A 55,955-nucleotide genomic window follows, 5' to 3' on the forward strand; every position below is an offset into this window, starting at 1 on the left:
GAGCAGGTCAGCGGCTCCCTGAGCCCGGCATTTTCCGACGAAGGTTATCCTCGCGATGACCTCGGGCTGATCGCCAAGGGCACGGCCAACGCACGGCTGGTCAATTCCCGCAGCGCCGCCGAATACGGTCTTACCGCCAACGGCGCCAGCAGCTATGAATACCCTACCGCGCTGGAAATGAAAGAGGGTCATCTGGCGCTAAGGCACGTTCTCGAAGAACTCGGCACCGGCTTGTACATCAGCAACCTCTGGTACCTGAACTACTCGGACCAACCGGCGGCGCGCCTGACCGGCATGACCCGTTTCGCCACGTTCTGGGTCGAGGATGGCCAGATCCAGGCACCGGTGAGCACCATGCGTTTCGACGACAGCGTCTACAGCCTGCTCGGCTCGCAACTCGAAGGCCTGACCCGGGAGCGGGAACTTCTGCTTTCGGCCAGTACCTACAGCCAGCGGGCCACGGCTTCGATGCTGCTGCCGGGGGCGTTGGTGAAGAGGCTTACGCTGACGCTATAACTCGCAGTTCCCGTGGCGAGGGAGCTTGCTCCCGCTCGGCTGCGAAGCAGTCGCAACCCAGGCGGCGCGATATTTCAGGCACACCGTGTTCACGGGCTTGGGGGTGCTCCGCACCCCAGCGGGAGCAAGCTCCCTCGCCACAAAAGCGTTTTCGCCACAGGAAATTGTTCACTTTTCACACAAGAGGTCCCATGCCCAACCGCGCCCCGCTCGACGCCGTCACCGCCCGCTGGCTTCCGTGGGTCGTGGCAATCGCTTTCTTCATGCAGTCCCTGGACGGGACCATCCTCAACACTGCCCTGCCTGCCATGGCCAGCGACCTGGCGGAGAACCCGCTGCGCATGCAAGGCGTGATCATCGCCTACATGCTCACGGTGGCCCTGCTGATCCCGGCCTCGGGCTGGATCGCCGACCGCTTTGGCACCAAGAAGATTTTCTTCGGCGCGATCCTGCTGTTCAGCTTCGGCTCGTTGCTGTGCGCCTTGTCCAATTCGTTGAGCATGCTGATCGGCGCCCGGGTCGTCCAGGGCCTGGGTGGCGCGCTGATGCTGCCGGTGGGCAGGCTGGTAGTTCTACGGGCGTACCCGCGTTCGGAGCTGGTGCGGATCATGGGTTTCATCACCATCCCCGGCCTGCTCGGCCCGCTGATCGGCCCGACCATGGGTGGCTGGATGGTCGAGTACCTGACGTGGCACTGGATTTTCATCATCAACCTGCCGGTGGGGGTAATCGGCTGCTATGCCGTCTGGAAATTCATTCCGGACCTGCGCGGCAGCGAGCGCACGCGGTTCGATGGGCTGGGGTTCCTGCTGTTTGGCGCCGCTATGGTGTTGATCACCATCGCCATGGAAGGCCTGGGTGAACTGCATCTTCCGCACCTGCGCGTGATGTTGCTGCTGTTCGGCGGCATGGCCTGCCTCGCGGCCTATTGGTTGCGGGCCGGACACGTGGAAAATGCGCTGTTCCCGCCGTCGCTGTTCAAGACCCGGACCTTTGCCGTGGGCATCCTCGGCAACCTGTTCGCGCGCCTGGGCAGCGGCGCGTTGCCGTTCCTGGTGCCGTTGCTGTTGCAAGTGGCGCTGGGCTATTCGCCGTCCCAGGCGGGCATGAGCATGCTGCCCCTGGCGGCGGCGGCGATGGTCGCCAAATCGGTCGCCCGGCCGTTGATCGAACGCTTCGGCTATCGCATCGTCCTCACCGCCAATACCCTGGCCCTGGGCGTGATGCTGGCGAGCATGGGCCTGGTCAGCGAGCAGACGCCGTACTGGCTGCTGCTGGCGCATCTGGCGGTGCTGGGGGCGATAAATTCGCTGCAATTCACCGCGATGAACACCGTGACCCTGATCGACCTGGACGACGCCAGCGCCAGCAGCGGCAACAGCTTGCTGTCGGTGGTGGCGCAACTGTCCCTGAGCCTCGGCGTGGCCTGCGCCGGCGCGCTCCTCGGCGGCTTTACCGCCCAGGTCGGCAATGATGGCGTGGACACGGTGCTGGGCGCGTTCCAGTTGACCTTCGTGACCGTGGGCATCATGGCGATGCTGGCGGCGACGATTTTTTCCCAGCTGTCCAAGCAGGACGGACGGCGGGTGAAGCGGCCGGATGAGCATATCGAGCACTAATGTGGCGATAGGGCTGTTGTGGCGAGGAAGCTTGCTCCCGCTCGGCTGCGCAGCAGACGCAATCCAGACGACGCGATACTTCAGGCGCACCGTGTTGGCCGGGTTTGGGGCGCTTCGCACCCCAGCGGGAGCAAGCTCCCTCGCCACAGGGGAATCTTCCCGCTTCTGAGCTGCGCCACAGCTCGTCCAGAACTTTCGAAGAAAGTGGCACGAGGCTGCTACACTGCGCGACATTTTGTTTTGCAGGCCAGTCCCGTGACCACCATTGCCACCGCTTTTAATACTTTGCCGCTGTCCGCCGCCATGCTGGCTAACCTCGAATCACTCGGTTATGCCCAGATGACGCCGATCCAGGCGCAAAGCTTGCCGGTGATCCTCAAGGGTATGGACCTGATCGCACAGGCCAAGACCGGCAGCGGCAAGACCGCGGCCTTTGGCATCGGCCTGCTGAACCCGATCAACCCGCGCTTCTTTGGCTGTCAGGCCTTGGTGATGTGCCCGACCCGTGAGTTGGCCGACCAAGTCGCCAAGGAAATCCGCCGCCTCGCCCGCGCCGAAGACAACATCAAGGTCCTGACCCTGTGCGGCGGCGTGTCCTTCGGCCCGCAGATCGCCTCCCTCGAACACGGCGCCCACATCATCGTCGGCACGCCGGGGCGCATCCAGCAGCACCTGCGCAAGGGTTCGCTGGTCCTCGACGGCCTCAATACGCTGATCCTCGACGAAGCCGACCGCATGCTCGACATGGGCTTCTACGACGCCATCGAAGACATCATCCAGCAGACCCCTGAACGCCGCCAGACACTGCTGTTCTCGGCCACCTACCCGGTGGGCATCAAGCAACTGTCGTCCAAGTTCATGCGTAACCCGCAGCAGGTCAAGGCCGAGGCGCTGCACTCCGACGCCCAGATCGAGCAGCGCTTCTACGAGATCTCTCCCGAGGAGCGCATGGACGCGGTGGTCAAGGTGCTGGCGCATTTCCGCCCGGCCTCCTGCGTGGCGTTCTGCTTCACCAAGCAGCAGGTCCAGGAAACCGTCGATCACCTGACGTCCAAGGGCATCTCCGCCGTCGGCCTGCACGGTGACCTGGAGCAGCGCGACCGCGACCAGGTCCTGGCGATGTTCGCCAACCGCAGCACCTCGGTATTGGTCGCCACCGACGTGGCGGCCCGTGGCCTGGATATCGATGCGCTGGACATGGTGATCAACGTCGAGCTGGCCCGGGACTCGGAGATTCATATCCACCGCGTCGGCCGCACCGGGCGCGCCGGGGAGAAAGGCATCGCTATCAGCCTGGTGGCGCCGTCCGAAGCCCACCGCGCCCAGGCCATCGAGCAACTGCAGAAGTCGCCGTTGAGCTGGGACCAGTTGGACAACCTCAAGCCCCAGGGCGGCGCTCCGCTGCTGCCGGCCATGAGCACCCTGTGCATCGGTGCCGGACGCAAGGACAAGGTGCGCCCCGGCGACATCCTCGGCGCCCTTACCGGCGAGGCCGGCATCCCTGGCGCCCAGGTGGGCAAGATCGCGATTTTCGATTTCCAGGCCTATGTGGCAGTGGAGCGCGGTATCGCCAAACAGGCCTTGCAGCGCCTGAACGATGGCAAGATCAAGGGACGCTCGTTGCGGGTGCGGATCCTCTGATTGCCGTTGATTCACCCTGTGGCGAGGGAGCTTGCTCCCGCTCGGCTGCGCAGCAGTCGTAATCCAGGCGATGCGATCTTCCAGATGCACCGTATCGTCTGTTCAGGGCTGCTCGCAGCCCAGCGGGAGCAAGCTCCCTCGCCACAAAAGCTCCATACTCATCTGAATGTGAGGACACCGTTTTGCGCTCTACCGAAGTCGTGATCATTGGCGCTGGCGCCGCGGGGTTGATGTGCGCGCTGACCGCCGCCGGGCGCGGGCGGCAGGTAATGTTGCTGGACCACGCCAACAAGGCCGGCAAGAAAATCCTCATGTCGGGCGGTGGACGCTGCAACTTCACCAACATGTACACCGAACCGGGCAACTTCCTCTCGCAGAACCCGCACTTCTGCAAGTCGGCCCTGGCCCGCTATACCCAATGGGATTTCATCGCGTTGGTGGCCAAGCACGGCGTGCCCTATCACGAGAAAAAACTCGGCCAGTTGTTCTGCGATAACAAATCCAGCGACATCCTCGGCCTGCTGCTGGACGAGTGTGACCAGGCCGGCGTCGACCTGCACCTGGACACCTCGATCGAGCAGATCGAGAAGACCGCCGACGGCTACCTGCTGCAAACCACCCTCGGGCCCATTGCCTGCCAATCCATGGTGATCGCCACGGGCGGGCTGTCGATCCCGACCCTGGGCGCGACTGGCTTCGGCTATCAGGTGGCCAGGCAATTCGGCCACCAGCTGCTGCCGACCCGGGCTGGACTGGTGCCGTTCACCATCACCGATCAGCTCAAGACGCTCTGCACCGAACTGTCGGGCACGTCGGTGGACTGTCTGGTGAGCTGCAACGAGCAGAGTTTTCGCGAGAACATCCTGTTCACCCATCGCGGTTTGAGCGGTCCGGCGATCTTGCAGATCTCGTCGTTCTGGGAGCCGGGCGACACGGTGCAGATCAACCTGCTGCCCGACCACGACGTGCCGCAGTGGCTGCAACAGCAACAGGCCGAACGCCCGAACAGCGAACTCAAGACCCTGCTGGGCGAGTTGTTCACCAAGAAAATGGCCAACCTGCTGGCCGACACCTGGTTCGTCTCCAAGCCGATGAAGCAATACACTCACGCGGAACTCGCCGACATCGCCGAGAAGCTGGCGAGCTGGAACGTCGTCCCCGCCGGCACCGAAGGCTACCGCACCGCCGAAGTGACCCTGGGCGGCGTCGACACCCGGGAAGTTTCTTCCAAGACCATGGAGTCGCTGAAGAGCCCGGGGCTGTATTTCATTGGCGAAGTGCTCGACGTCACCGGTCACCTGGGCGGTTTCAACTTCCAATGGGCCTGGGCTTCGGGGTATGCGGCGGCGCAGTACGTCTGATCCCCCCTGGGTCGAGCCCGCTTTTGTGGCGAGGGAGCTTGCTCCCGCTCGACTGCGCAGCAGTCGCAAAACAGCCATCGCACTCGGTCTGAATTAATGCGACGCATGGGGAAGGGGCCGCTTCGCAGCCCAGCGGGAGCAAGCTCCCTCGCCACAGGGGGTGTTCTTTGCATGCCGGAACACTTTTTGCTGCCGGATGTGATCGTCGCCATTGCATCGGCGTCATTACTGCCTCAATTTAGCGTCATTGCCCGTCAGGCCCGTGCACTTCATGTCATCGACCTCGTTCAGCCAGTCTCTGCGTCGCCTTTGGGCGTTGGATAAATTCAGCTATAGCGTGCGGGTGTTCATCGCCCTGACCGGCAGCATGGTGCTGTGTTGGTACCTGGATAAGATGGCGCTGCTGATTCCGCTGTTCCTCGGCATCATCGCCAGCGCATTGGCCGAGACCGACGACAGCTGGCAAGGCCGTCTCAACGCGCTGGCCGTGACGCTGGTGTGCTTCAGCATCGCCGCGCTGTCGGTGGAGTTGCTGTTTCCCTATCCCGTCCTGTTCATCGTCGCCCTGGCCCTGGCGGCCTTCGGCCTGACCATGCTCGGCGCCCTGGGCGAGCGCTATGGCGCGATTGCCTCGGCTACCCTGATTCTTTCGGTCTACACCATGATCGGCGTGGACCAGCGCGGCGGTGCGATCACGGACTTCTGGCATGAGCCGGTGTTGCTGGTGGCCGGCGCCGCCTGGTATGGCCTGCTCTCGGTGTTGTGGCACGCGCTGTTTTCCAACCAGCCGGTGCAGCAGAGCCTGGCGCGCCTGTTCCGCGAACTGGGGCGCTACCTGAAACTCAAGTCATCGCTGCTGGAGCCGATCCGTCAGCTGGATATCGAGGCCCGACGCCTGGAGCTGGCCCAGCAGAATGGCCGGGTGGTGGCCGCGCTCAACAGCGCGAAGGAAATCATCCTGCACCGCGTCGGCAATGGCCGGCCGGGCTCGAAAGTCAGCCGCTACCTGAAGCTGTACTTCCTTGCCCAGGACATCCATGAACGCGCCAGCTCCTCGCACTATCCCTATAACGCCCTGGCCGAGGCGTTCTTCCACAGCGACGTACTGTTCCGCTGCCAGCGCCTGCTGCGCCAGCAAGGCAAGGCTTGCCTGGCACTGGCCGAGTCCATCCAGTTGCGCCAGCCGTTCGTCTACGACGACAGCTTCGCCGAAGCCCTGAACGATTTGCATGCTTCCCTGGAGCACCTGCGCATCCAGAGCAACCCGGCCTGGCGCGGCCTGTTGCGCTCGCTGCGGGCGTTGTCGGTCAACCTCGGCACGATGGACCGCCTGCTCAGCGACGCGAGCAACCCCGACGCCCTCGCCGACGCCACTGACAGCAGCCTGCTGGACCGCTCGCCACGCAACCTCAAGGACGTCTGGGTCCGCCTGCGCACGCAGCTCACGCCGACGTCGCTGCTGTTCCGTCATGCCCTGCGCCTGCCCCTGGCGCTGAGCGTGGGCTACGCGATGGTGCACCTGATCCACCCTTCCCAGGGCTACTGGATCATCCTCACCACACTGTTCGTCTGCCAGCCCAACTACGGCGCCACGCGGCGCAAGCTCGGCCAGCGGATCATCGGCACCGCCATCGGCCTGACGGTAGCCTGGGCGCTGTTCGACCTGTTTCCCAATCCGCTGGTGCAGTCGTGCTTCGCCATTGCCGCCGGGGTGGTGTTCTTTACCAACCGCACCACCCGCTACACCCTGGCGACTGCCGCGATCACCGTCATGGTGCTGTTCTGCTTCAATCAGGTCGGCGACGGCTACGGGCTGCTGCTGCCACGGCTGTTCGATACCTTGCTCGGCAGCCTGATCGCCGGGCTGGCGGTGTTCCTGTTCCTGCCAGACTGGCAGGGCCGGCGCCTGAACAAGGTGCTGGCCAACACGCTGACCTGCAACAGCATCTACCTGCGCCAGATCATGCAGCAATACGCCGCGGGCAAAAGCGACGACCTGGCCTATCGCCTGGCCCGGCGCAACGCCCATAACGCCGACGCGGCGCTGTCCACGACGCTGGCGAACATGCTGATGGAGCCGGGCCATTTCCGTAAGGAGGCCGACGTAGGGTTCCGCTTCCTGGTGCTGTCCCACACCCTGCTCAGTTACTTGTCGGGGCTCGGGGCCCACCGGGGCACCCAACTGCCGACTGAGGTACGCGAGCAGCTGATCGACGGCGCCGGAGCAAGGCTGGCGACCAGCATCGATGAAATTGCCCAGGGCCTGGCGAGCAAACAGCCGATCGCGATCCAGAGCGACGACGAAGAAGCCCTCGCCAGCGAGCTTGAGCTGATGCCCGATGAAATCGACGAAGGCCAGCGGCTGGTGCAGACGCAACTGGCTTTGATCTGCCGGCAACTGGGGCCGTTGCGCACGCTGGCGGCGCACCTGATCAAGGACACCAGTGAGGCTTGAGTGCTGTGGTGACCATGCCATCGTCTTCGCGAGCAGGCTCGCTCCCACAGGGGCAGGCATTTTCAGTGTGGGAGCGAGCCTGCTCGCGAAGGGGCCATCAGCCGCACAGCAGATTCACATCCCATGCGCCTTCAATAACTTCTGATAACTCCCATCCGCCTTCATCGCCGCAATCTCCCGATCAAACCCGGCGACGATCTGCTCATGCTCGGGATTCTTCAGGCTGACCAGGATATGCAGGCTGTTTTCACTCAACGGCTTGGGTAGAAATTCCACGGCATTGCGCACCTTGGCGGATTCGCGGGCCAGGTAATAACGGGCGACGTATTCGTCTTCCAGCGTCAGCTTCACCCGGTCGGCGGCGAGCATGCGCACGGCCATAGCAAAATTATGCACAGGGATTTTCTGCATCTTCTCGTCCTCATCGAACGCCTTGGAATAGGCGTAGCCACGAACCACGGCGATGGGATAGGCATACAACTGCTGCAGGTTGTCGAAGTCGATGGGCGAGTCCTTGCGCTTGATAAACCGCACGCGGTTGAGCAGGTACTCGGCCGAGAACTGGCCCACATGGGTGCGTTCCTCGGCGTACCAGGCATTGATCAGCACGTCATACCGCCCTTCGCTGATCCCCAGCATCGCCCGGGCCCAGGGCACCTGCTCGAAATCACTGGCATAACCGGCGCGCGCCAGGGCGGTGGTGACGATATCGGTCGCAAGGCCGCCATTGACCAGCGTCGAGTCGGTAAAGGGTGGCCAGGCATCGGCGACCAGACGCAGTTTCTGCGCACAGGCGTTGTGGCTCAGCAACAGCAACCCGACCAAAGCAAGAGCTCGATGCAATCGCGGCATGCCTGACTTCCTTGACGGGTTCAAAGCCCGGTTTGTTTTTAGCCGAAACCCAAGGGACTCCCCAAGGCATCCGGGTCCTGACGTTAGCTCATCGAAACCGCTGCGCAGCGCTGGATTGAAGATTACATAAAGAAGGCAGTACCGCGACAAATCGATGATGGCATTTTGGTCTTTATCACAGATTTTTCGACCGATTGAAAAGAGACTTCCGACGCAAGGACGCCTAATATCGGCAGCAGGTTCTCTGGGAAATTCAAAAAATGGATATCGACTGGGTCTGCAAACATCACACTGACCTGAGCAAGGAACAGCTATACGCCATCCTGAAACTGCGCGCCGAAGTCTTCGTCGTCGAACAGAACTGTGCCTACCCGGACGTCGACGGACTGGACCTTGAAGGCGACACCTGCCATCTGATGGCTTGGCAGGACAACCACCTGGTCGCTTACCTTCGTTTGCTCGATCCGCATTCGCGAAACAGCGATGTGGTGATCGGCCGCGTGGTCATCGCCCCCGAGGCGCGAGGGCAAGGGCTGGGGCATACACTGATGGAACAAGCTTTGAAGCAGGCCGAAAAGCACTGGCCCGGCGTGTCGATCTCATTGTCGGCCCAGGCGCATCTGCAGGGGTATTACGGGCGGTACGGGTTTGAAGTGGTGGGCGTGGAATATCTTGAGGATGGGATTCCGCACATCGGGATGCATCGGCCCTGAGGTCCTCTTCGCGAGCAGGCTCGCTCCCACAGAGGCCTGTTGTGGACATAAGATTTGTGTACCACCCAGGCCCCCTGTGGGAGCGAGCCTGCTCGCGAAGGCGTCAGTCCAGTCGCGGACGCTTCAGGGATAACCGAGCACCGCCTTAATCCCCTGCAGATTCTGCTCGATCCACTTGCAATCAATCGCCCCCCAATCGCGAATCCGATACCGCCCGGCATGGTTGCGCGCGCCCTCCTGCTGCTCGAATTCACAGAGAATGTCCAGGTCCGCCAGCGCCACGACGGTATCCTGGGCGGTGCGCCGAGGCATGCCGGTAGCTTCGGTGAGCGCGGGAATGTTGCTGGCCAGGCCGCTGTCGATCAGGTAAGCCACGTACAGTCGACGATAGAAGCTGCTCTTGGTCTTGCTGACGTCCATTCGCTCATCCCTTGTCTTGTTGCAGGTCCCGCCAGGTCAGGTACACCCGCAGGTCGAATTCCAGCTGGTGATAGCCCGGCAGCATGTGCTCGCACAGCTGGTAGAAAGCCTTGTTGTGGTCCGACTCCTTGAAGTGGGCCAACTCGTGCACCACGATCATTTCCAGAAACTGGGGCGCTGCGTCCTTGAACAAAGAAGCAATGCGGATCTCTTTCTTGGCCTTGAGCTTGCCGCCCTGTACCCGCGACACCGCCGTATGCAGCCCAAGCGCGCGATGAGTCAGGTCGAGGCGGTTGTCGAACCGCACTTTGTCTATGGCTGGCGCGTTACGCAGGTAGCGCTGCTTGAGATCCAGCGCATAGCCGTACAACGCCTTGTCGCTCTGGATCGGATGGCGGCCGGGATAGCGTTGTTGGAGGTAATCGCCCAGTCGATCCTCGGCAATTAGTTGCTGCACCTGGGCTTGCAGCGCGGCGGGGTACGCCTGGAGGTATTTGAGCACGGTCATCGGACGGCAACACAGTCACTGGAGGCCGCCAGTGTAGCGAATTCAGGCCGGCACCGCGCTCCAGTCGAATGGTCGCGCGAAAGCGTCTGTGTCCTCGGCCATCAAGGGCCGCGCCACGAGGAAGCCTTGCACATATTCACAGCCATGGGCCTTGAGCCAGTGATACTGCTGCGGCGTCTCGACCCCCTCGGCGATCACCCGCAAGCCCAATTGCTTGCACAGGTCGATCACCGAGGCGGCCAGCGCAGCGTCCCTGGGCGAGTCCGGCAAGCGGGCGATCAAGTGCCGATCAAGCTTGAGCGTATCGAGTTCGAGATCACGCAGATGCGCCAGCGAGCAAGGCCCCGAACCGAAGTCGTCCAACGCCACTCGCACGCCCAAGTGGCGCAGTAGGCGCAATTGCTTATGGGTTTCGTCGGGGTTGCGCATCAGCGCGTCTTCGGTGATCTCGACCTCCAGCTGCCGCGGCTTCAACGCATGGCGATCCAGGACCTGGCGCAACTCGGTCACCAGGTTGGGCATGCCGAACTGGGTACTGCTCAGGCTCACGCCCAACACCAGATCGTCGGGAAACATCCGCTCCCAAACTTTGCGCTGGGACGCACTGCGATGGTAAATCCAGCTGCCCAGCCGACTGATCAACCGAGCCTCCTCCAGCAACGGCAGGAACAAGCCCGGCGGTACGTCCCCGACGCTGGGGTGCTGCCAGCGCAGCAGCGCCTCGAACCCTCGGGTCCGTCCGTCGAGGATGCTGACCTGTGGTTGATAGACCATATTGAAGTCGCGGTTTTCGATGGCCGAACGTACGCTTTCCTCAAGCATCAGCCGTGAACGGGCTCGGCCGTTCATTTCGTGATCGTAGAAACGATACTGCTGGCGGCCGGCGCGCTTGGCCTCGTACATGGCGATGTCGGACGCGCGAAGCAACCCGTCGAGGTTGGAGCCGCAGTCCGGGTACGTGGCGATGCCGATACTGGCGCCCAGCGCCACGTCCATGCCTTCGATCTGCTGGCAGACCGAGACGCGCTCGATGAGTTTCTCGGCAATCTTTGCCGCCTGCTCGGGCACCTCAAGATCCAGCAGCGCCGTGAACTCATCGCCGCCGAGCCGCGCGAGGATGTCGAACGGGCGCAGGCAGGCCTTCAACTGTTCCGACACCCAGCGCAACACCCGGTCGCCGGCATCGTGGCCCAGCGAGTCATTGACCCGTTTGAAGCCATCGAGGTCCAGGTACAACAGCACCCAGTTGCTTTCCAGCCGTTCGCTGCGCATCAGCAGGTTTTCGGCGGTCTGATAGAACCCCCTGCGGTTGAGCAAACCGGTCAGGGGATCAGTGACGGCCTGGAACTCCAGCTGCTGGTGCAGATGACGAACCACCGACATGTCCTGAAGCGTCACCACCATGGCCTTTTGTTCAGAAGGCAGGGGGGCACAGGACAAGGCCACCGACACTTGCTGGCCGGGCGCGGTGCGCAGCACGGCGTCGTGCAAACGCCAGGTTTCGCCACGTCGATAGGCGGCATGGATATCCGAATCGATCCACTCGGGAATATGGGGTTTCTGCAGGAAATCCAGGAAGGGCATCCCTTGCAATCGGTCCGCAGTGGCGTTGAGCAAGCGGCACGTCGAAGGGTTGGCAAAACGGATGAAACCGCCTTCATCCACCACCAGGATGCCTTCGGCGGCGTTATCCAGCACCGAGGCATTAAAGGCCCTGGCTGCCTCCAGGTCCAGGCTCAAACGCTGCAAGGCCCGGCGATTGCGCTGGTGCTCGAGTAACGCGTGGACCTTGGGCTTGAGAATCTGCGGGTCGAATGGCTTGAACAGGTAATCCACCGCGCCGCTGGCGTAACCCTTGATCACCGCGTCCTGGGACTGCTCGTTGGCGGTCAGGAAGATGATCGGCGTGAGCCGCGTGCGCTGGCTGCCACGCATCAGACGCGCCACTTCGAAGCCGTCCATGTCCGGCATCTGCACATCCAGCAGCACCAGGTCAATGTCATGTTCGAGTAGCAGGTTGAGGGCCTCGACACCCGAGGACGCGGTCATGACCTGCCAATCCTGACGCTGCAACAACGCTCGCATGCTGAGCAGGTTTTCAGGGTAGTCATCAACAATCAAAAGGACGGAGCTGTCTTCGCCAAACGGGGGTTGCGCGCATTCCATGCTGCTTCTCTTATCGGGACGCCATGTCCGTCCTACGTGGGAAAACGGACAACATACAGTGATCTCACTCTAGACCGGGATTTTGAAAAGCAGTAGGTGTCATGACGCCATCATCCAGACAAAGCCCGAAATAGCCGACTAACGGTCACCCTGCTCAGGCACAGAAACTGCAATGACCCCTTCGACGAACAATTGACGTCAAACATTCGCCGAGCGGTCAACAACAAAAGCCCCACCCAGCGTTTCGAGACGCTCAAAAGGGCGGCTCAAAGCCTCCCGACACGGCGTACACCCTTTTACATCCCGATACGCAGGACACACGACATGATCGATCTCGCAACCTGGAACCTGAGCATTCCTGAAGGCGCACCACCGGCGACCATCCAGACTTCGCAGCTGGTACAAGGCTTCAAGAACCAGTATTTCAACTCGGAAACCGGCACCGTGTTTTTCTGGGTCCCCGTCACGGGCGCCACGACGGCCAACGCCATTTACCCTCGCAGCGAGCTGCGCGAAACCAACAGCGACGGCACGTTGCGCAATTGGTTGTACCCGGCTGCGGATAACAAGCTGGCCGCCACGTTGACCGTCGGCCAGGTGCCTAGCACCGGCAAGCTGGTGATTGGCCAGATCCACACCAAGGACAGCACCAGCCCCATGGTGAAGCTGGAATACCAGTACAAGACCTACAGCTCCACCGGCAACATCGTCGCCAAGGTGCGCATGCGTCCCGACGACGCTACGGGCCAGGTCATCACCATCGCCACCGGCATCAAGCTCAACCAGCCGTTCTCGTACCTGATCCACCTCAACCGTGCAGGCCTCTTGACCATCAACGGCGCCGGCTATCAGTGGAGTGCCACCGTCAGCAACATCTGGAGCACCAAACCGTTGTACTTCAAGGCTGGCGTCTACGTGCAGGACAACGCTGGCTACGCCACCGAAGGCGCAAAAGCCACGTTCAGCCTGCTGGATATCGATCACAACCTCTAAGGTTTCCCCCCGAGCAGCAGCATGGATCGCTGCCTGCCCGCCGCCGACTCGCTCCCCTTCGATCAACGTGGCAATGGCACCGCCAAAAAGCCATCGTTCAATAAAATTTTGACGCTATCGACCAACGGTCAATTATCTGCGGCACAAAATCGCTAATCCCTACTCTGACGGACTGCTGACGCCAAACCTCCGCCGTACGAACGTGCCAGATGTTCGTCCGCATTCCTGCCGGCGTCCGCAGAAAGCGCGTCTTAGAGCCTCCGGCTGTGGCGTAAATCATTTCTTCTTCTCAGAAAGGATCCGAACATGGTCGATCTAGCAACCTGGAACCTGAGCATCCCCGAAGGCAGCCCGCCGAAAACCATCGAAACCCCTCGACTGGTGGATGGATTCAGGGACAAGTACTTCAATTCCGAAGGCAGCACGGTGTATTTCTGGTCGCCGGTGACCGGCACCAAGACCGAAAACGCGATCTACCCACGCAGCGAACTACGTGAGACCTACCGAGACGGCACCCTGCGCAACTGGCTTTACCCAGAGGCCGACAATCAATTGCGCGCAACGCTGGTGGTCAATCAGGTTCCCAGCAGCGGCAAAATCGTGATTGGTCAGATCCATGCCAAGGACAGCAACAAACCGATGGTGAAGCTGGAATACCAATTCAAGGACGCCACCAACACCGGCAACATCGTCGCCAAGGTGCGCATGCGCCCCGATGACAGCAAAAGCCGGGTCATCACGGTAGCGACAGGCGTGAAGCTTGACCGGGCCTTTTCTTATCGGATCCACCTGGATCGCACCGGCGACCTGGGCATCACCGCCGCCGGTAATAGCTGGTACACCACGGTCGGCGCCGCCTGGCGGGTCAAGCCGTTGTACTTCAAGGCTGGGGTGTATGTGCAGGACAACAGTGGCTATACCAGCGAAGGTGGCAAGGTAACGTTCAGCAAGTTGGACATCGATCACAACACTTGAAATTTCGCTTCCTAAAATCTCGTAGGAAACATCCCCTTGTGGTGAGGGGATTTGTTCCCGCTGGGCTGTGAAGCGGCCCCATCTTTTGTCAGACCTCGCGCATACGCCGGTTTGCGGCGGCTGCGCCCCCGAGCGGGAGCAAGCTCCCTCACCACGGGGGGCCGGTGCGTCCTACAGGCCGATTTTGGCCTGGAAAATCTACTCTATAGTTTGGTTGGTCTGCTGGCCTTGGTCAGCAGGCGAGGGTTTCGCAGCCCACTGATCAATACAGAGACTTTGCACCGTCAAATGTAAATTCAGGCACACTCGCCTGCGTTCGTTTTATGGCGGTTGCGCGTGGGAGACCTTCGGGTCTGCCGGGTTTGGTCTCTTCCTTGGTCTGCGAACCCGCGCGCAACTGCCACCCATTTGTTTCGCAGCAAAAAGGTGGCAATTAATTTTCCCAACTTAATAGAGCCAAACCTTATGACCACGCATCAAACACCTACCCGCTTCACCCCGCTCACCCCGATCGCTACCACTCAACCCATCCTGTTCATCGACAGCACCGCGCCCCTAACCGAGCTTCATGCGTGCGCCAGCGAACGTCTGCATGCCACTCTTGATTACCTGACGCTTATGGCCTGCACCACCCTGCGCGATTCGGCTGCCGGGGATCTCAACACTCTCACTAATGTTGCCCGGATTCTGGTTCAGGATGTGGCCGATGTGTTCGGTGTAATCGAACAGCGTGGACTCGAAGAGCAATAAAACCTGCGTGCAGGAGATCCCCTGTGGAAGCGAGCTTGCTCGCGATGGCGTTGGGTCTGTAGCGGAAATGTTGGCTGACTCGGCGCTATCAGGATCGATGTGTATATCCGTTTTTTTGTAACGGCTACTTAATGGTTCCGCTCTTACAGCGGGTCACTTTTGGAAAGAGCGCCAAAAGTAACCAAAAACGCTCTGCCCCACCACTCGGTGCCTCGCTAAGGCTCGGCATGCCCTCACTCCGGCATTGCTCCGTGGGCCGCCGCGAAGGGCCATCCATGGCCCAGCGCGGCTACCTCGGCATCCATGCCGAGGTACCCACTCCACAATACCTGCGTTCGGCCATCGTGCTTAACGGGGCGCCCGAGATCAACGTCCACCGCGAGGCGGCCTGGTAGCCGACCTGGTTCTGGATGAGGTTCGCGTTGCCCCTGTGGGAGCGGGCTTGCTCGCGAAGGCGGGGTGTCAGTCGATGAAGATGTCGGATGTGCCAGCCTCTTCGCGGGCAAGCCCTCCCACAATGGGCTCCAGGTTCGACCATGGCTTTGTAAGCGACACAAAACACCTGTGGGAGCGAGCCTGCTCGCGAAGTCGGTGTCACAGTCGATGAAAGGACTGAATTTCCTGCCGCCACCGTAAGCTGGCTTGCAATAGCGGTGGTTCAATCAGATGGCGTTGGGCTTACTGGCCTCTTCGCGAGCAGGCTCGCTCCCACAGGAGGAGCGCGGACCCCATCCAGAACCAGGTCGGCTTCAGGCCGCCTCGCGGTGGACGTTGATTTCGGCGCCCCGTTAACCACGCTGGCCGAACGCAGGCATTGCGCAGTGGGCAACCCAGCATGGATGCCGGGTTAGCCGCGCTGGGCCATGGATGGCCCTTCGCGGCAGCCCACGGAGCAATGCCGGAGTGAGGGCATGCCGAGCCTTAGCGAGGCACCGAGTGGTGGGGCAGAGCGTTTTGCTTACTTTTGACTGGGCCGGCTTCCGGGCTTCTCAAAAGTGAGACGCTGTAAGAGCGTAACCATAAGCAGCCACCACCCAAAAAACGGATATACACCCAAATCCCAAGCATTAAAAAACCCGCATCGCTGCGGGTTCTTTAATAATGAATAACGCGAAAAGCTTAGTTGACCTTAGCGTTCAACTCGCCTTTCAAATACCGCTGATACATGGCTTCCAGCGAGATCGGCTTGATCTTCGACGCATTACCCGCCGTGCCAAACGCCTCATAACGCGCGATACACACATCACGCATCGCCGTCACGGTCGCACCGAAGAATTTACGCGGATCAAACTCGCTAGGATTGGTCGCCATCAGACGACGCATGGCACCGGTGGAAGCCAGGCGCAGGTCAGTGTCGATGTTGACCTTGCGCACGCCGTACTTGATGCCTTCGACGATTTCCTCGACCGGCACGCCATAGGTTTCCTTGATGTCGCCACCGTACTGGTTGATGATCGCCAGCCACTCCTGCGGTACCGAGGAAGAACCGTGCATCACCAGGTGAGTGTTGGGGATGCGCTTGTGGATTTCCTTGATGCGGTCGATGGCCAGCACGTCGCCGGTAGGCGGCTTGGTGAACTTGTAGGCGCCGTGGCTGGTGCCAATGGCGATCGCCAGGGCGTCGACCTGGGTTTTCTTGACGAAGTCGGCGGCTTCTTCCGGGTCGGTCAGCATCTGGCTGTGATCCAGCACGCCTTCGGCGCCGATGCCATCTTCTTCACCGGCCATGCCGGTTTCCAGCGAGCCCAGGCAACCCAGCTCACCTTCCACCGAGACGCCGCAGGCGTGGGCCATGGCGACGGTTTGCTGGGTGACACGGACGTTGTATTCGTAGTCGGTCGGGGTCTTGCCATCTTCGCCCAGGGAGCCGTCCATCATTACCGAGCTGAAGCCCAGTTGGATGGAGCGCTGGCAGACGTCAGGGCTGGTGCCGTGGTCCTGGTGCATGCACACCGGGATGTGCGGGAATTCTTCGATTGCCGCCAGGATCAGGTGACGCAGGAACGGCGCGCCGGCGTATTTGCGAGCGCCGGCCGAAGCCTGGACGATCACCGGGGAGTCAGTCTTGTCAGCGGCTTCCATGATGGCGCGCATCTGCTCAAGGTTGTTGACGTTAAAGGCTGGGACGCCATAGCCGAACTCGGCTGCGTGGTCCAGCATCTGGCGCATGCTGATAAGTGCCATTAGTGTGTCTCTCCCGGTCGAGGGTCGTTAATCGTGCCAGCCTGCCGGAGCGGCGGCGGCTATTCAAGTCATTGCGGGTCGGGGCTGGCCCGAGCCTGCGTGTTAGATGAAGCAAAATCTCGATACCAACGAGAAACCCTGTGGGAGCGAGCCTGCTCGCGATGAGGGCTTTACAGCCAACATCTCTGTTGCCTGAAACATCGCTTTCGCGAGCAGGCTCGCTCCCACATTGGATTTCCCTGAATCAATCGGCCTTGCAGCCCCGCCCAATCAGATCATTGGTGGCGACCCAATACGCCAGGCCTTCCTCGCCCTTGATGTGCAACGCCAGCATGTCATCGCTGTACAGCGAACCTTCGGCGCCGGGCTCGAGCTTGAGGCGATAAACCTTGTCAGCGCCGCCCAGCCGGACATCGACTTCCTTGCGCGCTGCATCGGCATAACGCCAGAGCACCTTGGCCTCGCTGTCACATGTCCAACTCGTCCAGCCCTCTGCAGCAGGCTCGGACGACTGCAAAAAACCCAGTTGCGAGCAACCGGCCAACAATGCCAACGCCACGACGGCGATAAAGCCTTTCATCCGTGTTCCTCGACGGGCGGCCCGTGCCGCTCGCCATGAGTTAAGAGTCTGACCCGTCAAGGGCAACCATGTTCCTTGACCGGCGCCTGCGTCTCGTATTTATCCAGGCCGTCCGGCCCGGAACGCTTGTTCAGTACCGGGTTGGTCTCGGCCTGCCAGTCAGCCTGATAACAGCCTTGCTCAGGCACTGGCGCCGCCGTATCCGGCGCGGTGGCTTGCGGGCTGCTCGAGCAAGCCACCAACAGCGTCGCGGCCATCAGCGACATGAACGTCTTGACCATCGGAACACTCCTTTGCCTGGTCAACGTCGCCTCAGGCCTTGGCCCGGCTTTCCAGGACTTCCACGGCAGGCAGCACTTTGCCCTCGACGAATTCGAGGAACGCGCCACCACCGGTAGAAATGTAGGAGATCTGCTCGGCTACGCCATATTTATCGATGGCGGCCAGGGTGTCGCCACCGCCCGCGATGGAAAACGCAGTGCTCTCGGCGATCGCCTGGGCCAGCACTTTGGTACCGTTGCCGAACTGGTCGAACTCGAACACACCGACCGGACCGTTCCACAGGATGGTCTGGGAGGATTTCAGCAGTTCGGCGAAGTTCGCCGCGGTTTGCGGACCAATGTCGAGGATCATGTCGTCCTCGGCCACGTCGTCGATCAGCTTGACGGTGGCGGTTGCACTTTCGGCGAATTCCTTGGCGACCACCACATCCACGGGCAACGGTACGCTGACCTTGGCGGCGATTTCACGGGCGGTGTCCAGCAGATCCGGCTCGTACAAGGATTTGCCTACCGGGTGACCGGCGGCGGCGAGGAAGGTGTTGGCGATGCCGCCACCGACGATCAACTGGTTGCAGACCTGGCTCAGGCTGTTGAGCACGTCCAGTTTGGTCGAAACCTTGGAGCCGGCAACGATGGCGGCCATCGGCTGGGCTGGCGAGCCCAGGGCCTTGCCCAGCGCGTCCAGCTCGGCCGCCAGCAACGGACCTGCGGCGGCGACTTTGGCGAACTTGGCCACGCCGTGGGTCGAGCCCTCGGCGCGGTGCGCGGTGCCGAAGGCGTCCATCACGAACACGTCGCACAGGGCGGCGTATTGCTGGGCCAGCTCATCGGCGTTCTTTTTCTCGCCCTTGTTGAAGCGCACGTTTTCGAACAGCACGACATCGCCAGCCTTGACGTCGACGCCGCCCAGGTAATCGGCCACCAACGGCACGTCGCGGCCCAGGGCCTTGCTCAGGTAATCCGCCACCGGCTTGAGGCTGTTCTCGGCCGAGAATTCACCTTCGGTCGGACGGCCCAGGTGCGAGCAGACCATCACCGCCGCGCCTTTTTCCAGGGCCAGCTTGATGGTCGGCAGCGAGGCCAGGATGCGCGCGTCGCTGGTGACAACACCGTCCTTGAGGGGGACGTTGAGGTCTTCGCGAATCAGTACGCGCTTACCTTGCAGATCGAGGTCGGACATCTTCAACACGGTCATGGGTCGCAATTCCTGGGTAACTGTTTAGAGAGCAGGTTTATTGGAAGCGGTTTGCAGGTAATGCTCGGCAACGTCCAGCATACGATTGGCAAAACCCCATTCGTTGTCGAACCAGGCCAGGATGTTTACAAGCCTGGGCCCGGAAACACGGGTCTGGCTGGCATCGACGATGGCCGAATGTGGGTCGTGGTTGAAATCACAACTGGCGTGAGGCAACTCGGTGTAGGCCAGGAGGCCTTTGAGCGGGCCGCTGGTGGCGGCTTCGCGCAGGATCCGGTTGACCTCGATGGCGTCGGTATCGCTCACGGTCTGCATCGTGATGTCGAGGCAAGACACGTTGACCGTCGGCACCCGCACGGCTTTGGCCTGAATTCGCCCGGCAAGTTCCGGCAACAGCCGTTCAATGCCGCGCGCCAGACCAGTGGACACCGGAATTACCGATTGGAAGGCCGAACGGGTACGGCGCAAATCCTCGTGGTGATAGGCGTCGATCACCGGCTGATCATTCATCGCCGAGTGGATGGTGGTGATCGACACGTATTCCAGGCCGATAGCCTGGTCCAGCAGGCGCAACAGCGGCACGCCGCAGTTGGTGGTGCAGGACGCGTTGGACACCAGCAGCTCCTCGCCGGTCAGGCAGTCCTGGTTCACACCGTAGACGATGGTGGCGTCAACGTCGGCCTCGCTGGCCATCGGCTGGGAGAACAGTACCCGTGGCGCGCCGGCAGCGATGAACCGCTGGCCATCGTCACGGGTGTTATAGGCGCCGGAGCACTCAAGCACCAGATCGACGTTCAGGGACGCCCAATCGATGCCTTCGGGCGTGGCGCTGCGCAGGACCTTCACGCAGTCGCCATTAATGTGCAGACAATCGCCCTCGACCCGCACTTCGCCGGGAAACCGGCCGTGGGTGGAGTCAAAGCGTGTCAGGTATTCGATGCTGGCCATGTCGGCCAGATCGTTGATGGCCACAATCTCGAACCCGGCCTTTGCCCCTCGCTCGAACAACGCACGCAAGACGCAACGACCAATGCGGCCGTAGCCGTTGAGTGCAACTTTGTAGGGACGCGGTTGGGGCATGGGGTTCTCGATTACCGTGGTGAATCCTTCAGCTCAGTATTGCCCGAGCCACCGCTTTCGCGAGCAAGCCCGCTCCCACATTGAAATGCAATCTCATGTGGGAGCGGGCTTGCTCGCGAAGGCGGCAGTCCAGGCGACACAATTAGCGGATCAGTCTTCCAGCAGCTCTTCAGCCTGCCCCAGAATGTTCTCCAGGGTGAAGCCGAACTCCTCGAACAGCGCCGACGCAGGCGCCGACTCACCGTAGGTGGTCATGCCGATCACGCGGCCTTCCAGGCCCACGTACTTGTACCAGTAATCGGCGTGAGCGGCTTCGATGGCAATGCGCGCGCTGACCTGCAACGGCAACACCGCTTGCTTGTAGCCGGCATCCTGGGCGTCGAACACGCTGGTGCAAGGCATGGAGACCACGCGCACGTTGCGGCCCTGCCCGGTCAGCTTGTCGAAGGCCTGGACGGCCAGGCCGACTTCCGAACCGGTGGCGATCAGGATCAGCTCAGGCTCGCCGATGCAGTCCTTGAGCACGTAGCCGCCACGGCTGATGTCGCCGATCTGGCCGGCATCGCGCTCCTGGTGCTGCAGGTTCTGGCGCGAGAAGATCAACGCCGATGGGCCGTCGTTGCGCTCGATAGCGTGTTTCCAGGCCACAGCGGACTCCACGGCGTCGCATGGGCGCCAGGTGTCCAGGTTCGGCGTGCAGCGCAGGCTCGCCAGTTGCTCGATCGGCTGGTGAGTCGGGCCGTCTTCGCCCAGGCCGATGGAGTCGTGGGTGAATACGTACAGGATGCGTTTTTTCATCAGCGCCGACATGCGCACAGCGTTGCGGGCGTATTCCATGAACATCAGGAAGGTCGCGCCGTAAGGCACCAGGCCGCCGTGCAGGGCAACGCCGTTCATGATCGCGCTCATGCCGAACTCACGAACGCCGTAGTACATGTAGTTGCCGCTGGCGTCTTCGGCGGTTACACCCTTGCAGCCTTTCCACAGGGTCAGGTTGGAGCCTGCCAGGTCGGCCGAACCGCCCAGCAGTTCCGGCAGCAGCGGGCCGAAGGCATTCAGGGTGTTCTGGCTGGCCTTGCGGCTGGCGATGGTTTCGCCCTTGGCCGCGACTTCGGCGATGTAGGCAGAAGCTTTCTCGGCGAAGTCGGCCGGCAGCTCGCCGCTGAAGCGACGGACCAGTTCGTTGGCCAGCTCAGGGAATTCGGCGGAGTAGGCTGCAAAACGTTGGTCCCACTCGGCTTCGGCCGCGCGGCCTTTTTCCTTGGCGTCCCATTCGGCATAAATGTCGGCCGGGATTTCGAACGGGCCGTGTTCCCACTTCAGCGCGGCGCGGGTCAGGGCGATTTCCTCGGCGCCCAGTGGCGCGCCGTGGCAGTCTTCCTTGCCCTGCTTGTTCGGCGAGCCGAAACCGATGGTGGTCTTGCAGCAGATCAGTGTCGGCTGGGCGCTCTTGCGCGCAGTCTCGATGGCGATCTTGATTTCTTCCGGGTCGTGACCGTCGACGTTGCGGATCACCAGCCAGTTGTAGGCTTCGAAGCGCTTGGGGGTGTCGTCGGTGAACCAGCCTTCGACCTCGCCGTCGATGGAAATGCCGTTGTCATCGTAGAAGGCGATCAGCTTGTCCAGGCCCAGGGTACCGGCCAGGGAAGCGACTTCGTGGGAAATGCCTTCCATCATGCAGCCATCACCCAGGAACACGTAGGTGTGGTGATCGACGATGTCGTGGCCCGGACGGTTGAACTGCGCCGCCAGGACTTTTTCCGCCAAAGCGAAGCCCACGGCGTTGGCCAGGCCCTGGCCCAACGGACCGGTGGTGGTTTCAACGCCCGGGGTGTAGCCGTATTCCGGGTGGCCCGGGGTGCGGCTGTGCAGCTGGCGGAAGTTCTTCAGGTCATCGATCGACAGGTCATAGCCGGTCAGGTGCAGCAGCGAGTAGATCAACATCGAGCCGTGGCCGTTGGACAGCACGAAGCGGTCGCGGTCGGCAAACGATGGGTTGCTCGGGTTGTGCTTGAGGTAGTCGCGCCAAAGCACCTCGGCGATATCCGCCATACCCATGGGGGCACCGGGATGGCCGCTGTTGGCTTTCTGCACGGCATCCATGCTGAGGGCACGAATGGCATTGGCACGCTCACGACGGCTGGGCATCGCTGATCTCCTGGGTTTTGAATAACGAAACTGAAAAAGGCGAGCATTTTCCCTCACCCACCCGCCTCGGGGCAATCAGATACTCGTCCAAAGGCGATATTTGCGCCGGATAAAGCCGCATCGGTCAGGTGAAACCTTTCCGCTGTTGCTGGGTAGAGTCAAGCTGCTGCTGGGAAGTGCCATTTATCGAGCAATATCAAAACTTTTTGATATTGACCTTGCGATGCGCCAGACCCGTCACTAGACTGCCGCCCATGAATTTACGCGTGCCTTCCATTCGCCATGACGATTGCGATGAGCTGGCGGCCCTTTGCAAGGCCGGCGGCGATCCGCTGCGGCTCAATGTATTGCGCGCCCTGGCCAACGACTCGTTCGGCGTTCTGGAACTGGCGCAGATCTTCGGCATCGGCCAGTCCGGCATGAGCCACCATTTGAAGGTGCTGGCCCAGGCCGACCTGGTGGCGACGCGCCGTGAAGGCAACGCCATCTTTTACCGCCGTGCCCTGCCCCACACCGAACTGCTGGGCGGCAAGCTGCACGCAGCGCTGCTTGAAGAGGTGGACGAACTGGACTTGCCGCTGGACGTGCAAGCTCGCATCGCCCAGGTACACGGGCAACGAGCCGCCGCCAGCCAGGACTTTTTCGCCCGGGTGGCGGAAAAATTTCGCGCCCAGCAGGACCTGATCGCAGGACTGCCGCAATACCGTGACAGCGTCGTGGCGCTGCTGGACAAGCTCAGCTTCGAGCCCACCGCCACAGCGATGGAAGTCGGCCCCGGTGACGGTGCATTCCTGCCGGAACTGGCGCGGCGCTTCAGCCAGGTGACCGCGCTGGACAACAGCCCGGCGATGCTCGAACTGGCCCGCCAGGTGTGCGAACGTGAGTCCCTGGCTAATGTCCGCCTGCAACTGGCCGATGCCCTCAACGGTGTGAGCCTGCAGGCCGACTGTGTTGTATTGAACATGGTGCTTCACCATTTTGCCGCGCCGGCCGATGCACTCAAGCACATGGCCAACCTGCTGCAACCGGGCGGTAGCCTGTTGGTGACAGAGTTATGCAGCCACAACCAGAGTTGGGCCAAGGAGGCCTGCGGTGATCTCTGGCTGGGGTTTGAACAGGACGATCTGGCCCGTTGGGCCACCGCTGCGGGCCTCGTGCCCGGGGAAAGCCTCTATGTAGGCTTACGTAATGGTTTCCAGATCCAGGTTCGCCATTTTCAGCGACCGGCTGGCGACACTCACCATCGGTAACTTGTAGGAAAACATCGAGATGAGCGAATACTCCCTTTTCACCTCCGAGTCCGTGTCTGAAGGGCATCCGGACAAAATCGCCGACCAGATTTCTGATGCGGTGCTGGACGCCATCATTGCTGAAGACAAGTTCGCCCGCGTGGCGTGCGAGACTCTGGTGAAAACGGGCGTGGCGATCATCGCCGGCGAAGTCACCACCTCGGCCTGGGTCGACCTGGAGCAGATCGTTCGCGACGTGATCCTGGGCATCGGCTACAACAGCTCCGACGTCGGCTTCGATGGCGCGACCTGCGGCGTGATGAACATCATCGGCAAGCAGTCCCCGGACATCAACCAGGGCGTTGACCGCGCCAAGCCGGAAGATCAGGGCGCTGGCGACCAGGGCCTGATGTTCGGCTACGCCAGCAACGAAACCGACGTACTGATGCCGGCACCGATCACCTTTTCGCACCAGCTGGTCCAGCGCCAGGCTGAAGCGCGCAAATCCGGCCTGCTGCCTTGGCTGCGCCCGGACGCCAAGTCCCAGGTGACCTGCCGTTACGAAGGTGGCAAGGTGGTTGGCATCGACGCCGTCGTGCTGTCGACCCAGCACAACCCGGAAGTGTCCTACAAAGACCTGCGCGAAGGCGTGATGGAGCTGATCGTCAAGCACGTGCTGCCTGCCGAACTGCTGTCCAAGGACACCCAGTTCCACATCAACCCGACCGGCCAGTTCATCATCGGCGGCCCAGTGGGCGACTGCGGCCTGACCGGTCGCAAGATCATCGTCGACAGCTACGGCGGCATGGCCCGTCATGGCGGCGGCGCGTTCTCCGGCAAGGACCCGTCCAAGGTTGACCGTTCGGCCGCCTACGCCGGTCGTTATGTGGCCAAGAACATCGTTGCCGCCGGCCTGGCCGAGCGCTGCGAGATCCAGGTGTCCTACGCCATCGGCGTCGCCCAGCCTACGTCGATTTCGCTGAACACCTTCGGCACCGGCAAGATTGGCGATGACAAGATCATCCAATTGGTCCGTGAAGTGTTCGACCTGCGTCCGTACGCGATCACCACCATGCTTGATCTGCTGCACCCGATGTACCAGGACACCGCAGCCTACGGCCACTTCGGCCGCACGCCGCAGACCAAGACGGTGGGTGACGATACCTTCACCACCTTCACCTGGGAAAAAACCGACCGCGCCGACGCACTGCGCGCCGCTGCCGGCCTGTAATACCCCACGGCTGTGAAAAGCCCCTGGCGACTCGGTCGCCAGGGGCTTTTTTACGCCTTCGTGGCGAGGGAGCTTGCTCCCGCTGGGGTGCGAAGCGCCCCCCCCTTCAAACCTCAGGGTGTATCAAGCTGTTCAAGTCCGCCGCGCCACCAACAAAAACGAAGCCGCGCTCGCCAGTAACCCCGCGCACATTCGGTTGAACAACCGCTTGCCACTCGGCCGGGCGAACAGCCGCCGGGCATAAATACCCATGTAGCAATACAAGCCAATGGCAACGCATTCCAATGCCAGGAACAGCCCGCCCAGCACCGCGAACTGCTGGGTGACGGTGCCCGCGCGGTCAACGAACTGTGGCAGGAAAGCGGTAAAAAGCAGGATTGCCTTCGGATTGCCGATCGCCACGAGGAATTCCTGGCGCGCCAGGCTGGCCATGCTCATCGAACTGGCCTCTGCCTCGCCGGCGGCTTCAGGTTGCGCACGCCACAACTGCACAGCGAGATAAAAAAGATAACCGGCACCGACGAGCTTGATGCCCAGGAACAACAGCTCCGAGGTGTGCAGCACCGCCGTCAGCCCCACCGCCGCCAGGGCAATCATGATCGCAAACGCCAGCAGGCGGCCGATGCCACCGCTGCAGGCGCGAACGAAACCATAGCGCGAGGCGTTGCTGATCGATAGCAGGTTGTTCGGGCCCGGCGCCATGTTCAGCGCAAAGCAGGCCGGGATAAAGACCGCGAGCGTGGTCAGGTCCATCGGTTGCACTCCTGGCAGAGCGGATCGAGCGTCCATTCTGCACCGCTCAGTGACGCGTTCAAGGCACAGTTGCCCGGGCAAATCGCTCCCGACTGTACCGCCACAGCTTCGCCATCGCGCTTGGCAAAACCCGGTAACGCACCGGACCTCGCGCCTTTTGCAACACTGACTAGCCTTCCAGTACTTCACCTGGCAAGGATGCTTCGATGCTGTCGTTACTGCGTGCACTTGTAGGCTTTTTACTGACCATGCCCGTCCTCGCGGCCCCCTGCCCGAGTGGTCCAACCGAAGGTGTCCAGGCACAGGTCGACGTCCTCCAGCAACAGATCGATGACTGGGACGATGCCTATCACCGCCTCGGCCACTCCTTGGTGGCCGATGAGCTTTACGATCAGTCCCGAGCGCAACTGGAATATTGGCGCAACTGCCTTGGCCTCGGGTCGCCAGGCACGCCCTTGCGCTCCGCTGGCGGGAAAGTCCCCCACCCGATCGCTCATACCGGCCTGGATAAACTCAAGGACGCCGATGCCGTGCGCAGCTGGTTGGACAGTCGCGACGACGTCTGGGCCCAGCCGAAAGTCGATGGCGTAGCGGTTACCCTGGCTTATCGCGGTGGACACCTGCACCAGGCGATCAGCCGCGGCGATGGCATCCAGGGACATGACTGGACCAACACTGCACGAAAGATCCGCGACATCCCCCAGCGGTTGCGCGAACCTGCGGACCTGCTCGTCCAGGGCGAGCTCTACTGGCGGCTCGACGATCACGTACAGGCCGTCAGCGGCAGCCTTAACGCCCGATCAATCGTGGCGGGATTGATGGCCCGCAAGGACCTGAGCGCGGAACAGGCGTCTGGCATCGGCCTGTTCGTGTGGGAGTGGCCGGAAGGGCCGGCGACCCTGCCTGAACGGATTGCCGAGCTGAAAGAGCTGGGTTTCGCCGATGCGACCGTTTATAGCCAGCCCATCCAGGCATTGGCCGATGCGCAACACTGGCGCAACCACTGGTACCGCACGCCGCTGCCGTTCGCCAGCGACGGGGTCGTCTTGCGCCAGAGTCGTCGCCCGTCCGCCGATCGCTGGCGAGCCCGGGCGCCCTCCTGGAGCGTGGCATGGAAATACCCACACGCCCAGGCGCTGGCCGAGGTGCGCGATGTGCGTTTCAAGATCGGCCGCACCGGGCGTATTACGCCGGTGCTGGAGCTTGCGCCGGTGATGCTCGACGACCGACAGATTCGCCGGGTAAGCGTCAGCTCACTCAAGCGCTGGGAAGGCATGGATATCCGCCCCGGCGACCAGGTCGCCATCAGCCTGGCCGGGTTGACCATTCCGCGGCTCGACAGTGTCGTGCTGCGCAGTGTCGAGCGCCGGAGCCTCAACATCCCCGCCGCTGCCGATCATCACTTCTTGAGCTGCTGGCAACCGACGCCTGGCTGTGAAAGCCAGTTCCTCGCGCGCCTGAACTGGCTCAGCGGCAAGCACGGGCTCGCCCTGCCCCATGTTGGCCCCGGCACCTGGGAGCAACTGCTGGCCGCCGGCCAGCTGGACGGATTGCTGGATTGGTTGACCCTTGATGCCGCCGAGCTTGCTAACATTGCCGGTTTCGGCGAACGCAACAGCGCACGTCTGCTCGCCAGCCTGGACAGCGCCCGGCAGCGCCCCTTCCGTCAATGGCTCAAGGCGCTTGGCGTACCGCCCACCGGAGGGGCAAGGCTCGAGGAGCGCTGGGAGGTCCTGGCTGAACGCGACACTGAACAATGGCAAGCCGAAACGGGTATCGGGCCGGGACGCGCCGCGCAACTGAGCGCTTTTTTTCGCGACCCGCAGGTACTGGCCTTGAGTGAAACATTACGCACCGCAGGGGTCGATGGCTTCTAGTCCGGCCCGTGCGGTTGAACCCAAGAGACGGGAGGCGCTCCAACTGCGCATCTGTCCCGACCGCTCGTGAGTTTTTATACGGAGTTGCTATGAATTTCCTGTACCCCGTTGCCCTGCTGGCCTTATGCGGTGCCATGGCCACCCCCTTGATGGCGGATGAACAGAGCCCGGAACTGACCGGTTGTGCAGCCAAGCGCCAAGGCATCATCAACCAGATCGAACTGGCCAAGTCCCGAGGCAATCAGGACCAGCAGGCCGGGCTGGAAACAGCCCTGGCCGAAGTCACCACCCACTGCACCGATGCTTCCCTGCGTAAGGAGCGTGAAAACAAGGTGCTGGAGGCCAAGCATGAAGTCAGTCGCCGTCAGGCCGATTTGGAAAAGGCCATGAAAAAAGGCGATGCGGAGAAAATCAACAAGCGCAAGGACAAGCTGGCGGCGTCCCGCAAGGAGCTGCAGGAAGCGGTGGACGAGTTGGATAAATAAGCACCGGGCTGGATTTCAATAGTCCCGGAATTCCTTATGACAGGCACTGCACGCATCCTCGACCTTCTGCACCGCCGGCCCCAGGTTACTGGCCCGGTAGGGCTGGACCCGACTGGCGGTCACCAACTCGGCGGTGGCCGCTTCGAGACTGCGGGCCAGTTCCTGGAAACGCGCCTGCTTCTGCCAGACTTCGTCCCGGGCACTGGTGTGATCCTGCTCAGGCACCTGCGGAAAATGTTTCCACGGCTCATGGGAAAGTTGATCCAGTTGCACCGCGCCTTCGGCGAAACGCGGGCCATCGAACGGAACACGACCACGCAACATGCCACCCAACTCTTCGTTGGTCTTGAGCATCTGCTTGAAAATCGTCTTGCGCTGGCCCAGTGGTGAGTTGGGATCGACACCACCACAGGCGGACAGCATCAGGCAGGCCAGCACCGCCATGGAAAATCGTCTTACAAACATTTTGGCCTCTGGACAGAAAACGACCGCTAGTATCCCCGGGTCGTCGGAAAACACCAATGGCCCCATCAATAATACGGGTGCCAGGCGCATGACAGCGCCTGGACGACCGCAAAGGAAATATCATGAACAGCCGCTTCAAGTCCTGGCGCACGGGCCTGGCGTTGACCTTACCGCTGATTGCACTGCTGGCCGGCTGCAACCGCGGCGAAAAGGTCGAGGAGCCTCAGACTCATGCCCTCGCCACCTACTTCAGCGCGCCCTGGGAGGCACTTCCGTCGGTAGCCGATGAAGACCTGCTTGCCGGCTTCGGCGCCTGGCGCAGCGCCTGCACTCGCCTCAAGGCCGATGCGGCCTGGGGGCCGACCTGCGCGGCGGCGGCCAATGTGCCGCAAACCGCCTCGGCGGTACGCAATTTCCTGAAACAGAACCTCGACGTCTATGGCCTGCGCTCGGGCGACAACAGCCCCAACGGCCTGATTACCGGCTACTACGAGCCGGTCTATCCTGGCAGCCTCACGCAGACCGCCACGGCGAATATCCCGGTCTACGGTGTGCCTGAAGACATGATCGTCGTGGCGCTGGACAGCCTCTACCCGGAGCTCAAGGGCAAGCGCCTGCGCGGGCGTCTCGAAGGCCGCGTGCTGAAACCCTACGACGACGCCAGCACCATCGAGACCAACGGCGTGAAGGCGCCGGTCATCGCCTGGCTCACCGACCCGATGAACCTGCAATTCCTGCAGATCCAGGGTTCGGGACGCATCCGGCTCGATGACGGCCGCCAGTTGCGCATCGGTTATGCCGACCAGAATGGCCACCCCTACCGGCCCATCGGCCGCTGGCTGGTGGAACAGGGCGAGCTGAAAAAAGAAGACGTGACCATGGGCACCATCAGTGCCTGGGCCAAGGCCCATCCGGAGCGGATCCCCGAGTTGCTGGGCAGCAACCCCAGCTATGTATTTTTCAACCGCAACCCCGACAGCAACGAAGGCCCGCGAGGCTCGTTGAATGTACCGCTTACCGCCGGCTACAGCGTGGCGGTGGATCGCAAGGTGATTCCGTTGGGCAGCCTGCTGTGGCTGTCGACGACTCGCCCCGATGGTAGCGCCCTGAACCGTCCCGTCGCCGCCCAGGACACAGGGGGCGCGATCTCTGGCGAAGTCCGAGCGGATCTGTTCTGGGGCACCGGGGACGCGGCCGGGCAACTGGCCGGGGACATGAAACAGCAAGGTCAGATCTGGATGTTGTGGCCCAAGGGCATGGCGCTGCCGCAAGTGCCACAGGTAGCGAATGCGGTCAGCGCCAATCCTTGAAGATGAGCTGATAGTGCGGGCCTGCTCGCGAAGAGGCCCGCATAAATATCAAATATTCAACAAACAGCCTCAGACCGAAACAAAGAAGAAACTCAGTACCAACCCTACCCCCACGAACCACACCAGCGAACGCAGGATCGCCCAGTCCGCCAGGTAGCAAATGATGTAGAGCAGGCGGCTGGTGATGAACAGCACCGCCAGCACATTGATGGTGACCAGCTCGGCATTGCCGGCCAGATGCGCGACGATCACGGCGGCGGCAAAAAACGGGGCGATTTCAAAGCTGTTCAATTGCGCGGCGTAGGCACGGCGGGGAGCGCCTTCGAGCGAGTCGAGAAAATCCCGGGGGTCGTGGTTATCTTGCAATCTGTATCTGCCGCCGGCCTTGGCGATGCCGATACACAGGTAAGGCAGGATAAAAGCAATCAAAACGCACCACAGGGCTACCGTCATACCGCATTTCCTTATTGAGTTTTATCGAGAATCGAGCGTCAAGCACCGCTAGAGCTTCATCACAGCATGCCAGCCCGCAGGCTAAGAGTCGCGGCCGGCCGAAAGGTTCTTTCAGCTAGCGCATGCCGAAAAGCACCACCACCGTTATACTGCACCCGACCACGCCGCACTCAGTTGCGCATAGATCAATTCCAATAATTCTGCTGCTGCCCGTTCATTCGAACCAAGGCATCGGCATGCGTATGCCTGATCAGAGCGTCAAGACTACAGACAGAGACCTTGCGCATGCCACTCGCCTTGCTTGCTTTGGCCGTCGCCGCTTTCGGCATCGGCACGACTGAATTCGTCATCATGGGGCTGTTGCCCGATGTCGCCCGTGACCTGGCCGTGAGCATTCCCCACGCCGGGCTGCTGATTACCGGCTATGCGCTGGGGGTGGTATTCGGCGCACCGATCCTGGCGATCGGCACCGCGAACATGCCGCGCAAGGCCACGCTGCTGGGCATGACGCTTATGTTCATTCTCGGCAACGTGCTCTGCGCCCTCGCGCCGAACTACGTCACGCTGATGGCTGCCCGAGTCATCACCGCGCTCTGTCACGGGGCATTTTTTGGCATCGGGTCGGTGGTGGCCGCCGGGCTGGTAGCACCGAACAAACGGGCCCAGGCGATTGCAATGATGTTCACCGGCCTGACCCTGGCGAATGTGCTGGGCGTGCCGCTGGGCACGGCCTTGGGTCAATACGCCGGCTGGCGATCGACGTTCTGGGCGGTAGCGGTCATCGGCGTGATTGCAGCCATCGCCCAATGGGTGTGGCTGCCCAAGGAAATTCCCATGGACAAGGCCAACCTCGCCAGTGAGTTCAAGGTGCTGGGCAAGGCCAATGTGCTGCTGGCGCTGGGCATGAGTGTGCTGGCTTCGACCAGCCTGTTCAGCGTGTTCACTTACATCGCACCGATCCTGCAGGACATCACTGGCGTGAGTCCCCACGGCATCACCGTCATGCTGTTGTTATTCGGCGTGGGCCTGACGGCGGGGAGTTTCTTGGGCGGACGCCTGGCTGACCGGCGCTTGCTGCCATCCCTTGTGGGCATGGCGCTGGCCGTGGTGCTGGTGCTCGCCGCGTTCAGCCAGACCAGCCAATCGGTGATTCCGGCGGCGATCACCCTGGTGTTGTGGGGCGTCTTTGCGTTCGCCCTGTGCCCGATCCTGCAATTGCTGATCATCGATCAGGCCCACGAAGCCCCCAACCTGGGCTCGACCCTGAACCAGAGCGCCTTCAACCTGGGCAACGCGGCCGGCGCCTGGATCGGCGGCCTGGTGGTCGCCAGCGGCGCCGACCTCGCCGATTTGCCGTGGACCGGCGCCCTGGTCGGCGGACTCACCGTACTGACCGCGCTTTACTTCATTTATCGGCAACGTCACGTCGGCGCGGCGGCAGGCCCTGCCGACTGAGGGGCGTATTGGTTTCGCTACGCACCTGGGCGTGGCTGATCAGCGCAAAGATGAAGCTGCCGCCGATGATGTTTCCCGCCAGGGTCGGCGCGGCGAACACCATCCAGAAGTCCTCCCACGACAGCTGCCCGGCAAACACCAGGTAAGACACCTCGGCCGATCCCACGACGATGTGGGTGAAATCCCCAAGCGCCATGAGGTAGGTGATGAGGACAATGATCCACATCTTGGCGTTCTCCATGGAGGGGATCATCCACACCATGGTTGCGATCATCCAGCCGGAAATGATGCCTTTGGCGAACATCTGGCCGGTGTCGTTCTCCATCACCTTGCGGCCAATCTCCAGAAAGGCCAGGTCGGTGCGCCGGTCAAAGATCGGCAGGTGCAGCATCACATAGGCCACCAGCAAGGTGCCGCACAGGTTGCCCACCAGCACCACGCCCCATAACCGGAACAACCGGCCGAAATTGCCCAACGTGGGTTTGCTCATGATCGGCAGCACCGCCGTCAGGGTGTTTTCGGTGAACAATTGCTGTCGCGCGAGGATCACGGCCAGGAAGCCGGCGCAGTAGCCAAAACTGGCGATGACCTTGAAGCCTTCATGGTCCGGCAACCGGGAGTTGAGCAGCCCCATCGCCATCAGCGACAAGCCCATCGTCAAACCGGCCGCCAGGGCCGACCACCACAGGGCGGCGACACTGCGCTCCAGCTCCTGATCACCCTGGGTGCGAATGATTTCATGCAATACCGCCGCCCGTGGCGGCTGGTTGCGGTCGACCTCGTGCTGCTCCTCTGCCGAGAGGTCAGGGGTCTTGCCGTCTTTATGAGTGTCCATACAGCTCCTGAACCGGTGGCGTGATGTACCTACGACACGCGGCGCTCGGAGCTGTTCAGTGGTGCCAGGAAATGACCGGCGCCGGTAATCCCGCCTTCGCGAGCAGGCTCGCTCCCACAGAGGATCCGGCGGTGGGGACTAATCCAATGTGGGAGCGAGCCTGCTCGCGAAGAACACTACGCCGACCCTATTCGACGGTATCGTCCTTGAACTGATCCTTGACGTACTTGATCTCGGTCCGGCCATGGGGCGCGGGCAAGCCGTCTTCACCGAGGTTGACGAAAACCATCTTTTCCACCGTCAGGATGCTCTTGCGAGTGATCTTGTTGCGCACTTCGCAGGTCAGGGTGATGGACGTGCGGCCGAACTCGGTGGCGGTGATACCCAGTTCGATGATGTCGCCCTGGCGCGAGGCGCTGACAAAGTTGATTTCGGAGATGTATTTGGTGACCACACGCTGGTTACCGAGCTGGACGATGGCATAGATCGCCGCTTCTTCGTCGATCCAGCGCAGCAGGCTGCCACCGAACAGCGTGCCGTTGGGGTTGAGGTCTTCGGGCTTGACCCATTTGCGGGTGTGGAAATTCATGTTCACTCCTGAGCGTCTGGCCGATGAATGCCGGCATCATGGCAGACCCGGAGGGCAGGCTCTACGTCGCCGCCCCTATGACGATCATCGGCATTTTTGATTTGCCGACAGAAACCCTTTGGAAGATCCGCTTAGCCCGTTATAATCGCCCCCGTTTCATCGGCCCACGCTTTGGGTCGTTCCCGCCACCTGTCCGAGGGGCGCTGCAGCAGGCTCGACCTGTCAGGCTCGGATGGGGCGTTGCTGATACGGGGTTCCCCGCACTGGCACTAAACGCACAACGGCGCCCATTCGCATACATTACGAATGGAGGCTCTTCATGAGCGCTGTTATCACGCCTGCAGCTTTTACCGACTACAAAGTCGCCGACATGTCCCTGGCTGCCTGGGGCCGTCGCGAAATCATCATCGCCGAATCCGAAATGCCTGCCCTGATGGGCCTGCGCCGCAAATACTCTGGCGAACAGCCATTGAAGGGCGCAAAAATCCTCGGCTGCATCCACATGACCATCCAGACCGCCGTGCTGATCGAAACCCTGGTTGCCCTGGGTGCCGAAGTGCGCTGGTCGTCCTGCAACATTTTCTCGACCCAGGATCAGGCCGCTGCCGCGATCGCCGCTGCCGGCATCCCGGTTTTTGCCTGGAAAGGCGAGACCGAGCAAGAGTACGAGTGGTGCCTGGAGCAGACCATCCTCAAGGATGGCCAGCCATGGGACACCAACATGATTCTTGACGACGGCGGCGACCTGACCGAGCTGCTGCACAAGAAATACCCGGCCGTGCTGGACAAGGTCCACGGCGTGACCGAAGAAACCACCACCGGCGTCCACCGCCTGCTGGACATGCTGGCCAAGGGCGAGCTGAAGATCCCGGCCATCAACGTCAACGACTCGGTGACCAAGAGCAAGAACGACAACAAGTACGGCTGCCGTCACAGCCTCAACGACGCCATCAAGCGCGGCACCGACCACTTGCTGTCCGGCAAGCAGGCGCTGGTGATCGGCTACGGTGACGTGGGCAAGGGTTCGGCCCAGTCCCTGCGTCAGGAAGGCATGATCGTCAAGGTGTCCGAAGTCGATCCGATCTGCGCCATGCAAGCCTGCATGGACGGTTTCGAACTGGTTTCGCCGTTCATCGACGGCAACAACGACGGCACCGAAGCCAGCGTCGACAAGGCACTGCTGGGCAAGATCGACCTGATCGTGACCACCACCGGCAACGTCAACGTCTGCGACGCCAACATGCTCAAGGCCCTGAAGAAGCGCGCCGTGGTCTGCAACATCGGTCACTTCGACAATGAAATCGACACCGCTTTCATGCGCAAGAACTGGGCATGGGAAGAAGTGAAGCCACAGGTGCACAAAGTTCACCGCACCGGTACCGGCAGCTTCGACCCGCAGAACGATGACTACCTGATCCTGCTGGCTGAAGGCCGCCTGGTGAACCTGGGCAACGCCACCGGTCACCCAAGCCGCATCATGGACGGTTCGTTCGCCAACCAGGTCCTGGCGCAGATCTTCCTGTTCGGCCAGAAATACGCCGACCTGCCACCGGCGCAGAAAGCCGAGCGCCTGACCGTTGAAGTATTGCCGAAGAAACTCGACGAAGAAGTGGCCCTGGAAATGGTCCGCGGTTTCGGCGGCGTGGTCACCAAGCTGACCAAGCAACAGGCTGATTACATCGGCGTGACCGTCGAAGGCCCGTTCAAGCCGCACGCCTACCGCTACTGATCGGCGCGGCTCCCCCTGCGGGAGCCGGCTCCTTTGTGGGAGCGAGCCTGCTCGCGATGCAGACACCTCGGTCCAGCTGCCGGACCGAGGCGATGCCAATCGCGAGCGAGCTCGCTCCCACAAAGAGCCCGAGCGCCTCACCGGCCTACGAGTTTCCAAGGATATGACCATGTCCCAAGAACGTCGCTACAGCTTCGAGTTCTTCCCGACGAAGACCGATGCTGGGCATGAAAAACTGATTGCCACTGCCCGACAGCTGGCAGGCTACAACCCCGATTTTTTCTCTTGCACCTATGGCGCCGGCGGTTCGACCCGTGACCGCACGATGAATACCGTGCTGCAGCTTGAAAGCGAAGTCAAAGTCCCGGCCGCTCCGCACTTGTCCTGCGTGGGCGACAGCAAGGATGACCTGCGCAGCCTGCTGACCCAATACCAGGCCGCCGGCATCAAGCGTATCGTCGCCCTGCGCGGTGACCTGCCTTCGGGCATGGGCATGGCCAGCGGTGAACTGCGCCACGCCAACGAGCTCGTCGAGTTCATCCGTCAGGAGACCGGCGAGCACTTTCATATTGAAATCGCCGCGTATCCGGAGATGCATCCGCAAGCACGCAATTTCGAAGACGACCTGAGCAATTTCGTGCGCAAGGCCAACGCCGGCGCCAACAGCGCGATTACCCAGTATTTCTTCAACGCCGACAGCTACTTCTACTTTGTCGAGCGTGTGCGCAAGCTGGGTGTCGAAATTCCGGTGGTACCGGGCATCATGCCGATCACCAACTACAGCAAACTGGCGCGTTTTTCCGACGCTTGCGGCGCGGAAATCCCGCGCTGGATCCGCAAGCAACTGGAAGCCTACGGCGACGACACGGCCAGCATCCAGCGCTTCGGCGAGGAGGTCATCACGCACATGTGTGAACGACTGTTGCAAGGTGGCGCGCCGGGCCTGCACTTCTACACGTTGAACCAGGCCGAGCCGAGCCTCGCGGTGTGGAACAACCTCAAGCTGCCGCGCTAGGCACTGAAGTGCCGGTACGCAAAGGCCCTGGTGAATACCCGGGCCTTTTTCATGCGCCTTGCAGGCAAAGGGCAACCAACCCGCGAGCCAGAGCGCTCTAGCTATTTGATGAGCTCTCATCGTAACCTCAGGCAATGCCCGTCTTTGCCCAACTCCTGACTGTCCTGTTACTCCTATGCCTGAGCGTTTGCGCCCGGGCCGAGAAGCTGCGCATCGTCACCGAACCCTGGGCGCCCTACGTCTATGAGGAGAACGGCAAGGCCCTGGGCCTGGACTATGAAACCACCGCCATCGTGTTCAAGCGTCTGGGCGTTGATGTCGAATGGCAGTTCCTGCCATGGAAGCGTTGCCTGGCGATGCTGGAACAGGGGCTGGCAGACGGTGCACTGGATATCTTTCGCAGCGAGGAGCGCGACTCCCTGCTGCTCTACCCGAGCGAACCGCTGTCGGACGTCGAGTTCGTGATGTTCTACGCCAATGCCCGGCCCCATCCGTTTCGCACGCTCGATGAGCTCGAAGGACTGACCGTCGGCACGTCTCCGGGTTATCTGTACAGCCAGGCGTTCAGGGAATCGACCCGGTTCAAGCGGGAAACCGCACCCACCCATGAAGCCAATTTCGGCAAGTTGCAGCTGGGCCGGATCGACCTGCTCATCACCGACCGCCGAGTGGGCCGGCATGTGCTCAAGGCGCTGCAACTGGGTGACCAGATCAGCGAAAATCCCACGGTCGTGAGCCGTCAAAGCCAATACCTGGCGGTACGGCGCAGCGCCGGCATGGATTTGCTGGTGCAGCGCTTCGGTGCTGAACTCAAGCGTTTCAAGCGCGAACCGGCCTATGCCGAGCTGAGCGCCCGCTATGGTGCCGACCCGGCCGGCAAGGCGGCACCGCAAGACCCGATACCCCACTGAAATACACCGTTGAGCAGCAGGAAAGCGGCGCGCGGCGATTGCTCTGTTATACTCGGGCCTTCCCGCCAGGCTCACGCCCGGACGCCCGGTCTTGCAAAAGGCATCCCGACACCGCTACAGCGCAGCTTCCAGCCCGCGCGAGCCCTGTCCGGACCCGTCTTCCAGACCCGGCAGGACCGGACGGGATGACGTCTTCCAATGACCGTCATTTGCGCCAGGCAAGACTATCCCATTGGGCCAGGCCCTCACTAAAAACAGGATTACTCATGTCCTTTGCTTCCCTCGGTCTCTCCGAGGCTTTAGTCGGCGCCATCGAAGCCGCCGGCTACACCCAGCCTACCCCGGTGCAACAGCGGGCCATCCCCGCCGTGTTGCAAGGTCGCGACCTGATGGTCGCCGCACAGACAGGTACTGGTAAAACCGGCGGTTTCGCCCTTCCGATCCTGGAGCGGCTGTTCCCCAACGGTCATCCGGACAAATCCCAGCGTCACGGCCCGCGCCAACCCCGCGTGCTGGTCCTGACCCCAACCCGCGAACTGGCGGCCCAGGTCCACGAGAGCTTCAAGGTCTACGCGCGTGACTTGAAGTTCGTCAGCGCCTGCATCTTCGGCGGCGTCGGCATGAACCCGCAAGTCCAGGCCATGGCCCGTGGCGTCGATGTCCTGGTGGCTTGCCCCGGCCGCCTGCTGGATCTAGCTGGCCAGGGCAGCGTCGACTTGTCCCACGTGGAAATCCTCGTGCTGGACGAAGCCGACCGCATGCTCGACATGGGTTTTGTCCATGACGTGAAGAAAGTGCTGGCCCGCCTGCCGGCCAAGCGCCAGAACCTGCTGTTCTCGGCGACGTTCTCCAAGGACATCACTGACCTTGCCGGCAAGCTGCTGCACAACCCGGAACGCATCGAAGTCACGCCGCCGAACACCACGGTCGAGCGCATCGAGCAGCGCGTGTTCCGCCTGCCGGCCAGCCACAAGCGTGCCCTGCTGGCCCACCTGATCACCACGGGCGCCTGGGAACAGGTCCTGGTCTTCACCCGCACCAAGCACGGCGCCAATCGCCTGGCCGAATACCTGGACAAGCACGGCCTGCCAGCTGTGGCGATCCACGGCAACAAGAGCCAGAACGCCCGTACCAAGGCCCTGGCCGATTTCAAGGCCGGCGAAGTGCGCATCCTTGTAGCCACCGACATCGCCGCCCGTGGCCTCGATATCGACCAGTTGCCTCACGTGGTCAACTTCGAGCTGCCGAACGTCGATGAAGATTACGTCCACCGTATCGGCCGTACCGGCCGGGCCGGTCGTTCGGGCGAGGCGATTTCCCTGGTCGCGCCGGATGAAGAGAAGTTGCTCAAAAGCATTGAGCGCATGACCAAGCAGAAAATCCCTGACGGCGACCTGATGGGCTTTGATGCCAGCACCATCGAGGCCGAGAAGCCTGAAGTGCGTGAGCGTCCGGATGTGCGCAACCCGCGCAATCCTCGTGGCCCGCGCGGCGACGGTCCGAATGGCGGCGGCGGTGGCGGCGGTCGTAAGGACAAAGGCAAGGACAAGGGCAAGGAAAAATCGGCCAGCAACAGCAACGGTCGCGGCGAACGCCCAGCCCGCGAGCAGAAGCCCCGCGAAGGCACTCCGGCCCGTGAGCAGCAACGCCCTGCCCCGCGCGCCGCGGCCGCCGACCGCGCCCCGGACGAATTCCTCGACGACGATGTCGATAACTTCGGTAACCGCGTGGACTACGTGCCGCAGCAGAAACCGGCCCAGGGTCGCGGTCGCCGTCCGGGCGCCCCGGCACCAGGCGCAGGTGCCGGCGCCCCCCGCGGTGGCCAGCCACAGGGTCGCCAGAACGGACCGCGCAACAGCAACGGCTCGTCCACCGGCACTCCGCCAGGCAAGCGCAGCGGTCCGCGTAATGGCGCCCCACGTGACGGCCAGGCCCGCCGCGAAGAGTCCCGTCCACGCCGCCCGGCACGTGATGATGACCAGCCTCGTCAGGAACCTGCCGTGCAGAACCCGCGTGGCAACCAGCCGAAAATCATGCACAAGGAATCGAAAGTCGATCGTTTCCCGACGCCTGAGCAGCTGGACCAATTGCCAAGCCGTCCACGTGGCGAAAAGCCGGCCTTGCTGACGCGCAATCGCTGAGTTTTCCAAGCCATGAAAAATGCCCCGGTTCTTGCGAGCCGGGGCATTTTTTATTAAGAGCTGGCCCCCTGTGGGAGCGAGCCTGCTCGCGAAAGCGGTGTCACAGCTGACTAGGATGCTGAATGTCACGGCCTCTTCGCGAGCAGGCTCGCTCCCACAGTGGCTTGGTGGTGTTCACAAATCTTGTGGAGACAAGCTCTCAAGAATGCTCTGTAATACCAAAATCTGCACAATAAAAAACGCCCCAGGCCGCAAGACCAGGGGCGTTTTTTTGTCAGGCGCGAACGTTACTTCGCCTGAACACCTTCAAACGTCACGTACAGCTCGACCACGTCGGATTTCGGACCCAGGTCTTTCTGCTTGCCGAAGTCGGAACGCTTGATGGTGGTAGTGCCTTCGAAGCCGGCACGGTAGCCACCCCATGGGTCCTTGCCTTCGCCCAGGAAGGTTGCCTTGACCACGACCGGCTTGGTCACGCCCAGCAGGGTCAGGTCACCGGTCACATCGGCGGTGTTTGCGCCGGTGGACTTGACGCTGGTGGACACGAAGGTGGCCTTGCCGAATTTGCTGGCGTTCAGGAAGTCAGCGCTGGCGATGTGCTTGTCACGTTCGGCGTGGTTGGTGAACACGCTGGCGGTGTTGACGTTGAATTCGATCTTGCTGGCTTCAGGCTTGGCGGCGTCGAAGCTGAACTTGCCGTCGATGTCCTTGAAGGTACCGGTGATGTAGCTGTAGCCCAGGTGGCTGATCTTGAAGTCGACGAAGGCGTGCTGGCCTTCCTTGTCAACCACGTAGTCTGCGGCCATGGCCTGGCCGGCGGACAGCAGGGCAGAACCGATTGCCAGGGCGGCGAGCGTCTTTTTCAACATGCTTTCTATTCCTTTGGAGTCGAGGTTGAACATCAGGCTTGGCGCCCCAGCATGCGCTTGAGGGTCGCGTCACGGTCGATAAAGTGGTGCTTCAATGCTGCCAACGCATGGAGGCCGGAAAAAATTACCAGCGCCCATGCCAGGTAGAAGTGGATCTGCCCGGCGACGTCTGCCTGATCGGGCAGTCCGGACACCAGCGCGGGTACTTCAAACAAACCAAACACCGAGATCCCGACACCGTCTGCGGTGGAAATCAGGTAACCGGCGATCATCACGGCGAACAGCCCGAGATACAGTGCACTATGGCCAATCCTGGCGCCGACGCGTGTAAGGCGGCCATAGGTCTCCAGGGTCGGTGGCGGCGGGCTGACAAAACGCCAGATCACTCGCAGCACCATCACCGCCAACAGCACCAGGCCGATGCTCTTGTGGATGTCCGGCGCGTCTTTGCGCCAGGTGCTGTAATAATCCAGCCCGACCATCCACAGGCCCAGCGCGAACAGCCCATACACCGCCAAGGCAACGGCCCAGTGCGAAACGATGCTGACCCAGCCATAGCGAGAAGAAGAGTTGCGTAGCTGCATTGCTCATATCCTGTAAAAACTGTGACCAAGACTAGCGAGTTATCTATCGAATTAAAGCGGAAAATTTCGCTTTGAAATATCGAGAAATACGATCATCAGTCTGGACCGAGTGCGTTAAGGAAAGATTAAAGCGGATGCGCTGCGCGATGGCGGGGGAGCCAGGACATCAGCTTGGCCGAAGGGCCTCGTCGCGAGCAGGCTCGCTCCCAACAGAACCACGGTTTTTATCAGCCAAAGCCTGTGATTATCAATTCACTGAGCATTTGGGGTGGTATGGGTCGAAGGTGCATTTGTACGCCAACTGAGGGTCCCGTTCCGGAACCATCGGGATCATCAGGGGATCCCGACATTCACCATACACACACCCGTACAGCGAAACCGATACGACCATTGCCATCAGTATTTTCATACGCACTCCTGTTTTTCAAGGAGCCTGAACGCATGGCCCGGCGAGCTCTATCGCCTGCTTCCGGTTAAAGGGTGGGAAGTTTCCGATATATCGTCGAGACATGCAGGACGTCGACGTAATGATCGACCCGTGGCGAGGGAGCTTGCTCCCGCTCGGCTGCGAAGCAGTCGTAAACCGGCGGGTGCGGTGTGTCTGATGCTCCGCATTGGGAGGGTTTGGGGCCGCTTCGCGGCCCAGCGGGAGCAAGCTCCCTCGCCACGGGTTATTGATTGCCTTAAGTGAACGGTAGCGTTCTTTCCACTTGACGTTACTGAGCCTTCGTCTCAGTAGTTGCCGCCGGTTTGGCGGCGGGTTTCTTCACTGGCTCAGCCTTTTTCACTGGTGCCTTGGCCGGGGCCTTTTTAGCCGGGGCCTTGGCCGCCGGCTTCTTCGTCGCTGGCTTGGCCGTGGCTTTCTTGGCTGGCTCGGTCTTCGCTGGCGCCGGCGCGGGTGGTTCCACCGGCGCAGGGGCTGGGACGGGGGCCGGTGCCGGCGCTGGAGGCGGCGCTACCGGCTCGGGAGCCTTGGCCGGCTCCGGCTTCTTGTCGTCATCCGAGCCGCCGAACAAGTTGCTGAAGAAATTGCCTTTCTTCGCCGCCACCGCTCCGGCGGCAGCTGATGCGGCCGGGGCGACTTTTGGTGGTTCGAACGACTTGCCCGCCGCCAGGTCTTCAACCTGGCTGGCGGCGCGCTGGCCGCTGCGCAGTGCGCCTTCCAGGGTGCCTGGGTACAGCGCGTCGGTGTGTTCGCCGGCAAAGGCGACGCGCTGCAATGGCTTTTCCCACAGGCGCCAGTATTTGCTGATCTGGCCCGGACCAAACGCCAGGTACGCGCCGCCCATGGAAGGGTCGGTGCTGTAGCGGCGGATTTCATAACCGGTGAAGGCACCGCGCGCCTGTGGATAAAACGCGTGGAGACGGATCAACACCTGGTCGACCATCTGCTTGTCGCCGAAGGCCTGCATCACCCGTGCGTTGTCGCCGGACAGGTTGATGACAACGTTGGCGCCACCCTTCATGGCTGGCTCGATCCACATCATGCCCAGGCCGGCGTTGCTGTAGATCTCGCCCGACATGCGTGCCTTGCTGTCCCAGACCGGGGTCTTGAACTTGAGCATGATCTGGTCACGCCAGCCGTAGTTGGTGCCTTTGATCGCACCCAGGTGCTGAGCATCCAGGGCCGGGGTCAGTTGGATCTTGTTCAATGCTCGCAAGGGCACGGCCAATACAACATAGTCGGCCTGGTAACCGACGCTGCCGACCTTGACGGTGACGCCGTCCTTGTCCTGGGAAATGGCCGACACCGGCGAGCTCGTCTTGATGGTTTTCAGTTGCTTGACGAACGCCTGGGCCAATACCGGGCTGCCACCGAGCAGGCGCGAGGCGCGCAGGTCACGGTCGGACACGCCGCGATAGACGCGGTTCTGCTGGGCGAAATACAGCAATGACAGGCGCGACGGCTCGTCATAGCGCGTGCGGATTTCCTGGTTGACCAACTGTCGGGCAGTGGCCGGCAGTTGCAAACGGTCCAGCCAGTTGGACACGGTGATCTGGTCGAGCGCGTGTAACGTACTGGTAGCCGTCGGGTTCAGTGGGTCGTCGATGGAACGGGCCAGATCATCCAGAGTGGTTTCGTAGCGCTTGAGCGCCTCGGCCGTGGCTGGCTGCTTGGTCGCCAGGTCGGTGGCAGTAAAATAGGTGCCGTCGATCAGATAGCTGGGGGTGCGCACGAATTCCGGCGCCGGCGTGGTGCTCAGCTTGAAGGTCGAAACGTACTTGTTCAGTACCGGCTGGACCTTATCGTTGCCGATCCACTCGCTGGTGGCCATGCCCGAACGGCCGCCCAGGCTCGGTTTGGCTTCCAGCAGGGTCACGGCCCAACCCTTGTTCTGTAACTCGTAGGCCGCCGTGAGCCCGGCCAGCCCGCCGCCGATGACGATGGCCGTCGGTTGTTTGTCCTTGGCCAGCGCCGAAACGCTGAACAGCCCTATCATCACCAGCGCACAGGCGCGCAGCCAACCAGCAGACATTCAGCGAACTCCGGAATTACGTAAGAATTTTCGGTTTTTCGAGCCAGTCGGCTCCGGGAACGGCGAAGAATACGTCAGCCATCAAAACGCCGCCAGCGACGTCTATCACCTCACTGAAACGGGTGGGGACGACACAATGGGTTGTTCCCCGGCCCGCCATTGCATAGGCTTGCGCGATTGTTTTGCCCGCGCCCGCCGCGAGCCGCCTCGAGGAGACTGTACATGGGCCTGAATAACCAGTGGATGCAGCGCGATCTTGCCGTGTTGTGGCACCCCTGCACCCAGATGAAAGATCACGAACAGCTGCCGCTGATTCCTATCCGGCGCGGCGAAGGCGTGTGGCTTGAGGACTTCGAAGGCAAGCGCTACCTCGATGCGGTGAGTTCCTGGTGGGTCAATGTGTTCGGCCACGCCAACCCGCGCATCAACCAGCGCATCAAGGATCAGGTCGATCAGCTTGAGCATGTGATCCTCGCCGGTTTCAGCCACCAGCCGGTGATCGAGCTGTCCGAACGCCTGGTGAAGATGACGCCTGAAGGCCTGACCCGGTGCTTCTATGCCGATAACGGCTCGTCCTGCATCGAAGTGGCGATGAAGATGAGCTTTCATTACTGGATCAATCGCGGCCGGCCCGACAAGAAACGCTTCGTTACCCTGAGCAACAGCTACCACGGCGAAACCATCGCGGCGATGTCGGTGGGCGATGTACCGCTGTTCACCGAAACCTACAAGGCGTTGTTGCTGGACACGCTCAAGGTGCCGAGCCCCGACTGCTACCACCGCCCCGAAGGCATGGGCTGGGAAGAACATTCGCGAAACATGTTCGCGGCCATGGAGCAAACCCTGGCCGAGCACCACGACACGGTGGCGGCGGTGATCGTCGAACCGCTGATCCAGGGCGCCGGCGGCATGCGCATGTACCACCCGGTGTACCTGAAGCTGTTGCGTGAAGCCTGCGACCGCTATGGCGTGCACCTGATCCACGACGAAATCGCGGTCGGCTTCGGCCGCACCGGGACGATGTTTGCCTGCGAACAGGCTGGTATCACGCCAGACTTCCTTTGCCTGTCCAAGGCCCTGACCGGCGGCTACCTGCCGCTGGCGGCGTGCGTGACAACCGATGAGGTCTACAGCGCGTTCTACGACGACTACCCGACCCTGCGCGCCTTCCTGCATTCCCACAGCTACACGGGCAATCCGCTGGCTTGCGCGGCGGCGCTGGCGACCCTGGATATCTTCGAAGACGACAACGTCATCGAAACCAACAAGGCCCTGGCCCAGCGCATGGCCAGCGCCACCGCCCACCTGGTCGACCACCCGAACGTGGCCGAAGTGCGCCAGACCGGCATGGTCCTGGCCATCGAGATGGTCAAGGACAAGGCGAGCAAAACCGCGTACCCATGGCAGGAGCGGCGCGGCCTGACGGTCTTCCAGCATGCCCTGGAGCGCGGCGCCCTGCTGCGGCCGCTGGGCAGCGTGGTGTATTTCCTGCCGCCGTATGTCATTACGCCGGAGCAGATCGATTTTCTGGCGGAAGTTGCCAGCGAAGGGATCGATATCGCCACCCGGGACAAGGTCAGCGTGGCGGTGCCGAAGGATTTCCACCCGGGGTATCGCGATCCGGGCTGATACGTCTGTGAACAAATTTCTCCGTGGCGAGGGAGCTTGCTCCCGCTCGATTGCGCAGCAATCGCAGGAATGGGGCCGCTTCGCAGCCCAGCGGGAGCAAGCTCCCTCGCCACAAAAGCTTGCTCACCGCAAAGCCCCCGACCACGCAGCAATGCGCAATCCGATTGTGTAGAGACCAAACATGAGACTCTCCCGCTTTTTCATCGACACTCCCCTGAGCCTCGGCGATCACGAGCTGCCCGACGCCCAGGCCCACTACATCGGCCGGGTGCTGCGCATGGCCGAGGGCGACGCGGTGCAAGTATTCGACGGCTCCGGACAGGAGTTTCGCGGCACCCTGGCCGAGGTCGGCAAAAAGCGCGTGCGCGTGCAGCTCGACGAGCAATTTGCCGGACAGGCCGAGTCGCCCTTGCGCATTCATCTCGGTCAGGGCCTGTCCCGGGGCGAGCGCATGGACTGGGCGATCCAGAAGGCCACGGAACTGGGCGTCAGCGAGATCACCCCGATATTCACCGAGCGCTGTGAAGTGCGCCTCAAGGACGAACGCGCCGACAAGCGTCTGCTGCACTGGCGCCAGGTGGCGATCAGCGCTTGCGAGCAATGCGGGCGTTCCAGCGTGCCGGTGATCCACCCTCCGCTGTTGCTGGCCGACTGGTTGAAACAGACCGATGCCGAGCTGAAACTGGTCCTGCACCCGGTCGCCGAACCGCTGGTCAGTCATGCCAGGCCGTCGACCCTGGCGTTCCTGATCGGCCCCGAGGGCGGGTTGTCGGATGCAGAAGTCGAACAGGCTAGGACCGCCGACTACCACGCCGCCCGCCTCGGTCCCCGCGTGCTGCGTACCGAAACCGCGCCAGTGGTGGCGCTGGCGGTGGCGCAGCAGTTGTGGGGGGATTTCTAAGGCTCCGCGACCACTGAAGATCACCTGTGGGAGCGAGCCTGCTCGCGAAGGCGATTCAACATTCAGCATCAATGCAAGCTGATCCACCGCATTCGCGAGCAGGCTCTCCCACAGGTCTCCCAAAGGCTACTGCACCGGCTCGCTGGTCGGCCTGGCAATGATCGCCTTCAACTCGCTGGTCATCGGAAATTCCAGATTCAGGCCCTTGGGCGGGATCGGCTTCTGGAACCAGCGATCGTAGATGGCATTGATTTCCCCTGACTTGTACAAGTCCGCCAGGGTCATGTTGACCAGCGCCAGGAATTGCGGATCGTCCTTGCGCACCATGCAGCTGTAGATTTCCCGCGACTGCTCTTCTCCGACCACCACCCATTTATGCGGATCGCGCGCCTTGGCCCGTTCGCCGTAGAGCAGCGCGTCATCCATGTAGAACGCCGCCGCCCGGCCGGTCTCGAGCATCTGGAAGGCTTCGCCGTGGTCCTTGGCACTGATGACGAACATGTCGATTTTGTTGTCCTGGTTGTAGCTCTTCAGGAACCGCTCGTTGGTCGTGCCGGCGGTGGTCACCACATTCTTGCCACGAAGGTCGGCGAAGCTGTGGATGCCGCTGTCCCTGGCCGTCAGCAACTGGCCCTTCACGTAAATGAAACCGTAGGAAAACGCCACCTGCTTCTGCCGCTCGGCGGTCACGCCAGTGGAGCCGCATTCCAGATCCACGGTGCCGTTCTGCACCAGCGGGATTCGTGTCTGGGAAGTCACCAGGTTGTACTTCACGCTCAGTTGCGGCAGCGCCAGTTGCTGCTTGATGCGCTCGACGATCTTGCCCGCCAGCTCCACCGAATACCCCATCGGTTTGCCGCTGTTGTCCCCGACATAGGAAAACGGCACCGAGGCGTCACGATAGCCCAGCGTGATGCTTTTGTTGCTGGCGATCTTTTCCAGCGCGCCGGCCGGAGGCGCTTCATTGGCAAAAGCCTGGACGCCGAGCAGCAGGCTCAAGGTACAGCCGATCAACGTGATTTTTTGCATTGTTGTTCTCCGTTGCGGGTGGGTCAGGCGGCGCGGGGCGTGAGGCCCTGCAGGTCGATGGAAGGTGTGCGTTGGCGGATCATTTCACTGAGCAAGCGACCGCTGCCGCAGGCCAGGGTAAAACCCAAGGCACCATGGCCGAGGTTGAGCCACAGGTTGCGGTAAGCGCTGGCGCCGATCAGTGGCACGCCGCTAGGCGTCGCCGGGCGCATGCCCGCCCATTCCACAGCGCGATCGTAATCACCGGCCATGGGAAATGTTTCCATGGCCTGGCGCCGAATCAGGGCCAGGCGTCTGGGGTCCGGCGCCGGGTCGAAGCCGACGATGTCGACCATGGCCGCCACCCGCAGCTGCTCACCGATGCGCGCGTAGACGACCTTGCGGTCGTAGTCGGTGATGCTCAGTTCCGGCGCCCGATGCCGGGCGTCGATCGGCACCGTCAGGCTGTAGCCCTTGAGCGGATACAGCGGCATCCGCACGCCTGGCAATGCCAGCGCAACGCTGCGGTGGCCGGCGGCGATTACCAGGTGCTCGACCTCCACACGCTGCTCGCCCAGGTTGATGGCGTGCACCGCGCCGTCGGCATGCTCGATAGCGGTCACCGCGCGCCCCAAGAGGAATTCGCAGCGCCCCGAAGCGCGCAGCCGCGCCGCGAGTTGCAGGCAGAAGCCATGGCAATCGGCGACTTCCTCATCAGGTGTGTAGATGCCGCCCACGAACGGCACGCCGACCAGCGCAGGTTCCAGCGTCGTGCATTCGTTCGGGCCCAGTACCTGCTGATGAACAGCGTCGGCCACACGTTGCCGGGCATGCGCAAAATGGCTGGCACTGCGAAACGTCACCAGCTTGCCGTTGCGCCGCCACTCGAAGCCGTCGAGCTGATCCTCTTCGCGCCAGGTCCGCAGCGTCGTCTGGCTCAACAGCGCCAGGCGCAACAGATGGGCGCCGTTGCGCCGGTTGACCGAAGTCCGGCATGCGGCGATGAACGCTGCCATCCAGCGCCACTGGGCCGGGTCCAGGCGCGGACGCAGCTTGAGCGGCGAATCGCCGCGCAACATCCAGCCCAAGGCCTGCCACGGCACCCCGGCGTCGGCCAGGGGCGTGACGTAGCGATAGGACAACTGGCCGCCGTTGGCGAAGCTGGTCTCGCTGCCCAATGCATCGCGCGCCTCCACCAGCGTGACGTCGATCCCATCGCGGACCAGCGCGTAAGCCGTCGCCAGGCCGACCACGCCGCCGCCAATGATGCATACCCGCTGAGCCATGTCCGCCTCACATCCGTTTCGAATGACCCGAGGTTAGGGCCAGGTGACAGCGTTCGAACAATGAATAAAGATGAGCTTCCTATAAACAAAGGTTATGGGCACGCCATGCGCCTTCGTCATATCGAGATTTTCCAGGCGATTCGCCAGACCGGCTCCATCAGCGGCGCCGCCCAGTTGCTGCACGTTTCCCAGCCGGCGGTGACCAAGGTGCTGCAGCATGCCGAGCAGCAATTGGGGTTTGCGTTGTTCCTGCGGGTGCGCGGCAAGTTGCAGGCCACGCCCGAAGCGCTGGAGCTGGAACGCGAGGTCGACAAGGTCAGCGAAAGCCTGCAAGGCGTGCGGCGCCTGGCCCAAAGCCTGCGCCGCGAGCCGGGGCACAGCTTGCGAATTGGCGCCACACCGGCCTTGGCCCTGTCGCTGCTGCCCACGGCTATCCACCAATGGACCCGACGCTACCCGGACATCGTCTGCGAGTTGTCCAGCGCCCACAGCCGCGAACTGACGCAAAACCTGCTGATGCGCGAGATCGATGTAGCCCTCAGCCTGCAATTGCCCGATCACCCAGGCCTCAAGGCCGAGCCCCTCGCCAGCGGCGTATTGGTAGCCCTGGCACCGAGCGGTCACTGGCCCGAAGCGGTAATCGGCACGCCTATGCCGTTGCAGGAGCTGGCCGGCGCGCCGTTGATCGGCTTGTCCAGCACCGACCCGCTGTCCGCCAGGCTGGATGGCTACCTCAAGTCAGTGGAACCGCCGCCCCGAGTGAGCATTGCCGTGCAGACGTATTCACTGGCCCGGGCCATGGTCGAATCCGGCGCCGGGCTGGCGGTCATCGACCCGTTTACCGCCTTGGGGGCTTCACGCGCCCGTACGGCTATCCGGCCATTGTCGCCGCCGTTGCCCATTGCCTTGTACGCCGTAACCCGCGCCAATGAAGCCCCGCCCCACACCGTGGGGGCCTTGCTGGAAATTGTCGCCAGCCAGGCCCAGGCGCAACTTGATCGCCTGTTTGCGACCGCTCAAAGCACGTAGAACAGAATCGCCACGAAATGCAAAAGGCTGCCGGCGATGACGAAAAGGTGCCAGATGCCATGGGCGTGGCGCAGGCGGTGGTCGAGCGCGAAGAAGATGATGCCGACGGTATACAACACGCCTCCCGAGGCCAGCCAGGCAAACCCGGCGCTGCCCAGCGCCGCCAGCAGCGGTTTGACTGCCACCAGTACGATCCAGCCCATCACCGCATAGATGACGATCGAGAGGATCCGCGCTTCGGAACGCGGCTTGATTTCCTGCAGGATACCGATCACCGCCAGCCCCCAGACGATCCCGAATAACGTCCAGCCCCACGGCCCGCGCAGCGTTACCAGGCAGAACGGCGTGTAGCTGCCGGCAATCAGCAGATAGATCGAAAAGTGATCGATCTTCTGCATGATCTCTTTCTTGCGCCCGCGCACGCTGTGATAAACCGTCGATGCGCTGTAGAGCACCAGCAAGGTGAACCCGTAGATCGCCACGCTGACGATCTTCCACGGATCGCCGGCCATCCCGGCAATCACCAGCAGCCACACCGCACCGATAAACGCGGCGACCGCGCCCACCAGGTGCGTCCAGGCGTTGAGTCGTTCCCCGTGATACATCCAGATCCACCCCCCCTATTACGAATTTGGCGCCAAGGCTCAGGCCTGGCGCCTGAAAGTGCAATGTTTTGCTTTCAGCATCGAACACAACCCCCGTGGCGAGGGAGCTTGCTCCCGCTGGGTGGCGCAGCCGCCCCAAAGACTTTGTGAGCGCTACGCACTGGAGAGCCAGCCCGATCAAGCGGGAGCAAGCTCCCTCGCCACAAAAGCTCTCCAGCCACATAAATCGCGTCGCCAGGAAGACATGGGGCACAATCAGCCCATACGAACAAGAGTCCGCCCCATGCTCATCGACGAAGAATTGACCCTGAAGAAACTCGAGGTGTTCCTGGCGTTCATGCGCACCGGCAACCTGGCGCGGGCGGCGGTCGAGTTGCAGACCAGCAATGTCAGCGTGCATCGGGCCATTCACTCGCTTGAGAGCGCGTTGCGCTGTCCGTTGTTCAAGCACGAAGGCCGCAACCTCACACCGCTGGAAAGCGCCTATGTGCTGGAGGAGCGCGCGCAGAAGCTGATTCAGGACGTGGTCGAAAGCGTACGCCTGACCCGTGAGGCGGCCGGCTTTTCCGCCGAGCGTTTCAAGCTGGGATCCTTGTATTCACTGACCGTCAAGACCGTGCCGCAACTGATCATGGGCCTGAAGATCCGGCGCAGCGAGCTCAATATCGATCTGATCATGGGCTCCAACATCGACCTGTTGTACAAACTCAAGAACATGGAGGTCGATGCGATCCTGGTGTCGCTGGACGACAGCGTCAACGACCCGGATTGCGAGCAGATCGCGCTGTTTTCCGATGATATTTTCCTCGCCACGCCCGCCGACTCGCCCTTCGCCCAACGCAGCGAAGTCGACTTGGCCGAGGTCCGCGACGAGACCTTCATCACCCTGACCCAGGGCTTCGCCACGCACCAGGACGGTATCCGGGTGTTCAGGCAGGCGGGGTTCGAGCCGAAAGTGGCGATGCAGGTCAACGACATCTTCACCCTGCTGAGCATGGTCAGCTCCGGGGTGGGTTATGCCCTGCTCCCCGGCCGGATCGCGGCGGTGTATGAGAACCGGGTGAAACTGATCCCGTTGCAGGAAAAGTACCGGTTGCAGCAGCACATCGGTGTGGTGTTCCTCAAGGCCAAGGAGCGCGACCCGAACCTGCTGGCGTTGTTGGCGGAATGCCGGATGTACGCCAATCGCCAGGCTTGAGACCGAGTCGCGCGTTTCGCGAGCAGGCTCGCTCCCACAAGGGTGAACCCAATCAATGTGGGAGCGAGCCTGCTCGCGAAGGCGCCAGCGCGGTAAGCGAAAAGCCGAAGTCCTACCCCATCAGTCCCCGCATGATCAGGAACAACAGCGAAGGCCCGAGCAAGCAGCCAAGCGCGGTATAGAACGCCGCCGTCAGGCAACCATACGGAACGAGCTTGGGATCCGTCGCCGCCAGGCCGCCGGCAACGCCGCTGGAGGTGCCCATCAGCCCACCAAAGATCACCGCGCTACGAGGGTTGTTGAGACCGATGAACGGCGCCACGAACGGCGTCGCCACCATGACCAGGATCGCCTTGATCAACCCGGCGGCAATCGATAACGCCATCACCTCGGAACTGGCCCCGATGGCCGCCCCGGTCACCGGCCCGACGATATAGGTGACCGCTCCGGCACCGATCGTGGTCAGGCTCACCACATCGGTATAACCGAAGGCCATCGCCACGCCGACGCCGGCAATGAACGAGGTGCCGACTCCGACGAACAAAGCCAGCACCCCAACGAAACCGGCGCGCTTGAGCTCCTCGACACTCACGCCGAACGCCGTGGCGACAATGGCGAAATCCCGCAGCATGGCGCCGCCCAGCAAACCAATCCCGGAAAGCAGCGGAATGTCCACCACACCTTTTTGCCCCCCGGTCATTGCACCGCCGATATACGAGAGCACCAGCCCCAGCAGGATCGCGATGGCCGAACCATGCAGGCGGCCTTTGGTGAAGGTATTGCTGATCCAGTAGGACACCCACATGGTGATGCCGACAATGGCAAACCCGCTGATCAGACCGTAGCCGGTGATGACTTTCATCATGGATTCGTACATGGCAATCACCCGACCGTCTTGACGGAAACATCGGCCTGAGGGTCCTTGTTGCCGATGCGTACCAGCACCGACACCAACGCAAAGGCAATCACCACCGCCAGGGTCCCGGCCAGGATCGCCATCGGCCCGCCTTTCAGTGCGCCATAGACGTTTTGCTGGGCCGCCATCGCCACCACGATCGGAATGTAGATGGCGCTCCAGAACTCCACGCCAGCTTCGGACTTGCCCTTGAACAAGCCGCGCTTGTTCAGGTAGCTGCCCAGGCCGATCAGCAACAGCATTGCAATGCCGACGCCGCCAACGTTGGCCGGTACGCCAATCAGTTTGCCCAGCAGCTCACCGATAAAAATGCCCACCAGGGTACAAAAAGCCAGAAACGCCACACCATAGATAATCATTGTTGTAGTCCTCAAAGTGCATCGTCGAAGTTGTTGTTTTTGTGCTTCGCCAGCTTGAGTCGGTGTCTAGGGTCGGCGGCTTCCCTCCTCTTGCAACAGCGCTTGCAGGGTGTCGAGCCGCGCGCCGTCATAAGCCATGACGGTGCCCTGCTCGAACACCCGGCGCGCCAGCCCGGTCAACACCGCGCCGGGCGGCAACTCGATCTGCAGACGCACGCCACGCTCGTAGGCGCTTTGCACTGTGCCGCGCCAGTCGACGACGCGGCACATGTTGAAGGCCAGGTCGTCGCGCAGCGCGTCGGCCTTTATCACCGGTCGGGCGCGACTGCCGCTGAGATAGCCCAGCGCCGGAGTTTTCAAGGGTACTTCGGCAAAGGCCTGGGCCAACGTCCGCGCCGGAGCCTCCAGCAGCGGGCAGTGGGACGGTACGCTGACCGCCAACCGGCAGGCCTTGCCGGCACCTTGGTTGCGAGCCCGTTCGGCGACGCAGCCCATGGCTTCATCACTGCCGGCGATGACCACCTGGTTATCGGCGTTGATGTTGGCCAGGTACACCGGCGTTGTTGCGCTGTGCACCTGGGCGAGCAAGGTTTCCACGGCCGCGAGGTCCAGGCCGATGATTGCCGTCATGCCGTAGCCTTGCGGATACGCCTGCTGCATCAGTTCGCCGCGCAGGCTGACCAGCCGCAACGCGTCCTCGAACCCCAGCGCCTCGGCCACGACCGCCGCCGGGTACGCGCCGATGGACAGTCCCGCCACGTAATCCGGCGCGGGGGCCTGTTCCAGCAATCGACGGGAAGCGGCCACGCCGGCGATCAACAGGCACAGTTGCACGGCGCGAGTCGACCGCAGCGCCTGGGCCGTGTCGAGCTGCAAGACATCCTCCCCGAGCACGTCACTCGCCTCGTCCAGAATCTGCGGCGCCAAGCCATGGAGCATGCCCACGCGCTGTGCACCCTGGCCGGGGAAAACCAGGAGGCTGCTCACGCGACCTGCTCCCACGATGGCTGCCATGGATCGCTGACCAATCGTGCCTGGATATCATCCTTGAGCAAGACCCGACGCGACGAACCCGCCCACTCGCGCAGGGCGACGGCGCCACAGGGCGTCTGCAACTGCATGTCCACGCTGCAGACCGAGGCGTCCAGCTGCGCCAGCAGGTTCCTGGCCTGGAGGCGATCCAGGTGGTGCGGCGTCCTCAAGATCAAGTCCAGGTCGCTGCGCTCATGCAGCGCCTCGATGCCCGTGGCAAGCTCAAACCCGGCACTGCCGCTGACGCCCCAGGTCCAGCCACTGGCGTCGAGCAACGGGCGCAACTCGGCCAGCGCTTGCAAGGCCGGCAGGTCGCGCGGGGATTGGACATGGCAGAGGTCTTCCGGGCGCACCCGGCGCTGGATCGTCGCCACCGGCATTGATGCGGCGTAGCGCTGTTCGCGAGAGCGACCGCGCAAGCCTACGGCGATGTGTCCAGGCGAGGACAGCGCCCGGCGCACCACGACCGGTTGCCCGAGGTCGAGCGACTCGACAGCCCAGCCCGGCGCATCCGCAGGCAACTGCAAAGCAGTCATCCCCCAGAGCAGGTCATGGGCCAGGAGCGTGCTCACCATTGCGCCCTCAACAATTGCCGAACGTGGCTGGACGCTGCCCGGTGAACAGCGCCCAGGCGACCGCTGAGATCCCGAGGCATGCCCGCCACGTCGTTGATCGCCTGGAGCAAGCAGTCGCTCACCCGCGCCAGATCTGCCGCCGTCGGCTGCTCGATCTGTTCTACCGACAAGGTCTCCCAGAGCAGTCCCAGGCTGGCGAAGCTGTCAATGTCGTAGGCCATCGGCGGCACGCTGGCGGCCAGGGCTTCGAGTTCCTCGACGCTGCGCAGGGTGACCCGCGCTGCCGAAGCCTTGCCCATCGCATGGACCATCACGCCCGGGTCGCGCAAGGCGATCAACCGGTTGGCCTGGTAGCCGTGGGCGAGGAACGCACCGGACATCGCCTTGCCCACCAGCAAGCCGATCACTGGATGCCCGGCCAGTCGGGCCCGGGCATAACTGTCCGCCGCGCCGGCCAAAGCCTGATGAATGCCCAGCGCTTCTTCACGCCGACCGTAGGCCTGGCTCGGCACATCGACGATGGCGATCAGCACACGTTTGCTGGCCGCGTTGCGATCGGCCGCGATGGCGTCGTCCACGGCTTTGGCCAGGCCCCAGCCTTCGAGCAAACCGACTTCGCCATTGCGCGCCCGAGGGAAACGGTTGGCGGGATCGGCCACGACAGCCAACAGACGCGCGGTTTGTTCGCCGAGTTGGACATCGGCCACTTTCAGCGAAGCGGGCAAGCCTTCCAACGGTTTGACGCCACCGCTCAAGGCCTCGAACCAGCGCAGGCCCCTCAATGAATACGTATTCATGGACGTTCTCCCTGAAACAACTGGCGAACCGCTGCCGGTTCGATTTGCACCTCGGTGTCCAGGCGCGACAGGCGCTGGAGGAACAGTCTGGCTTGGCCACTGCGATGTTCAGTGGGCACACCCAGATGCAACAGTTCGCTGACGTGACGACGAATCTGCGCCACGTCATCGGCGACGTAGCGGTCCACCAGCCCGGTCGCGAAACGTTGTTCGCCACCGGTCAGGCTCCAGATGAACGGACGGTCGCGGGAGTCGTACTCATCGATGCCGGCTTCCTGCTCGATCACCTGCGGACCGTTCAGCCCCAGCCGCGCTTCCTGCGTCACCAGCAGATAACTGCACAGCCCGGCGGCGATGGACATGCCGCCGAAACAGCCGACGCTGCCAGCGACTACGCCAACCACCGGCTGGTATTGGCGCAGGTCGATAATCGCCGAATGGATCTCGGCAATTGCCGCGAGCCCGAGGTTGGCTTCCTGTAAACGCACGCCGCCGGTCTCCAGCAGCAACACGGCCCGGGTCGGGATGCCTTTGCGATTGTCCTCGGCCGCCAGCTCCAGGGCACCGGCGATCTTTGCCCCGCCGACTTCACCGAGGCTGCCACCCTGGAAGGCGCCTTCGATAGCGGCGATCACCACCGGCAGGCCATCGAGCTCGCCCTTGGCGATCACTACGCCATCGTCGCTTTGCGGGACCACGCCCTGACGCAGCAACCACGGCGACATGATTCGCTGGAAGGGGTCGAGCAGTTCGCGGAACGTACCGTCATCGAGCAAGGCCTTGGCCCGTTGCCGGGCACCGAGCTCGACGAAACTGTGCTTGTTGAGCAACGCAGCGCTGTCAGTCATGGCCGATCTCCTCGAAGCCTTGTTCAAGGCGCAGACGCACCACGCCGGGGGTGGCGCCGAAATCGTGGATTTCAATGGCCATCGCGGGAGGCGTCTGGCCGTCGAACATGCGCGCGAACAAGTGCTGCCAGCGTTGCTCGCTGCCATTGACCGAGGTCTGCACCTGGATGGTCAGCTTGCCCGCCAGCCCGGGTTCGATCAGTACTTCGAGATCGCCCGAGCCGACGCAGCCGACCAGCGCCCGGCCCCGTGGCGGCTGCCCGGCGGTGAATTCAAAGGATAAGGTTTGCATCAGCACACTCCTAGAAAGAGGCCATCACTGCGCTCGATACGGTCGAGAAACAGGCAGGCGGCGAGCAGGTCGGCGGCGCCGCCGGGCGAGGCGTTCAAGGCAATCAGTTGTTGGTCCAGCGCGTGCAATTGGCGGCGACCACCCAGGCTCGCACTACCGCCGGCTTCGAGCACCGCTCTGGCGCCCTGTTGCATCGCCTGCAAACCCGCTTCGCCGGCGCGATAGAGCACGCAGGTGTCGGCCAGGCGGGTCATGATTGCCAGCAAGGCGTCAAGGCGGGCGTTCTGTTCGCCGACGCCGGCCGCGCGGCTGCGCTTGAGTTGCGGCAGGCCCAGGGTTGTCACCGCCGGAAATGCCAGTTGCGCTTCCTCCCGGGCACCGCGGGCGCCGTAGCGCCGGGCCACTTGGGCGCCGTGGCTCAAGGGTTGAGGCGCATGACGGTCGTTGAGCAAGGCCAGGCGGGCGGCACGCAACGTGACGGCGCCAGCGCCACTGGATTCAGGTTCCAGCGCCGCCGCAGCGACCAACAGGCCCAAGGCCCAGATCGCGCCCCGGTGAGTATTCACACCGCCCGTGGTGGTGAGCATCGCGGCTTCACCTTCCCGGCCGATGCGCCCCACGGCTTCACGCAGTGG

Annotated in this window: 53 protein-coding genes, 1 pseudogene and 1 riboswitch (2 of these 55 cut by a window edge); of the genes and pseudogenes, 25 read left to right on the forward strand and 29 right to left on the reverse strand. The window is 62.3% G+C overall.

What is annotated here, in order from left to right; translation table 11 throughout:
* The 5 genes from M1E16_RS25520 to yccS all read left to right on the forward strand — a co-directional run.
* A protein-coding gene (locus M1E16_RS25520; RefSeq protein WP_458128678.1) for a TldD/PmbA family protein crosses the window boundary here: on the forward strand, positions 1 to 516 show its final stretch. 822 nt of this gene lie to the left of the window's left edge; 516 of the gene's 1,338 nt are visible here — the last part of the coding sequence; the start codon falls outside the window, past its left edge; it ends in the stop codon at positions 514 to 516.
* A gap of 191 nt (positions 517 to 707) precedes the next feature.
* Positions 708 to 2,135 carry a multidrug transporter subunit MdtD gene (gene mdtD, locus M1E16_RS25525; RefSeq protein ID WP_434602087.1) on the forward strand — a complete coding sequence of 476 codons (1,428 nt, stop codon included), beginning with the start codon at positions 708 to 710 and terminating at the stop codon, positions 2,133 to 2,135.
* A 303-nt stretch (positions 2,136 to 2,438) separates the two neighbouring features.
* Positions 2,439 to 3,776, forward strand: a complete 1,338-nt coding sequence (gene dbpA, locus M1E16_RS25530) for an ATP-dependent RNA helicase DbpA (RefSeq protein WP_458130367.1) — start codon at positions 2,439 to 2,441, stop codon at positions 3,774 to 3,776.
* A gap of 182 nt (positions 3,777 to 3,958) precedes the next feature.
* Positions 3,959 to 5,137, forward strand: a complete 1,179-nt coding sequence (locus tag M1E16_RS25535) for an NAD(P)/FAD-dependent oxidoreductase (RefSeq protein ID WP_458128679.1) — start codon at positions 3,959 to 3,961, stop codon at positions 5,135 to 5,137.
* 271 nt (positions 5,138 to 5,408) lie between these two features.
* Entirely contained in the window at positions 5,409 to 7,592 is a 2,184-nt protein-coding gene (gene yccS, locus M1E16_RS25540; RefSeq protein ID WP_434696564.1) for a YccS family putative transporter, read from the forward strand.
* Between the two features lie 114 nt (positions 7,593 to 7,706).
* Here the strand turns inward: yccS and M1E16_RS25545 are convergent, their stop codons facing one another.
* Positions 7,707 to 8,444 (reverse strand): substrate-binding periplasmic protein, encoded by a 738-nt coding sequence (locus tag M1E16_RS25545; protein ID WP_434571263.1) that lies wholly within the window; start codon positions 8,442 to 8,444, stop codon positions 7,707 to 7,709.
* Between the two features lie 260 nt (positions 8,445 to 8,704).
* Between M1E16_RS25545 and M1E16_RS25550 the strand changes: the two genes are divergently transcribed.
* Positions 8,705 to 9,157: a GNAT family N-acetyltransferase gene (locus tag M1E16_RS25550; protein ID WP_434571261.1), complete on the forward strand. Its 453-nt coding sequence runs from the start codon at positions 8,705 to 8,707 to the stop codon at positions 9,155 to 9,157.
* A gap of 123 nt (positions 9,158 to 9,280) precedes the next feature.
* Here the strand turns inward: M1E16_RS25550 and M1E16_RS25555 are convergent, their stop codons facing one another.
* Genes M1E16_RS25555 through M1E16_RS25565 form a run of 3 tightly spaced genes read right to left on the reverse strand, consistent with a single transcriptional unit; the run spans position 9,281 to position 12,251 of the window.
* Positions 9,281 to 9,577, reverse strand: coding sequence for a winged helix-turn-helix domain-containing protein (locus M1E16_RS25555; RefSeq protein ID WP_458128680.1), 297 nt, complete (start codon positions 9,575 to 9,577; stop codon positions 9,281 to 9,283).
* Positions 9,578 to 9,581: 4 nt separating this feature from the next.
* A complete protein-coding gene (locus M1E16_RS25560; protein WP_458128681.1) occupies positions 9,582 to 10,085 on the reverse strand; it encodes a M48 metallopeptidase family protein in 504 nt (167 codons plus the stop codon).
* A 42-nt stretch (positions 10,086 to 10,127) separates the two neighbouring features.
* The gene (locus tag M1E16_RS25565) at positions 10,128 to 12,251 is read right to left on the reverse strand and encodes a putative bifunctional diguanylate cyclase/phosphodiesterase (protein ID WP_458128682.1); all 2,124 of its coding nucleotides are present in this window, start codon (positions 12,249 to 12,251) and stop codon (positions 10,128 to 10,130) included.
* Between the two features lie 324 nt (positions 12,252 to 12,575).
* Here M1E16_RS25565 and M1E16_RS25570 point away from each other — a divergent pair, with 324 nt between their 5' ends.
* The 5 genes from M1E16_RS25570 to M1E16_RS25590 all read left to right on the forward strand — a co-directional run bounded on the left by M1E16_RS25570 (position 12,576) and on the right by M1E16_RS25590 (position 15,364).
* The gene (locus tag M1E16_RS25570; protein WP_458128683.1) at positions 12,576 to 13,244 is read left to right on the forward strand and encodes a polysaccharide lyase family 7 protein; all 669 of its coding nucleotides are present in this window, start codon (positions 12,576 to 12,578) and stop codon (positions 13,242 to 13,244) included.
* A gap of 21 nt (positions 13,245 to 13,265) precedes the next feature.
* On the forward strand, positions 13,266 to 13,400 hold the full coding sequence (locus tag M1E16_RS25575; RefSeq protein WP_458128684.1) for a hypothetical protein: 135 nt from the start codon (positions 13,266 to 13,268) through the stop codon (positions 13,398 to 13,400).
* Positions 13,401 to 13,550: 150 nt separating this feature from the next.
* The gene (locus tag M1E16_RS25580) at positions 13,551 to 14,219 is read left to right on the forward strand and encodes a polysaccharide lyase family 7 protein (RefSeq protein ID WP_305498250.1); all 669 of its coding nucleotides are present in this window, start codon (positions 13,551 to 13,553) and stop codon (positions 14,217 to 14,219) included.
* A gap of 465 nt (positions 14,220 to 14,684) precedes the next feature.
* Positions 14,685 to 14,969 (forward strand): fructose-bisphosphate aldolase, encoded by a 285-nt coding sequence (locus M1E16_RS25585; RefSeq protein ID WP_458128685.1) that lies wholly within the window; start codon positions 14,685 to 14,687, stop codon positions 14,967 to 14,969.
* Positions 14,970 to 15,196: 227 nt separating this feature from the next.
* Complete coding sequence (locus tag M1E16_RS25590) at positions 15,197 to 15,364, forward strand: hypothetical protein (protein WP_458130383.1); 168 nt, start codon at positions 15,197 to 15,199, stop codon at positions 15,362 to 15,364.
* 724 nt (positions 15,365 to 16,088) lie between these two features.
* On the opposite strand, the gene fba is transcribed toward M1E16_RS25590, so the two are convergent.
* The 6 genes from fba to tkt all read right to left on the reverse strand — a co-directional run bounded on the left by fba (position 16,089) and on the right by tkt (position 22,437).
* Entirely contained in the window at positions 16,089 to 17,153 is a 1,065-nt protein-coding gene (gene fba, locus M1E16_RS25595) for a class II fructose-bisphosphate aldolase (RefSeq protein WP_003177554.1), read from the reverse strand.
* Between the two features lie 244 nt (positions 17,154 to 17,397).
* On the reverse strand, positions 17,398 to 17,733 hold the full coding sequence (locus M1E16_RS25600; protein ID WP_434571249.1) for an MliC family protein: 336 nt from the start codon (positions 17,731 to 17,733) through the stop codon (positions 17,398 to 17,400).
* A 56-nt stretch (positions 17,734 to 17,789) separates the two neighbouring features.
* The gene (locus M1E16_RS25605) at positions 17,790 to 18,014 is read right to left on the reverse strand and encodes a hypothetical protein (RefSeq protein ID WP_434571247.1); all 225 of its coding nucleotides are present in this window, start codon (positions 18,012 to 18,014) and stop codon (positions 17,790 to 17,792) included.
* A 31-nt stretch (positions 18,015 to 18,045) separates the two neighbouring features.
* Positions 18,046 to 19,209, reverse strand: coding sequence for a phosphoglycerate kinase (locus M1E16_RS25610; RefSeq protein WP_458128686.1), 1,164 nt, complete (start codon positions 19,207 to 19,209; stop codon positions 18,046 to 18,048).
* 24 nt (positions 19,210 to 19,233) lie between these two features.
* Positions 19,234 to 20,289 carry an erythrose-4-phosphate dehydrogenase gene (epd, locus tag M1E16_RS25615; protein WP_434699050.1) on the reverse strand — a complete coding sequence of 352 codons (1,056 nt, stop codon included), beginning with the start codon at positions 20,287 to 20,289 and terminating at the stop codon, positions 19,234 to 19,236.
* Positions 20,290 to 20,439: 150 nt separating this feature from the next.
* Positions 20,440 to 22,437, reverse strand: a complete 1,998-nt coding sequence (gene tkt / locus M1E16_RS25620) for a transketolase (RefSeq protein ID WP_434696556.1) — start codon at positions 22,435 to 22,437, stop codon at positions 20,440 to 20,442.
* Positions 22,438 to 22,691: 254 nt separating this feature from the next.
* Between tkt and M1E16_RS25625 the strand changes: the two genes are divergently transcribed.
* Both M1E16_RS25625 and metK read left to right on the forward strand, forming a co-directional pair.
* A complete protein-coding gene (locus M1E16_RS25625) occupies positions 22,692 to 23,687 on the forward strand; it encodes an ArsR/SmtB family transcription factor (protein WP_434560372.1) in 996 nt (331 codons plus the stop codon).
* A 19-nt stretch (positions 23,688 to 23,706) separates the two neighbouring features.
* The gene (gene metK / locus M1E16_RS25630; protein WP_030137860.1) at positions 23,707 to 24,897 is read left to right on the forward strand and encodes a methionine adenosyltransferase; all 1,191 of its coding nucleotides are present in this window, start codon (positions 23,707 to 23,709) and stop codon (positions 24,895 to 24,897) included.
* A 132-nt stretch (positions 24,898 to 25,029) separates the two neighbouring features.
* Here metK and M1E16_RS25635 read toward each other — a convergent pair whose 3' ends face one another.
* A complete protein-coding gene (locus M1E16_RS25635; RefSeq protein ID WP_434560370.1) occupies positions 25,030 to 25,650 on the reverse strand; it encodes a LysE family translocator in 621 nt (206 codons plus the stop codon).
* 206 nt (positions 25,651 to 25,856) lie between these two features.
* Between M1E16_RS25635 and ligB the strand changes: the two genes are divergently transcribed.
* Both ligB and M1E16_RS25645 read left to right on the forward strand, forming a co-directional pair.
* Positions 25,857 to 27,527, forward strand: coding sequence for an NAD-dependent DNA ligase LigB (ligB, locus tag M1E16_RS25640; protein ID WP_458128687.1), 1,671 nt, complete (start codon positions 25,857 to 25,859; stop codon positions 27,525 to 27,527).
* An 89-nt stretch (positions 27,528 to 27,616) separates the two neighbouring features.
* Positions 27,617 to 28,012, forward strand: coding sequence for a DUF1090 domain-containing protein (locus M1E16_RS25645; RefSeq protein WP_458128688.1), 396 nt, complete (start codon positions 27,617 to 27,619; stop codon positions 28,010 to 28,012).
* A gap of 15 nt (positions 28,013 to 28,027) precedes the next feature.
* Here M1E16_RS25645 and M1E16_RS25650 read toward each other — a convergent pair whose 3' ends face one another.
* Positions 28,028 to 28,477 carry a c-type cytochrome gene (locus M1E16_RS25650; RefSeq protein WP_458128689.1) on the reverse strand — a complete coding sequence of 150 codons (450 nt, stop codon included), beginning with the start codon at positions 28,475 to 28,477 and terminating at the stop codon, positions 28,028 to 28,030.
* A 122-nt stretch (positions 28,478 to 28,599) separates the two neighbouring features.
* Here M1E16_RS25650 and mltA point away from each other — a divergent pair, with 122 nt between their 5' ends.
* Positions 28,600 to 29,787, forward strand: coding sequence for a murein transglycosylase A (mltA, locus tag M1E16_RS25655; protein ID WP_458128690.1), 1,188 nt, complete (start codon positions 28,600 to 28,602; stop codon positions 29,785 to 29,787).
* Between the two features lie 69 nt (positions 29,788 to 29,856).
* Here the strand turns inward: mltA and M1E16_RS25660 are convergent, their stop codons facing one another.
* Positions 29,857 to 30,240, reverse strand: a complete 384-nt coding sequence (locus M1E16_RS25660) for an MAPEG family protein (RefSeq protein WP_249877090.1) — start codon at positions 30,238 to 30,240, stop codon at positions 29,857 to 29,859.
* 285 nt (positions 30,241 to 30,525) lie between these two features.
* On the opposite strand from M1E16_RS25660, the gene M1E16_RS25665 reads away from it, so the two are divergent.
* The gene (locus M1E16_RS25665) at positions 30,526 to 31,695 is read left to right on the forward strand and encodes an MFS transporter (RefSeq protein ID WP_458128691.1); all 1,170 of its coding nucleotides are present in this window, start codon (positions 30,526 to 30,528) and stop codon (positions 31,693 to 31,695) included.
* Here M1E16_RS25665 and M1E16_RS25670 read toward each other — a convergent pair.
* Both M1E16_RS25670 and M1E16_RS25675 read right to left on the reverse strand, forming a co-directional pair.
* A complete protein-coding gene (locus tag M1E16_RS25670) occupies positions 31,646 to 32,530 on the reverse strand; it encodes a formate/nitrite transporter family protein (protein ID WP_434560358.1) in 885 nt (294 codons plus the stop codon). The two genes, M1E16_RS25665 and M1E16_RS25670, sit on opposite strands and share 50 nt — an antisense overlap.
* Positions 32,531 to 32,717: 187 nt before the next feature.
* On the reverse strand, positions 32,718 to 33,119 hold the full coding sequence (locus M1E16_RS25675) for an acyl-CoA thioesterase (protein ID WP_030137870.1): 402 nt from the start codon (positions 33,117 to 33,119) through the stop codon (positions 32,718 to 32,720).
* A gap of 189 nt (positions 33,120 to 33,308) precedes the next feature.
* Positions 33,309 to 33,415, forward strand: a riboswitch (S-adenosyl-L-homocysteine riboswitch).
* Positions 33,416 to 33,438: 23 nt separating this feature from the next.
* Here M1E16_RS25675 and ahcY point away from each other — a divergent pair.
* The 4 genes and pseudogenes from ahcY to M1E16_RS25695 all read left to right on the forward strand — a co-directional run bounded on the left by ahcY (position 33,439) and on the right by M1E16_RS25695 (position 38,915).
* Positions 33,439 to 34,848, forward strand: a complete 1,410-nt coding sequence (ahcY, locus tag M1E16_RS25680; protein WP_305498222.1) for an adenosylhomocysteinase — start codon at positions 33,439 to 33,441, stop codon at positions 34,846 to 34,848.
* Positions 34,849 to 35,017: 169 nt separating this feature from the next.
* Positions 35,018 to 35,863 carry a methylenetetrahydrofolate reductase [NAD(P)H] gene (gene metF, locus M1E16_RS25685; RefSeq protein ID WP_458128692.1) on the forward strand — a complete coding sequence of 282 codons (846 nt, stop codon included), beginning with the start codon at positions 35,018 to 35,020 and terminating at the stop codon, positions 35,861 to 35,863.
* 134 nt (positions 35,864 to 35,997) lie between these two features.
* Positions 35,998 to 36,809: pseudogene (locus tag M1E16_RS25690) on the forward strand (substrate-binding periplasmic protein); the annotation flags it as partial.
* 231 nt (positions 36,810 to 37,040) lie between these two features.
* Positions 37,041 to 38,915, forward strand: a complete 1,875-nt coding sequence (locus M1E16_RS25695) for a DEAD/DEAH box helicase (RefSeq protein ID WP_458130368.1) — start codon at positions 37,041 to 37,043, stop codon at positions 38,913 to 38,915.
* Positions 38,916 to 39,202: 287 nt separating this feature from the next.
* On the opposite strand, the gene M1E16_RS25700 is transcribed toward M1E16_RS25695, so the two are convergent.
* From M1E16_RS25700 to M1E16_RS25710, 3 genes are all read right to left on the reverse strand, one after another.
* Positions 39,203 to 39,784 (reverse strand): YceI family protein, encoded by a 582-nt coding sequence (locus tag M1E16_RS25700; RefSeq protein ID WP_305498214.1) that lies wholly within the window; start codon positions 39,782 to 39,784, stop codon positions 39,203 to 39,205.
* A gap of 32 nt (positions 39,785 to 39,816) precedes the next feature.
* Complete coding sequence (locus M1E16_RS25705; RefSeq protein WP_305498213.1) at positions 39,817 to 40,368, reverse strand: cytochrome b; 552 nt, start codon at positions 40,366 to 40,368, stop codon at positions 39,817 to 39,819.
* A 716-nt stretch (positions 40,369 to 41,084) separates the two neighbouring features.
* Entirely contained in the window at positions 41,085 to 42,845 is a 1,761-nt protein-coding gene (locus tag M1E16_RS25710; protein ID WP_458128693.1) for a flavin monoamine oxidase family protein, read from the reverse strand.
* Between the two features lie 222 nt (positions 42,846 to 43,067).
* Between M1E16_RS25710 and M1E16_RS25715 the strand changes: the two genes are divergently transcribed.
* Together M1E16_RS25715 and M1E16_RS25720 are read left to right on the forward strand one after the other, a co-directional pair.
* The gene (locus M1E16_RS25715) at positions 43,068 to 44,474 is read left to right on the forward strand and encodes an adenosylmethionine--8-amino-7-oxononanoate transaminase (protein ID WP_434627430.1); all 1,407 of its coding nucleotides are present in this window, start codon (positions 43,068 to 43,070) and stop codon (positions 44,472 to 44,474) included.
* Between the two features lie 181 nt (positions 44,475 to 44,655).
* Positions 44,656 to 45,375, forward strand: a complete 720-nt coding sequence (locus tag M1E16_RS25720) for a 16S rRNA (uracil(1498)-N(3))-methyltransferase (RefSeq protein WP_458128694.1) — start codon at positions 44,656 to 44,658, stop codon at positions 45,373 to 45,375.
* A gap of 126 nt (positions 45,376 to 45,501) precedes the next feature.
* Here M1E16_RS25720 and M1E16_RS25725 read toward each other — a convergent pair whose 3' ends face one another.
* The gene (locus M1E16_RS25725; RefSeq protein WP_458128695.1) at positions 45,502 to 46,404 is read right to left on the reverse strand and encodes a transporter substrate-binding domain-containing protein; all 903 of its coding nucleotides are present in this window, start codon (positions 46,402 to 46,404) and stop codon (positions 45,502 to 45,504) included.
* A 23-nt stretch (positions 46,405 to 46,427) separates the two neighbouring features.
* Entirely contained in the window at positions 46,428 to 47,669 is a 1,242-nt protein-coding gene (locus M1E16_RS25730; RefSeq protein ID WP_458128696.1) for a D-amino acid dehydrogenase, read from the reverse strand.
* 105 nt (positions 47,670 to 47,774) lie between these two features.
* Between M1E16_RS25730 and M1E16_RS25735 the strand changes: the two genes are divergently transcribed.
* Positions 47,775 to 48,698: a LysR family transcriptional regulator gene (locus M1E16_RS25735; protein ID WP_434627419.1), complete on the forward strand. Its 924-nt coding sequence runs from the start codon at positions 47,775 to 47,777 to the stop codon at positions 48,696 to 48,698.
* Here the strand turns inward: M1E16_RS25735 and trhA are convergent.
* The gene (trhA, locus tag M1E16_RS25740; RefSeq protein ID WP_458128697.1) at positions 48,686 to 49,303 is read right to left on the reverse strand and encodes a PAQR family membrane homeostasis protein TrhA; all 618 of its coding nucleotides are present in this window, start codon (positions 49,301 to 49,303) and stop codon (positions 48,686 to 48,688) included. The two genes, M1E16_RS25735 and trhA, sit on opposite strands and share 13 nt — an antisense overlap.
* 283 nt (positions 49,304 to 49,586) lie before the next feature.
* Here trhA and M1E16_RS25745 point away from each other — a divergent pair, with 283 nt between their 5' ends.
* On the forward strand, positions 49,587 to 50,501 hold the full coding sequence (locus M1E16_RS25745; RefSeq protein WP_305498207.1) for a LysR family transcriptional regulator: 915 nt from the start codon (positions 49,587 to 49,589) through the stop codon (positions 50,499 to 50,501).
* 112 nt (positions 50,502 to 50,613) lie between these two features.
* Here M1E16_RS25745 and madM read toward each other — a convergent pair whose 3' ends face one another.
* From madM to M1E16_RS25785, 8 genes are all read right to left on the reverse strand, one after another.
* A complete protein-coding gene (gene madM, locus M1E16_RS25750) occupies positions 50,614 to 51,378 on the reverse strand; it encodes a malonate transporter subunit MadM (protein ID WP_434627413.1) in 765 nt (254 codons plus the stop codon).
* A gap of 5 nt (positions 51,379 to 51,383) precedes the next feature.
* Positions 51,384 to 51,776 (reverse strand): malonate transporter subunit MadL, encoded by a 393-nt coding sequence (madL, locus tag M1E16_RS25755; RefSeq protein ID WP_458128698.1) that lies wholly within the window; start codon positions 51,774 to 51,776, stop codon positions 51,384 to 51,386.
* Positions 51,777 to 51,842: 66 nt separating this feature from the next.
* Positions 51,843 to 52,763: a malonate decarboxylase subunit epsilon gene (gene mdcH / locus M1E16_RS25760; RefSeq protein ID WP_458128699.1), complete on the reverse strand. Its 921-nt coding sequence runs from the start codon at positions 52,761 to 52,763 to the stop codon at positions 51,843 to 51,845.
* Entirely contained in the window at positions 52,760 to 53,383 is a 624-nt protein-coding gene (locus M1E16_RS25765; RefSeq protein ID WP_458128700.1) for a malonate decarboxylase holo-ACP synthase, read from the reverse strand. The genes mdcH and M1E16_RS25765 overlap by 4 nt, the downstream gene beginning before the upstream one ends.
* A complete protein-coding gene (mdcE, locus tag M1E16_RS25770) occupies positions 53,377 to 54,180 on the reverse strand; it encodes a biotin-independent malonate decarboxylase subunit gamma (RefSeq protein ID WP_458128701.1) in 804 nt (267 codons plus the stop codon). Before mdcE ends, M1E16_RS25765 begins: the two co-directional genes overlap by 7 nt.
* On the reverse strand, positions 54,177 to 55,028 hold the full coding sequence (locus M1E16_RS25775; RefSeq protein WP_458128702.1) for a biotin-independent malonate decarboxylase subunit beta: 852 nt from the start codon (positions 55,026 to 55,028) through the stop codon (positions 54,177 to 54,179). The genes mdcE and M1E16_RS25775 overlap by 4 nt, the downstream gene beginning before the upstream one ends.
* Complete coding sequence (locus M1E16_RS25780; RefSeq protein ID WP_305498200.1) at positions 55,021 to 55,320, reverse strand: malonate decarboxylase subunit delta; 300 nt, start codon at positions 55,318 to 55,320, stop codon at positions 55,021 to 55,023. The genes M1E16_RS25775 and M1E16_RS25780 overlap by 8 nt, the downstream gene beginning before the upstream one ends.
* Positions 55,320 to 55,955: the 3' portion of a triphosphoribosyl-dephospho-CoA synthase gene (locus M1E16_RS25785; RefSeq protein ID WP_458128703.1), read on the reverse strand. Its footprint extends 240 nt past the window's final position; the window shows 636 of its 876 coding nt (coding positions 241-876); its start codon lies off the right edge, out of view — the gene reads right to left on this strand; its stop codon occupies positions 55,320 to 55,322. Before M1E16_RS25785 ends, M1E16_RS25780 begins: the two co-directional genes overlap by 1 nt.

The organism is Pseudomonas sp. Z2-11 (genome assembly GCF_054161305.1).

Bases quoted from the DNA above. Each gene is read 5' to 3' on its own strand.
- M1E16_RS25575 (WP_458128684.1), top strand. From the start codon at position 13,266: ATGGATCGCTGCCTGCCCGCCGCCGACTCGCTCCCCTTCGATCAACGT.
- M1E16_RS25650 (WP_458128689.1), bottom strand. From the start codon at position 28,477: ATGTTTGTAAGACGATTTTCCATGGCGGTGCTGGCCTGCCTGATGCTG.
- tkt (WP_434696556.1), bottom strand. From the start codon at position 22,437: ATGCCCAGCCGTCGTGAGCGTGCCAATGCCATTCGTGCCCTCAGCATG.
- ahcY (WP_305498222.1), top strand. From the start codon at position 33,439: ATGAGCGCTGTTATCACGCCTGCAGCTTTTACCGACTACAAAGTCGCC.
- metF (WP_458128692.1), top strand. From the start codon at position 35,018: ATGTCCCAAGAACGTCGCTACAGCTTCGAGTTCTTCCCGACGAAGACC.
- dbpA (WP_458130367.1), top strand. From the start codon at position 2,439: ATGCTGGCTAACCTCGAATCACTCGGTTATGCCCAGATGACGCCGATC.
- M1E16_RS25675 (WP_030137870.1), bottom strand. From the start codon at position 33,119: ATGAATTTCCACACCCGCAAATGGGTCAAGCCCGAAGACCTCAACCCC.
- M1E16_RS25625 (WP_434560372.1), top strand. From the start codon at position 22,692: ATGAATTTACGCGTGCCTTCCATTCGCCATGACGATTGCGATGAGCTG.
- M1E16_RS25570 (WP_458128683.1), top strand. From the start codon at position 12,576: ATGATCGATCTCGCAACCTGGAACCTGAGCATTCCTGAAGGCGCACCA.
- M1E16_RS25730 (WP_458128696.1), bottom strand. From the start codon at position 47,669: ATGGCTCAGCGGGTATGCATCATTGGCGGCGGCGTGGTCGGCCTGGCG.
- M1E16_RS25725 (WP_458128695.1), bottom strand. From the start codon at position 46,404: ATGCAAAAAATCACGTTGATCGGCTGTACCTTGAGCCTGCTGCTCGGC.
- mdcE (WP_458128701.1), bottom strand. From the start codon at position 54,180: ATGAATACGTATTCATTGAGGGGCCTGCGCTGGTTCGAGGCCTTGAGC.
- ligB (WP_458128687.1), top strand. From the start codon at position 25,857: ATGCTGTCGTTACTGCGTGCACTTGTAGGCTTTTTACTGACCATGCCC.
- M1E16_RS25765 (WP_458128700.1), bottom strand. From the start codon at position 53,383: ATGGTGAGCACGCTCCTGGCCCATGACCTGCTCTGGGGGATGACTGCT.
- M1E16_RS25645 (WP_458128688.1), top strand. From the start codon at position 27,617: ATGAATTTCCTGTACCCCGTTGCCCTGCTGGCCTTATGCGGTGCCATG.
- M1E16_RS25600 (WP_434571249.1), bottom strand. From the start codon at position 17,733: ATGAAAGGCTTTATCGCCGTCGTGGCGTTGGCATTGTTGGCCGGTTGC.
- M1E16_RS25550 (WP_434571261.1), top strand. From the start codon at position 8,705: ATGGATATCGACTGGGTCTGCAAACATCACACTGACCTGAGCAAGGAA.
- M1E16_RS25610 (WP_458128686.1), bottom strand. From the start codon at position 19,209: ATGACCGTGTTGAAGATGTCCGACCTCGATCTGCAAGGTAAGCGCGTA.
- M1E16_RS25745 (WP_305498207.1), top strand. From the start codon at position 49,587: ATGCTCATCGACGAAGAATTGACCCTGAAGAAACTCGAGGTGTTCCTG.
- trhA (WP_458128697.1), bottom strand. From the start codon at position 49,303: ATGTATCACGGGGAACGACTCAACGCCTGGACGCACCTGGTGGGCGCG.
- M1E16_RS25555 (WP_458128680.1), bottom strand. From the start codon at position 9,577: ATGGACGTCAGCAAGACCAAGAGCAGCTTCTATCGTCGACTGTACGTG.
- M1E16_RS25670 (WP_434560358.1), bottom strand. From the start codon at position 32,530: ATGGACACTCATAAAGACGGCAAGACCCCTGACCTCTCGGCAGAGGAG.
- metK (WP_030137860.1), top strand. From the start codon at position 23,707: ATGAGCGAATACTCCCTTTTCACCTCCGAGTCCGTGTCTGAAGGGCAT.
- M1E16_RS25580 (WP_305498250.1), top strand. From the start codon at position 13,551: ATGGTCGATCTAGCAACCTGGAACCTGAGCATCCCCGAAGGCAGCCCG.
- M1E16_RS25585 (WP_458128685.1), top strand. From the start codon at position 14,685: ATGACCACGCATCAAACACCTACCCGCTTCACCCCGCTCACCCCGATC.
- M1E16_RS25590 (WP_458130383.1), top strand. From the start codon at position 15,197: ATGCCCTCACTCCGGCATTGCTCCGTGGGCCGCCGCGAAGGGCCATCC.
- mltA (WP_458128690.1), top strand. From the start codon at position 28,600: ATGAACAGCCGCTTCAAGTCCTGGCGCACGGGCCTGGCGTTGACCTTA.
- M1E16_RS25560 (WP_458128681.1), bottom strand. From the start codon at position 10,085: ATGACCGTGCTCAAATACCTCCAGGCGTACCCCGCCGCGCTGCAAGCC.
- M1E16_RS25665 (WP_458128691.1), top strand. From the start codon at position 30,526: ATGCCACTCGCCTTGCTTGCTTTGGCCGTCGCCGCTTTCGGCATCGGC.
- M1E16_RS25605 (WP_434571247.1), bottom strand. From the start codon at position 18,014: ATGGTCAAGACGTTCATGTCGCTGATGGCCGCGACGCTGTTGGTGGCT.
- madM (WP_434627413.1), bottom strand. From the start codon at position 51,378: ATGTACGAATCCATGATGAAAGTCATCACCGGCTACGGTCTGATCAGC.
- M1E16_RS25695 (WP_458130368.1), top strand. From the start codon at position 37,041: ATGTCCTTTGCTTCCCTCGGTCTCTCCGAGGCTTTAGTCGGCGCCATC.
- M1E16_RS25780 (WP_305498200.1), bottom strand. From the start codon at position 55,320: ATGCAAACCTTATCCTTTGAATTCACCGCCGGGCAGCCGCCACGGGGC.
- fba (WP_003177554.1), bottom strand. From the start codon at position 17,153: ATGGCACTTATCAGCATGCGCCAGATGCTGGACCACGCAGCCGAGTTC.
- M1E16_RS25705 (WP_305498213.1), bottom strand. From the start codon at position 40,368: ATGCAGCTACGCAACTCTTCTTCTCGCTATGGCTGGGTCAGCATCGTT.
- M1E16_RS25775 (WP_458128702.1), bottom strand. From the start codon at position 55,028: ATGACTGACAGCGCTGCGTTGCTCAACAAGCACAGTTTCGTCGAGCTC.
- M1E16_RS25700 (WP_305498214.1), bottom strand. From the start codon at position 39,784: ATGTTGAAAAAGACGCTCGCCGCCCTGGCAATCGGTTCTGCCCTGCTG.
- M1E16_RS25545 (WP_434571263.1), bottom strand. From the start codon at position 8,444: ATGCCGCGATTGCATCGAGCTCTTGCTTTGGTCGGGTTGCTGTTGCTG.
- M1E16_RS25710 (WP_458128693.1), bottom strand. From the start codon at position 42,845: ATGTCTGCTGGTTGGCTGCGCGCCTGTGCGCTGGTGATGATAGGGCTG.
- epd (WP_434699050.1), bottom strand. From the start codon at position 20,289: ATGCCCCAACCGCGTCCCTACAAAGTTGCACTCAACGGCTACGGCCGC.
- mdtD (WP_434602087.1), top strand. From the start codon at position 708: ATGCCCAACCGCGCCCCGCTCGACGCCGTCACCGCCCGCTGGCTTCCG.
- M1E16_RS25565 (WP_458128682.1), bottom strand. From the start codon at position 12,251: ATGGAATGCGCGCAACCCCCGTTTGGCGAAGACAGCTCCGTCCTTTTG.
- madL (WP_458128698.1), bottom strand. From the start codon at position 51,776: ATGATTATCTATGGTGTGGCGTTTCTGGCTTTTTGTACCCTGGTGGGC.
- yccS (WP_434696564.1), top strand. From the start codon at position 5,409: ATGTCATCGACCTCGTTCAGCCAGTCTCTGCGTCGCCTTTGGGCGTTG.
- M1E16_RS25735 (WP_434627419.1), top strand. From the start codon at position 47,775: ATGCGCCTTCGTCATATCGAGATTTTCCAGGCGATTCGCCAGACCGGC.
- M1E16_RS25660 (WP_249877090.1), bottom strand. From the start codon at position 30,240: ATGACGGTAGCCCTGTGGTGCGTTTTGATTGCTTTTATCCTGCCTTAC.
- M1E16_RS25720 (WP_458128694.1), top strand. From the start codon at position 44,656: ATGAGACTCTCCCGCTTTTTCATCGACACTCCCCTGAGCCTCGGCGAT.
- M1E16_RS25715 (WP_434627430.1), top strand. From the start codon at position 43,068: ATGGGCCTGAATAACCAGTGGATGCAGCGCGATCTTGCCGTGTTGTGG.
- M1E16_RS25635 (WP_434560370.1), bottom strand. From the start codon at position 25,650: ATGGACCTGACCACGCTCGCGGTCTTTATCCCGGCCTGCTTTGCGCTG.